Genomic DNA, 57671 nt, shown 5'->3' with positions numbered 1-57671 from the left:
GTACCATAGCGCAGGGCCATCAGCTGGCTCAGTCCGCACGGCTCAAACAGGGACGGCATCAGGAATGCATCACAGCCTGCATAGATCTTGTGGGACAGCTCATTGGAGTAATAGATCTGAGCGGAAACGCGATCATGGTATTTCCAGTCATAATGACGGAACATGTTCTCATACTGCTCATCTCCGGTTCCGAGAACGATCAACTGCATGTCATCACTGCACAGCTCATCCATCACACACTGAATCAGATCAAGACCCTTCTGATCGGTCAGACGAGAAACAATGCCGACGGTAAACTTCTTCTCATCAACCGGAAGTCCAAGCTGTTCCTGAAGGGCACGCTTGTTCTTTACCTTCTCTTTGCGGAAATTCTTTGCATTGTAGCTCTGAGCGATCAGGGAATCCGTCTCCGGATTGAACTCATCGTAGTCGATGCCGTTTAAGATTCCTCGCAGATCATTCGCACGTGCACGCATCAGACCGTCAAGACCCTCGCCGTAGAACGGCATCTTGATCTCCTCCGCATACGTCGGGCTTACAGTTGTGATCGCATCAGCAAACACGATTCCACCCTTTAAGAGGTTTCCATCCTTGTATGCTTCGAGCTTATCCGGCGTGAAGTAATAATCTGGAAGCATCGAAAATCTCTGAATTGTCTTCACATCCCAAACGCCCTGGAACTTCAGGTTGTGAATCGTGATCACAGACTTGATATTCTGGAAGAACTCGCCTCCACGGAAGCGATCTTTTAAGTAAACCGGAATCAGACCGGTCTGCCAGTCATGGCAGTGAACCACATCCGGCTTGAATCCGATCACCGGCAGTGCTGAGAGCGCTGCATTACAGAAGAAGCAGAACTTCTCATCATCGTAAAGCCAGTCTCCATAAGGTTTCGGACCACCGAAATAAGATTCATTGTCGATAAAATAATAAGTAATTCCATCATACACATACTGCAAAATTCCGACATAACGGCTCTGACCGAGATAATCCATATAAAAATGATTGACATAGGTCATATTGTTGCGCCATTTCTCCGGGATGCACAGGTACTTCGGAATCATCACCCTCACATCGTAGTACTGCTTGTCAAAACACTTTGGAAGTGAACCGACAACGTCCGCCAGACCTCCCGTCTTAATAAATGGAACTGCTTCCGATGCCACAAATAAAATATTTTTCATCGAATCCCCCTCCTCTACCGTACCCGCTCCCCTCGCGGATTCTCATCTCGCTACCGTCCACGCTCCGTCACAGATGCCTCGCGTTTCTCACGCACTCAGATCCCATCGAAAACTTATCTGAACTGCAATTTGAACTGCAATCTCCGACGCGTGAAACGGTAACCTCGTATCTTCAAGTATACAATATTTGTGGCAATTTAGAAAGTAAAATCTTGCTTTATTTTTCTAAACATTCCAAATTTATGCCAGTCTCTTGTAGTCTAAACGGATTTTGTCGGAAACCAGAGCGATAAACTCCGAATTTGTCGGTTTTCCCTTTCCTGTGCTGACCGTATATCCGAACAATTTGTGCAAAGTATCAAGTCTTCCGCGACTCCAGGCAACCTCTATCGCATGGCGGATTGCCCGCTCGACACGGCTTGAGGTCGTATTGTGACGCTTTGCGATCGTCGGATACAGAACCTTCGTCACAGAGACAAGCATATCCTTCTCCTCGACGGAGATCGAGATTGCATCTCTCAAATACTGGTATCCCTTGATGTGCGCCGGAATTCCTATCTCATGAAGAAGCTGTGTCACATCATTTTCCAGATTCTGCTTGATGTACTCGCCCGGATCGGAATATGGGACAACGCGTTTCTGTTCCTGCTGAGGCTCGACGGCAATAACACTTCGACACACCCGCTTGATCTTATCCATCAGAATGGTTCGCTCAAACGGTTTCATAATATAATAACTTGCGCCGAGCTGAAATGCCTCCTGTGCAACGCGCTCACTTCCTGCTGCGGTCACCATGATAAAGGCCGGAAGCTGTTTTCCCGCCCGCTCTTTCCTGATTTTTTCCATCACGGAAATTCCATCCAGTTTTGGCATGATTACATCTAACAACACCAGGTCAGGGTCGGTTTTCCGAATCATCTCACATGCATCTTCTCCATTTTCTGCTTTTCCAACTACGCAAAATCCCTTTTCGTCCTCCAGCATCTGCTGAATCAGTGCCATCATCTGCGGATTATCTTCTGCAATTACCACGCGAAAATCTGTCATTTTTCATTCCTCCTCTTCCTTTTCCTGTAATCATCCTGTAATAAAATGTATTATAGCCTCTGCCTTTGTCTCAACGCAATTTCTTTTCAGCGCAGAATTCGACAAACGCGCCCAAAATCATTCATACGCACAATCGATTTTCTTATAACAAGTTTTCTTTTTCAGTATTTCTGTCGAACTCTGCGAGATGTTTTAAGAACGAAATTCCCGTGTAGAGCAGAGCACAGACCACACAGAGGATCAGAATACTCATCATCAGAATGTCAAGCTGAAATGTCTGACTGCTGTAAATAATCAGATAGCCGAGTCCCCGCCTTGCCGATAGGAACTCTCCGATGATCACACCGACGAGACAGAGTCCGACATTGACCTTCATATTGCTGACAATCAGCGGAATTGCGCCCGGAAGCAGAACTTTTGTGAGTACCTCCTTCTTCCCCCCGCCTAGCGAGCGAATCAGGCGAATCTTATCCGGGTCCGTCTCCTGAAATCCCGCGTGAAGCGTCATAATCGAGCCAAAAACAGCGACAGAGATCGCTGCGACGACAATCGTGTGGACATGGCTTCCGAACCACACGATCAGCATCGGAGCCAGTGCAGACTTTGGCAGGCTGTTGAGCATCACAAGATAAGGTTCTAAAATCTCCGCCAGCGTCCGGCTTGACCAAAGAATCACCGCCATAAAAATTCCGATTCCCGTCACAAGCAAAAAACTCACAATCGTCTCAAACAGCGTAATTCCCAGATGCTCCCAGATGCTTCCGTCCCGGATCATTCCGGCGAGACAAAAAAGAACTCTGGACGGAGAGCTGAAAATAAATCCATCGATAATATTCAGTCTCGTGCAGAGTTCCCAAAGAGCGAGGAGCAGAACGAGCAACATCCGCCGTACCGCTTTCACCCTTCTTCTGTGTAGTTGTTCCTGTCTGATATATTCTTCCTGAAACTGATCCATAGAGCCCTCCCAGTCACGTAGATAAAGTCCGATCTTGATACCTTCACTATATGCAGAAGAATAAGGAGGCGTGTACAGGAATGCCTGATCAGCTCTGAAGAAATCCCTTTCCGATGATCTCACTTGAATTTGAGATCAGAATAAATGCATCCGGCTCTTTCTTTCGAATGTAATTGCGAAGCCAGACGGCCTGTCCGCGCTTGACTGTCGTCAGAATCACGGTCTTATTGTGATGTGTAAATGCTCCCTGCGCCTTGTACGTCGTCGCACTGCGGTTCAAATCGTGGATGATGTACTCGCAGATCGGGTCCGGATCATCGCAGATGATCGTAAAACATTTACAGAGGTTGATGTTCTCAATTACCTCATCGATCACAAGTGATTTTGCCATCAGTCCGAGAGAGGAATAAAGTCCCGTCGTCGGTCCAAAGACGAAAAACGACATCAGCACCGAAGCCACATCGACGCACAGAAGTGCTGTGCCGATGTTCAGGCTCGAGTGTGCCTTCAAAATCATTGCAATGATGTCCGTTCCTCCGCTCGATGCCCCGATGTTAAAGAGGATCGCAGAGCCGACCGCCGGAAGAAAGATCGCAAAGACAAGCTCGAGCATCGGCTGGTCGGTCAACGGTGCCGAGAGCGGACAGATTCGCTCCAGCGCCGAAAGACTGAATGACATCAGCATACTCGAGTAGACCGTCTTGATTCCGACATCGGTTCCGAGAAAAATAAATCCCAGAACAAGCAGAGCCGTGTTTGCCACAAACGTAAAATCACTCGCACTGATCGGTGTCACATTTCCGACGATTGAGGAAAATCCGGTCACACCGCCGAATGCAAAGTTGTTCGGAAACTTGAAGAAATAGATTCCGACTACCATGATCCAGATGCTGACCGTGATCATTCCATATTCCACGAGCACTTTTAAAAATGGATTTTTGATGTTTTTAATACCCTGCGTTGCCATAATTTCTCCTTGAAAGGCGCAAAAAAAGCACATACAAAACGATTTCTTTATATCCTATCTCATTCTGTCTGTGAATTTTTGTAGCGTCTTTGCTACCCATATTATTTCTTCGTTCCGTGCTCACTATATCGCATTTGTATAAAAATAGCAAACATTCTTCTGATTGGGCAGGGTACAGGATTCCTGCTGGATTCATATTTGAAAAAATCCAGCAGGAATCCTGATGAACCCTACGAAATCGTAATGAAATTCTATTGGGATGCCGGCGAATCCCAGATGTGCAGATCATCCCGCACATCCTCGATCATCTGTGCAATCCTCTTCGTATATACATTATCCGGCAAAACTCTCTGCCACAGCTTATATCCCGCTGTCGCCCGCACCGGCTCCCAGCTCATCTTGTTTCCGCAACAATAATCGTAATAGAGATCGGCGTAAAGTCCCGCCATCTCCGCCTTCAGATCGTCAGGCACGAGTGTGATCGTCTTCATCACCTGATTTTTGATAATCCCCTTGACAAAGCCCGGCGACCAGGTCGAAAAATTCAGAAGATGTTCATCAGTGCTTCCGACTTTTTTTGCATATGCCTCGACATCGAGCTTCTCTGTCTCAAAATGCATGCCACCCTCGGTATCCCAGCTCAAGATTCCATACTGGCATGCGGGAATCGAAAACGGAGGCATCACGATCTCCGACACGCCATAATCGTCCGCAGAAGTTCCGGGTTCCGGCTTGTGCTTCTTGATTCGCTCTGCATGCAGGTGACCGCTGATATAGAGCGGAACGTGGTAGGACTCAAGCAGATTTACGGTATCATACGTGTTCTCAAGCGTACACTCGGAGGTGTACATCCGGCTCTCGGAGAGCAGGTTGTGATGTGCCATCGGAAGCACTTCGATCCCATGCTCCTGTGCGACGCGAAGATGCACACCAAGCCAAGTAAGCGTCTCCGGCCGAATCCGACCTCCAACCTTATTTCCATTCTCATACTGGCACGAATCGAGCATCAAAAGCCAATGCCCTGCATCAACCGGATAGACATAGCTCAGCGAACTTGGGTCCCGGTTCGGGGACTGATCAAAACCAAATTCGTGGTAGATCTCGTAGAATTCCTCCCCTGAATGCAGGTATTCTGCCTCTTCTTTCTCTTTCCCAAAATACGTTGCTGAATTCTTGTTGCTGATGTCATGGTTTCCCGGGATCACGACAACCGGAACACCGGCATCCTGAATCGCACGGAGGCGCTTGGCGAGCTTTTCATGATTCTCCCTCTCTCCATTGAGCGTGATATCCCCGGTCAACACAAGAGCGGACGGCTTTTTCTCAAGAACGGTGTCCGCGAGTGCATCCATCAGAAAATCGCTGTACTGACTCGTCTTTCCGTCGTCATCTGCAACCATCTTCCAGAAAGCCGTCCCGTCATCGTGCATCGTCCCACTCATATAGTGGAGATCGGAGACGATCATGATTGTCGGCGGAACATACTCCTCAGAGTTCTCGTTTTTTGTCTCAGAATCATCTGACCTGTCATTCTTCTTTCCTGCCCCGCGCTTTTTCCCGCCGATACTGCCTTTTTGCGGGTTGCGTTTTAAAACATCAGAAAGCCAGGCTTCGTAAGATTCCTCCTGCCCGGCTTCCCCATTTTCGGTCTCGGAATCCTCTGAGCCATCTGAAAATCTATCAGATGATTCATCGGTCTCCGGCTGTGAAGTCTCCCCCGCACCAGTGCCTCCCGTCGATTCTTCCGGCGTCTGTGCAGAGTGTTCCGTCTCCTTGCCCGTGCCCGGGTGACTACCGCCAAGTTCTCCTAGCAGATAGACCACTCCGGCACAGACCAGAATCAGAACCAGGTAACATAAAAGATGTAAATATTTTTTCAGTCTCATCAAATCTCGTCATTGACGCAGATTGCCCCGTAAGGACGGATTGTCATCCGGTATGCACTTCCCTCACCGAGTGCTTTTTCTATGAAAGCCACATACTCGTCCACAAGGTCATTCGGCAACATCGCCATAATGACTCCTGCAAATCCGCCACCGTGAATACGGCAGGCTCCCCGCTTTTTCTCCTCTATAAACAATTCTGTCAGGGCGAGGGCAATCGAAATTCCCTGTTCCTGATAGTTGGTATTGGTGTAGCAGTTCTGAAGCCATTTCCAGGAAGAATTTCCGGAAGCTGTCACATTCTTCAGGAAATCCTCAAAGCGTCCCTCTTTCAGCGCCTTGACCTCAGCCTCGACACGCTTATTCTCCTCAAAGAAATGAAGGGCTCTGAGAACAGAACGATCTCCGGCGTACTCGCGGACCTCCTTCAAATGCTCAATCAACTGCTCCTCCGTAATCTGTGCGCAAACCTCTTTTCCAAAATATTCTGCAACCTTCTTCATCTCCGCCGGTACTGCTGAGTAATCCGCACTCAGATCGGCATGTCCACGTCCGGTCTGAACGATGATCAGACTGTGATTCCGGGATGCAAAATCAAAATCGATCTTCTCCACCTTCGGCTCGTTCGGATTCAGGAAATCAATCGTGATCAGACCGCCGACTGCGCATGCCATCTGGTCAAGCAATCCGGAAGCCTTGTCCCAGTATACGTTCTCTGCATACTTTCCTATATGAGCATAGGCGACGGTGTCCATCCGTCCCTCATTGAAGAAACGATTGATCATCGAACACAGAAGCATCTCGAATGACGCAGAAGAACTCACTCCCGCAGAGCTGATGACATTGCTCGTAATGTAGGCATCAAAACCGCCAATCTTGTATCCGCTCTCCTCAAATCCCTTGAGCAGTCCCTTAATCAGATCAACGGTTCCAGCCTTCTTCTGGCTCGGTGTCAGATCATTCAGGTCAATTGTCAGGTCCTGGTTGAACGTCTCGCTGATGATATTCACTTTTGAGGAGTGGTTGATTGCTCCGACTGCCACACAATCCAGATTAATGCTTCCTGCAAGCACTTTTCCGTGATTATGGTCGGTGTGGTTTCCACTGATCTCTGTTCTTCCCGGAGAGCTGAACAGCATCATATCCTGATCTCCGAATGTATCGTGAAACTTCTGCACAACATGGCGATAGCGATTGACATTCTCTTCTGCTGTCTCCCCATAAAGCTGTCTCATCAGATGTTTTGCTCCCTCAGTCTCGAGCAACTGCAGTGTCTCTTCTGATCTCATATCCTTCTCCTCCATTTTTTATATAATCAAATAAGCCCCATTTTTTAGCGTCTGAACCGGTCGGATTTTCTTCTCCGGAAGACGCTAAAAGTATATCACATTTCGTCAAGCGGTAACAATACGATATTCTTTGAAATTGATACATTTTTGTACGACAGCAAAAAATTCAACTAAAATCCTTTGCTTGAAGAATTTTCACTTTCCGATTATGATGATTCATGATGATCTTTAATAAAGATTAAAGATTTCAGAAAAAAATTCAGAAGAAATGAGAGGTCAATACAATACTAATGGACTGGAACGGAAAACCTTATCACTCCCTCGACTGGGAACTCAAGAAACGCTTTGGAACAAAGGTATACAAGATCGCCCTCGACGGCGGGATGACCTGCCCGAATCGTGATGGCACACTCGGAGCGCGCGGATGCATCTTTTGCAGTGAAGGCGGTTCGGGTGATTTCGCGACTAAATTAAGCCTTGATTCAAATATAGATTCCAATACAGCGATCTCCTCCGCCGTCCACGCTCAGATTGAGGAGGCGATCACACGAGTCAGTCACAAGATGGGAAAATCACCGGAAGCCTACCTCGCCTATTTTCAGTCCTACACAAACACCTACGCTCCGGTCTCCTACCTGAGAACTCTCTTCTCCTCGGCAATCTCCCACCCTTCCGTCAAGGCGATTGCGATCGGAACCCGCCCCGACTGTCTCTCCGACGAGGTGATTGATCTCTGCGAGGAACTAAACCAGATCAAGCCGGTCTGGATTGAGCTTGGTCTTCAGACAATTCACGAGAAAAGCGCCCGTTTTATTCGGCGCGGTTATCCGCTCTCCTGCTTTGAGGACGCACTTCGACATCTTCGCATCCACGGTCTTGAAGTCATCGTCCATGTGATCCTCGGACTCCCCGGAGAAAGCCGTGAGGATATGCTTGAGACCGTTTCCTGGCTCGGCAAGCAGGACATTCAGGGGATCAAGCTCCAGCTTCTCCACATTCTGCGAGGCACAGATCTCTCCACGTTTTATGAGACTCAGCCATTTCCTGTTTTCTCAATGGAGGAATACCTTGACCTTGTTATTGATTGCGTGAGCATCCTTCCACCCGAGATCACGATTCACCGGCTTACCGGAGATGGTCCCAGGAGCCTTCTCATCGCCCCACTCTGGAGCGCAAATAAGCGCCTGGTGCTCAACACGCTCACCAGACGCTTTAAAGAACGAAATATCTATCAGGGCTGTGCACGAACGACAGCACATCCACTCTGAGTTATACGACTGCGAGCACGATACCACCATCTCCGGCATAAACGGTTGCAACTCCGGCCGTCTCCGTGATCACGATCTCTTTGAATGTAGCGCGCTTCATCAGCTCATTCTTTACATACTCAGCACGATCCGGGCAGTTGCAGTGAGCAATCACCGCACGACGCTCGGACGGATTCTCCGCCTCACGCACAGCGATCTCGCACATTCTTGAGAATGCCTTATTGATTCCTCTTGCCTGTTCCAGTTTGATGATTGTACCGTGATCCGCACCCATAACCGGCTTGATGTTCAGCGCAGTCGCAAAGAATGCCTGAAGTCCAGTCAGACGACCATTTTTGCGCAGTGGCTCTAAGGAGTCGATCACGAAATACGTCTTCTGGCGATCGCGAAGCTCCACGAGTTTTTTGGAAATCTCCGGAAATTTCATTCCCTGCTCATACATATCACGAACATAGAGCACAAGATTCAATTCTCCCGCAGACGCGGACTCGGAATCCAGCACGAAAATATTTTTATGATCTGCACCGTGCTCTTCCTCGTACATATCTTTTCCGACCGTGGCACTATTGTAACATCCACTCAAATGACTTGACAGGAGGATTGCATAGACATCCTCTGCATCTCCTTCATAAGAATTCTTAAACGCCTCCGGCGACGGACAAGCGGTCTTCGGACAATTCGGACTCTCCTTCACCATCTTGATAAACGCCTTCTGATCAAATGTCTCATCATCAATCACCATATGATCATCCACCTGAAGTGTCAGCGGAACCATCTGAAAGTGCGGATTCTGCTTCATCTCCTTTGTCAAATCGAGACAGCTGTCTCCTGTCACTTTATAACTCATAGTCTCAAAATTCTCCTCTCGAATCATTTCCCCTCAATATCTGGTTTTCAATACTACTTATTATAGCATATTGTTTTTTATATTGCTACTCTTTTCTGAAGTTAGCAACTTGTTATTCCATTCTGCGCCTGCTATAATAACTCAGAGTGGGTGTCCCCCCTCCTCTATAGGTAGGGAATTACAAAATTTCTCAACAGGGGAAATGGCAAGCGAACCACTATTTTTACGAAAGTGAGAAAGGATTATTTTTATGGCAAAATATAGCAACAATCTCGAACTGAATTCCCATATTTTCCTGATCGGATTTATGGGGGCTGGAAAAAGCACGATCGCAACCCAGCTCAAAAAAATGCTTCCTGTTGACCAGATGGAGATGGACGAGACAATCGCAAGAGAGGAAGGCATGTCGATCCCGGATATTTTTGCCAAACACGGAGAGTCTTATTTCCGTGATCTCGAAACCACTCTTTTAAAGGATCTCTCCCAGTGTTCCCCGATGATCGTCTCCTGTGGAGGCGGTGCCGTGATGCGCGAAGAGAACACCCAAATCATGAAGCAGTGCGGACGCATTGTACTCCTGACCGCAACTCCGGAGACCGTCTATGAGCGCGTGAAAGACAACACCGACCGCCCGATTTTAAACAACAACATGAATGTAGACTACATCCGCAGTCTGATGGAAAAACGACGCAGTCGTTACGAGTCTGTCGCAGACATCACCGTCGCCACAGACGGCAAGAGCGCAGAGGAAATCTGTGAGGAAATTCTGAGTGCCTTAAACATACAGTAAAGAAAAAGACTCAGCAGAACTTCCTCCCCGAAATTCTCTGCTGAGTCTTTGCTCTTCCTGTTTTGCCTTGTTTCTCCGATATGCCTTTCCATTCGGCATCGTTCTCGTCGCCGGATTCAAACCGTTCCACCCGCACCTCATGCTTGAATAATATTCTTTTTGCTCACGCTTGCTCCTCTTATCCATTGAAACATACTTTTTCTTTTCTGCTCCCATGCTCGTTTCCTCCCTGCCTGTTTGATATACTTTGGACTTTCTCTCGCCCTTACCTTTGCGACCGATTTTCTGCCAATCATACACAAATTTTATTTTGTTCCCGTTTTTAATTTTCTGTGCCTGCACTCACTTCTTCTGTCAAATGCTGAAAAATCATCGCATCCATCTCTTTGCAATACTTCTCATACTCCCCGCCAACGCAAAGCAGGGCTTTATTTGCAAGTTTTTCCATCACCTGCACAAACCGTTTCTGATCCCGCTTACGAATTTTGCAGAAAATCACACAGTACGGCAAGTCCTCCCGATCCATCTCATGCGTGATTTTCCACTTTAATTTTTCCTGGGCAAACAGGGCATCCGCAAGATACGCTTTGTAATCAATGTACATGTACGAAAGTGAAAACGGCGAAAAAGACTCAAACTGCCAGAAGTTTTTTATCATACGTGTTCTGTCTCCCTTCCCCTAATAATGCGGTTGATGATGTGTCTGAAGATATTCAAAATAAATCAGCAAACGCCTAAGCGATGCACTCTTAGAACGCAATAAACCGATAGGCATCTTTGCGGAGCGTTTTTGTATGATAGGATGCAATTTCTTATCATACAAAAAATATCCCCGTCAATGACGAGGATATCTTCCATAGTGGTGTGCAGTACTCGGCTCAAAATCAAGAGATTGTCAAGACTCGGCAGTGTTTTTCCGGACAGCCATTTATAAATCGCCTGCGGATTTTCAAATCCCATAGCGCCCTGGATGTCCCTTACCGTATAGCCATTCTTTTTCAGAAGGGCTCTGATTCGGTTTCCCGTTTCTTTCTGCTGAATCGACATATAAATCGGTTCCATAGCTTCTCCTCCGTTTTTCCTTCCCACCCACAAACACGACTTTATTTTATCATTTTTTACTCAGACAATCTACCCTTACTTTCCGCTGTCATTGTTCTTTTATTATAATGCAAAAAGCGCAACCTGTCATTGAACCTGTGGTTTAATTCCCACCTGTTTACAAAAAAATTGGTTCAGCGCCTCCCAGTCGTTTTCCTTGCTCTCCGCCTGATCTGTGACCTGCTTGATTCGCTCAATCTCACTCTCAATAAACCAATCAAGTTCCCGAATTCTAGGAGCAATTCCCATCTCTGGCAGTTTCTTCTTTTGCTCAAGCAGATCATCGATGATCGGTTTCAGTTCCGCCGGAAGCTCTTCCGGTTCTCTAACATAGACAAATCTCACATCATAGTCACTGTCGGGCGAAGCAAATCCCCATGCACGACTTCCCGACTCCACTGCCATAATGATTTTCACCCGCTCCGTTTCCTTAATTTCTCTCAGTTTCTCGCGAATTACAGCTTCAATCACTTCCACCACCCCTTCTCTGCCACAAGCATACCGAAGAATTCTGATTTTATCACGGAAAAAAGATTGCGAATTCATTAATGAAGTGCATTCTTGCGAAACCATTTTGTGTCATAGGACGCAATTTCTTATCATATAAAAAACAGGCGACTGGCATGCGAACGTTTCTTCTTCATGCCAATCGCCCATCTTGCGCTAAAGCGGACATATTTTATTTTCTCAAATCCGAACCAAATCCATCAAATTCCGAACATCTGCGACAGAAAACGGATTCCCGTCTTTGTGCGGAAAATCCGACCGCATACTGCCTCTGCCGTCTCCTTTGATTCCCCGTCCTCATAAAGATTCACAAGGAAATCCGCTTCTACCAGGATCTGATAATCCATTCCGTTGATCTCATGGTAAGTGTGGTGATGACCGATCAGATACTTGATCCGATCCATCTGACCCTCCGTGTAACCGCCAACCTCCCGCATGAGTTTCTCGGCTTCTGCCGGACCCTCCAACTCCTGATATTTTCCACTGCTTGAACCATATTTCTGTTCACTGATATGAATGCCAATATCATGCAGAATCGACGCACTCTCCAAAATAAACTGCGTCTCCTCATCAAGTCCTTCTAACTTTCCGATCGCGGTTGCAAAATCGTGCACTTTCACAAAATGCTGAATTCTCTTTGCATCCCCCTGATCATAACCGATCATCGCATCCATCAGTCTCGCAAGTTGCATCTTCATGGCATTTCCTCATTTCCAGTTTTCTGGTTTTCACTTCTTGATTTTACTTTTTGATTTTGCTTTTTAATTTTACTTTACTGTTGTTTTTTCTCTTTCGATTCTTGATCTCTGATTTTTGGTTTTTCGGTTTTTCGTTTTCTCGTCCCTTGCTTCCTGACGACTCTTCTCTGTCCCTTACAGATTGCGAATAATTTTCACATGGTTGCGAAGCACCGCATAGTAACCGCTTCCGATTTCCTGACCAAATTTTTTCACCAGAGCCGTGTGAATTCCACTGAGATTCTTGCGCGGAAGTCCGCTTAAAATCTTCCAGATCATCTCTGTCGCCTCTTCCTGAATCTCAATCTGATTTCTTTTTAAAATCAGGTCAAGATACTCTCTCTCCCTCTGCTTTCTGCGGTTGCTGTATCCGGCAGAAAGTTCTTCCTTACACTCCGGATTCTCCTTGAGATAGCGATAGAGACTGTTTCCCACTGCCTGACCGAACTGATACTCGAGCATATTGTGAACCATCGACATGTTGGAAAGTTTCACCGTCCCACAAATATCCATGAAAAACTTGAGATCCTGGTGCGGATCTGTGCTTCCGCTTGCGCGGAAAATTCTGAGAACTGAGCGCTGACACGGCGTGTATGATGCCAGTCTCTGCGCCTCTGTCTCTTCTGATGCTTCCGACTCTCCCTGCTTTTCTGCAAGCTCTGATTTTTTTGCATTCTCTAAATTCTCTGCATTCTTCCTGTTCTCGGATTCTTTTTCCTGAACATCCTTCTGCACAGAATTCTGTGCCAGGTTCTCTGCATCAGCACTGCATAATTTTTGCGCCTCATTCTGACCATCATTTCGATCTTCATTTGGCTCTTCCTCGGAATCTTCATCCTGATCCTCGTCCGGATCATAGTTCAAATCTCTCTCATCCTCAAGTTCCGGATACTCGATCACGGATTCCTCTGTTTTATTTTCCGTTTTCTTTAGAGTTTCCTCAGAATCCGGTTTTGTCACAGCACATTCCGGTGCAGGTTCTGATTTTGTCTCTGCGAGTTTCTCGGTATGTCTCTCTGCACTTTTTCCGGCATTCTTTTCTGTCTTTTTCTCAGCCTTCTCAGCCTTCTGAGTGTTCTCTTCTACACTCTTTTCTGCGCTCTTCTCCACTTTTTTCTCGGTCTTTTTCCCAGCGCTTTTCTCGGAATTTTTCTCCGTATTTTTTTCAGAATTCTTCTCGGAATTCTTTTCTGCGATCTGCTCTGCGATCATCTCCGATGCTGTCTCTAAAACCACTCCCAGAGCCGTCTTTGCGGTATCTGTCAGCGATTCCACCTGCGCCTTGCGCTCAGGCGTTGCCACCTTGTCAAAAAGCGTTTTTGCAAGCACGGCTGAGGACTTTCCCCGTCTTCTCTTTCTCCGGTTCGGTTTCTCCGATTCTGCGCCATCGCAGGCATCCGACTCAGATTCCAGATTTTCCGATTTTTCTTCGTTTCCGATCTCAACGGAAGCAGAAACTGACTTCTTCGCCTCGTCCACAATCTCCTTCACAAAATTTGCCACCGCGCTCTTCTGAACATTTTTCTGAGCATTTTTCTGGAGACTTTTCTGAGTATCTTCCTGGGTGTTCATCTGAGCAGGCTGCACCTGCACGCTCTGCTTTTCTTCGAAGCCTGAGCTTGCCGTCTCTGCAATCGCTTCGCTCTCAGAAATTTGATCCTTCGAAAATCCATTCTCAGAAACCGCGTTTTCAAAATCGCCCTGCTCAGAAACGATTTTTTCCGAAACCGCCTTTTCCGAATTTTCTGAAGATACTACTTCTGAATTTACTGCTTCTGGAGTCACTTCCCCAAACGTTTTCTTCTTCAAGAAAATCGAAATACCGGGTTCCTCCTGGCGCTGTTTCTTCATCCTGCTCGCAAGTTTTGTGCACTCCATTCCTTTCATCCGGCTGACACTGCATCCTCTCTGTTGCCAGTAGCGAACAACCGAATCATATCCGGTATCGTTTGAGACAATCACATACTCGCATTCCTGATCCTGACAAATCTGATGACCGAGCTCGGTAACCAGCTGAAAATCGAGAGCATTCTGACCGCCAAAACAGCGAATCCATTTTACCGTTCCTTTTTCAAGCTCCATCAGGCGAACAATTCGGTCGTATCCCATGTGTGCGCTTTTATCTGTGAAAAAAACCATGATGCAGTCCCCGATTTCAAGGGCATCAAGGATTTCCACCCATACATCATTGATATTTTCACTGTCAATCAAATACGTTCTTTTCATAAAAATCCTATTTATCCTTTCCATTCCGTCCGGTCATTTTGCACGGAAATCCTGTTCGGAAATTATGTCCGGAACCTTCAGCGCTGATTCCATTATACACTTCTTTGCAAAATTTAAAAGCGGGTTTTTGAGCTTTCATTTGCTTTGCCCTTCTTTACTCCACCTTCTTTTTCTTTGCATTTGTTTTCTTCGTCTTCTTTTTTTCGATTGTCAGCTCATAGCTCAAATCCAGAAGATTTTCTATCTGCTGATTAAAAATCTCCTCCGATTCCTCGCTCAGAAGAATGCTGATCCAGTTTTCTTTGTTCATGTGATAAGCCGGGAAAAATCCCTCCTGCGTGATCAACGAACCAATCAAAATCGGATCACACTTGATATTCAAAAGATCTAGCACATCCTGATCTGCCAGACCAATTTTTTCCCCTTCCACGCTCAAGACTACTCCAAACCATTTTTTTGTATCACGATGGCGAAGCACTGCATTTGTATCCCGCCACGGATAGTCCGGCTCCACCTGATAATTTTTTTTCACGAGTGCAAAAAGTTCTGTTCGATTCATCATTTTCCTCCATGCAAAACACCTGCTTCGCATCTTCCTCATTCTGTCTTATTTGATTGTTTTCTGAAAACACGATATCTTCCTGTCCTTTTTTAATTCAAAAACTTTCTGTTATCCATCCCACACCTAAAGGCGTGGGCTTTTCGCGCATTCATTTTCTGTTCTGTTTTCTTAGATTTTTCTGGTTTTCTCTACCTTTTCTACATTTCCTACATTTTTTGGCTTTTTCTACTTTGTATACTACTTCTTTATTTTCACGTTTCATCTTAAACCATCTCATTCCAAATGTACAGAGGACACAAGATTGTAACCGTATTACAGATAACTCGCCTTCCTTTTCTGGTTCTCAGTCTTCTCTGCCCTTATCCTTTTTTCTGTTTACAAATAAATTTCACAGGTAGTATAATAAACCCTTGAAAAATAAAAAAACTGAGGATCACAAAATTTTATACAAAGGAGCTATCTTATGAAACGACTGGCGTTCAAGACCGCATTCCCACACACGATTCCAATCTTTACCGGGTTCTGTTTTCTCGGTATGGCATATGGCATCTATATGAACGCTTCCGGCTTTTCTTTCTTTTATCCACTGATGATGAGCATGCTGATCTACGGAGGTTCCCTCGAATTTGTCGCTGTTGAGATGCTATTAAGCCCTTTCGCACCAGTTCAGGTATTTATCATGGCATTTCTGATTCAGGCGCGTCATCTCTTTTACGGTCTCTCGATGCTAGAAAAATTCAAGGGACTCGGATGGAAAAAATTTTATCTGATTTTTGGAATGTGCGATGAGACTTTCTCAATCAACTGTTCCGCAGAGATTCCCGAAGGTGTTGATCGTGGATGGTTTTTCTTTTTCGTCACCCTCCTAGATCAGATTTACTGGGTTTTCGGAGCCACTCTCGGCGGACTGATCGGCTCTCTGCTGACCTTTGACACTACCGGAATCAACTTCGTCATGACCTCGATGTTCGTTGTGATCTTTTTGGAGCAGTGGCTCAAAGAAAAAAATCATGTTTCCGCAATCATCGGTCTTTCCGTCTCTGCACTCTGCCTTTTCGGCTTCGGAGCGAACACCTTCATGATTCCGACGATGATCACGATCATCATTCTGCTCGCTGTGTTCCGCAAACCGATTGAGCACATGGAAGAGGAAATCACGAACAAAGAAACAACTCTGAAAGAAAGCACAATAAAAGAAATTGCAGCAGGCAAAACAAGGTAAAAGAATTTACGGCGAAAATTTCAGCCTAACAGGATTAAGTATCAAGTAGACAGGAGGCTCATCTCATGACCATTCCACAACAAATTATCACAATCAGCTTATGCATCCTTGCGACAATGACAACCCGCTTTCTTCCATTTTTTATCTTCTCGGAGAAACGGGAGACACCCGCATTTATCCAGTACATTGGAAAATATCTTCCTTCCGCAGTCTTTGGTATGCTTGTTGTATACTGCCTGAAAAACGTTGACCTTCTTCATGGCACACACGGCGCACCGGAGTTTCTCGCCATCATTGCGACGACAATCATTCATCTCTGGAAACGCCAGATGCTTCTCTCGATCGCCGGAGGTACGATTTTCTATATGATTTTGATACATTTTATTTGATAATTTCAAAAAAACTCTCATAAGTCTGTATTTGCAATATTTCAACGTCACAGATCCATGAGAGTTTTTTTGTAAAATTTTTTAACTAGATCAGATTATATCCCTTAGACTTCAGGCATTCCTGAACTTCCCAGATGCCGTCCGTATTGAAGACCATAACCGGTTTGCCGGAATCTCTGTTAAACGAGAGATACATGTAATTGATGCTGATGTTGCTTTCGGAGAGCGCAAGCAGGAGACGATTCAAATTTCCAACCTCATCTGCCACCTCAACGCCGAGTACATTGCTCAGACGACACATATAACCTGCCTCTGTGAGCTTCTCCTGTGCCATTTCCGGATCGGAGACAACCATGCGGATGATTCCAAACTCCGCACTGTCGTTCGTGACAGACCCCCAGATATTAATTTCAGCCTCCGCCAAAATACTGGTGATTTTCTGCAAGGTTCCCTTTGAATTCTCGCCAAAAACAGACACCTGTTTTAACATATTTCTTTCCTGCCTTTCTCAGTTCTTTTGTATTTTTCATTTTACTCTAGCACTTTAATGTATAAAATTCTCTGTTTTCATTTAGTATATCGCAGAGCAAGTGATTTGTAAATGATTTCCTCAACTCAAATAATTTTTCATCGTCCTGAGCGCACTCTTTTCCAGTCTCGACACCTGTGCCTGACTGATATGGATTTCCTCCGCGACCTCGGTCTGGGTTTTTCCCTCAAAAAAACGCATATCGATGATGTGACGTTCCCGTCCCGGCAGATGTTTCATCGCCTCCCGAAGCGAAAGATCCTCGACCCAGTTTTCTTCTAAATGTTTCTTGTCACTGATCTGATCCATCACATAGAGAGGATCTCCTCCATCCGTATAGATCGGCTCATAAAGACTGACCGGGCTTTGAATCGCATCAAGCGCATAGGTGACTTCCTCCTTGCTCATCCCGAGCTCCTCTGCAATCTCCGAGATCGAAGGCTCTCTTGAGAGACGGCGCGTCAGTGCCTCCCTGGCATAGATCGCCTTATATGCAATATCCCGCAGGGAACGGCTGACGCGGATCGAATTGTTATCCCTTAAATAACGGCGCACCTCCCCGAGAATCATCGGTACCGCATACGTCGAAAATCTCACATTCTGGGAGAGATCAAAATTATCAATCGCCTTGATTAACCCAATACAGCCGATCTGAAACAGATCATCAATATTTTCCTGACTGCCGGCAAAGCGCTGAATAACACTTAATACCAGACGCAGATTTCCCTTGATATACTGCTCTCTGGCACTCTTATCCCCCTTTGCGATCCGCATAAAAAGAGCATCCTTCTCCTCATTTGTGAGCAACGGGAGCTTTGATGTATTCACGCCACAAATTTCCACCTTATAGACAGGCATATCCTTTACCTCCGCAGATTTGATAGGGAGTGTGAATCCCAAGTCCAAACAGCAACTCTGAATGTAAGGATGGACATTTTCCGGTGAATTTATACGGTCTTGCGCACAAGAAGACCAGAAAAGAAGCTGAAGAAAATTTGAAAATCTGGAAGATTTCGCTTATGATAAAATAGTTAAAAGACAAAAATTTACAAACTATGAGGATTTTATTTTATGGCTCAGACACAAGATCAGGAAAACAAATGGGACAAACTTCTGAAAATCCATACCACCGGGCGGGATGACTCAAACGCAGATCAGTACTGCTACCCCTATGAACCGACTCCCTACACGGTTCTTGAACGGCTCGCAAACAGTGGGGAGATCCGTAAGAATCACGTTCTTCTCGACTACGGATGTGGAAAAGGGCGGGTTGACTTCTTTCTCGCCTACCAAACCAGATGTCGGGCGATTGGGATCGAGTATGATAAACGGATCAATGCAGAGGCATGCAAAAATAAAGAAAGTGCAGTCTCCGGCGCCCGGACAGAATTTGTGCTTGCAAACGCTGAGCAGTATCTGGTCGCTCCCGAAATCAACCGAATTTTCTTTTTTAATCCGTTTTCCACTGAAATTTTAAAGAGTGTTCTCGCGAGAGTCCTCGACTCCTACTACAAAAATCCGCGAAACATCAAGCTCTTTTTTTACTACCCGCAGGACGAGTATCTCGCCTATCTGATGACGGTAAACGAACTGGAATTTTATGATGAGATTGACTGTCAGGATCTGTTTGAGGGACATAATCCGAGAGAGCGAATCGTGATTTTCGAGACTTCCGAGATGTTTTGAGATGGAATTAAAATCACGCGCCAAATCTCCGCGAGCGTCGACTTAAATCGGATTGTAATTCAAATTTTTTGAATGAAAAATTTTGCAGGATATGCGATTTGTAAAAAAGAATTTCATAAAATTGTAATAGATGTAATGGAATTGTAAATGCAGTTACATCAAAAAAGGTGTATACTGTTACCATCTTACGAAAGGTGGTAACTCACATGTACATAAAAAAATTTGCAGTCGCCTGCCTCAGTCTCTGTCTGTGTGCACAGCCTGTTTTCTCCTCTTACGCTGGAACTATCGTCGCAGGAAGCGGTGCTTCCATCGCCTCCCCTTCAAACGTCAGCCCTGCTACCGGCTCTTCTTCTGCCTCATCCTTCATCGCAGACCAGGCATGGCACAAGATCAACGGGCAGTATGTCGACGCATCGGGCAACCCGATTGACGGCGTTCTGATGCGCGGAATCAGCGTCTCCAAATGGCAGGGAAACATCGACTGGGCAAAGGTTGCAAGCGATGACATCTCGTTCGCTTTCGTCCGCATGGTCTCCTACGGCTACGAGGGGCAGATCACGATGGACGAGACCTTCGACCAGAATATGCGTCAGGCGAGTGCTCATGGCATCAAGACTGCTCCCTACATCTACCTCCAGACCAAGACCGTCGAGGAGGCAAGAAAAGCCGGTCAGTTCGCTGTCGATACCGCAAGAAACTACAACGTAAACTTCCCGATCGCCGTCGACATCGAATCCCCCTACATCCTCACACTGTCGGTTCAGGAGCTGACCGATGTCATCAATGCGTTCTGTCAGGTGATCGCAGACAACGGCTACACCCCGATTGTATACAGCGACTTCAACAAGCTGAGCACTGAGATGGATACCTCTCAGATTCCTTATGACATCTGGCTTGCACGTTACGGTTCCACGAACAATCAGTTTGCAAACCGCACGATCTGGCAACCGACTGAGACTGCATCCGTAAACGGAATTTCCGGAAATGTCTGCGTCGAGCTCGCATTTAAAAACTACATCGGTCAGGTTGGAACCGGAAATGGTTCTTCCACCTCCACAGTCGGACCGGCAGGCAGTCAAAATCACTCCGTCTCTGCAACTCCTACGGTCGGCGCTTCTTCCCAGACCGGTGGTCCGGGTGTTCAGGCAGGAAATGGAAGTCTGACCTCCCCGACACCTGAGAATGTCTCCCAGAGCGCACCGACAACGGACACGAGTTCTACAACCTCATCGACAGTAGTCACCGCCGGTAATTAATCTTGCACAATCATCCAATCACCACTGCCCACTTTTATCCGTTCCTGTTCCCTTCTTATACCGAAGAATAGGAACGGATTTTTTATTCACCCTCCATCTCCCTCACAGCTTTTTTAAACTGGAATGCAAACAGCGTGCTTGCAAAGATCACAGAAAGCGTATCTGCAACCGGCTCCGCCAGATAAACTGCCATCAGCGGATTCTTTGCAAACAGATGCGGAAGCAAATAAATCAGCGGAATCAGCAGAATAAATTTTCGCATGACTGCCACCATGATTGAGGCTTTCGCATTTCCGAGTGCGCTGAATGTGAGCTGACAGGCAACCTGAATTCCGAACACAAACATCACCGCCATATAGATGCGCAATGCTGATTTTCCAAATGTCAGTAACTGCGCATCTGAGGTGAACATCGATACAAACGTCCCCGGAAACAGCTGAACGCAGAGCCACAGAATGATCGAGTAACAGAGATTGACTTTGACGAGAAGTCCGAATGTCTCCTTCACACGCTTTGCATTGTGTGCGCCGTAGTTATAACTGATGATTGGCTGTGCACCCTGTCCAAGTCCCTGAAGCGGAAGCATCGCAAACTGCATCACACTTGTGAGAATCGTCATCGCTCCGACAGCGAGATCTCCGCCATAGCGAAGCAGGGAGGAGTTAAAGCAGACCGAAATGATACTCTCACTCGACTGCATGATAAAAGCCGCAAGTCCAAGCGTCAGTGTCGGCACTACAACATTTTTCTTAAGTCTCATATTTCTTCTCTTAATTCTCAGATACGTCTTCTTTCCAAGAAGAAACGACATCACCCAGGTGCATGACATTGCCTGAGAAATCACGGTCGCAAGACCGGCTCCGCGCACTCCCATCCCAAATTTAAAAATAAAAATCGGATCGAGCACAATATTTGCAACTGCGCCGATCAGCACAGACAGCATGCCAATCTTGGCAAATCCCTGCGCCGTGATAAACGTATTCATGCCGAGCGTCAACTGTACGAAGATCGTTCCGATCGCATAGATATTCAAATACTCGCAGGCATATTCGATCGTGTTCTCACTTGCGCCGAATGCCAGCAAAATCCGCCGTCCAAACGTCAACAGAACTGTTGTCAGGATCACCGAAATGATCAACTGAAGCGTCACACAGTTTCCAAGTATCTGTTCCGCCTGATCCTCTTCATTCTTTCCCATCGCAATCGTCGCTCTTGGCGCACCACCCGAGCCGACCATCGATGCAAATGCCGACACAATCAGAATAATCGGCATGCACACGCCGACTCCGGTCAGTGCGAGTGCCCCGCTCCCCGGAATATGTCCGATATAAATTCGATCCACGACATTGTAGAGCATATTGATGATCTGCGCCATCACCGTCGGAATTGCCAACTGAAAGAGGAGTCTCCCGACCGGCTCTTTTCCAAGAAAACTTTTATCGTTCTGCATTTTCTTCCTCCCCATATTCCTCACGTTTTCCATATCTTCCACAAGTTCCACACTCACTACTCGTTCCGCTCTCTCCACAGCCTCCGTCCCTCTGTGGATTCGCTTCAAGCCCCACCAGAATATTCTCCTCGATTCTCCGATTCATCTCCTGATAGAGATTCTTTTCTTCTTCATCGAAGCCTGCAAAAATCTGCGCGAGCATCTTCTCCTGCTGTGCCTCAACCGCCGTGACGAGCGGAGTTGCCTTCTCAGTCAGCGACAGATGAATCCGTCTCCGATCTTTTGGATCTTCCGTCCGCTTGAGAAATCCTTTCTGAATCAAGGCTTCCACTCCCTGAGAGACATTTCCTCGCTGAAGCATCCTCATACGCACAATCTCACTCGCCGTATCGCGCTGTGGATTGTTGTAGAGAAAATTGACAATCACAATCTCCACCTTTGACAGCCCATACTGCCTGCGAACCGGTTCCTGATAGAGTTCCTGAAGTTTGAATGTCCCGCGCATCACCGTACAATAATTTCCATGATTTTTTATATCCATCCTGCGCTCCCTATCCCTTCCTCTGTATTTCGATCTCTCTACTATTTCTGTTTGTTGCTTTTTATTACTTTATCAAATAGAATAGTTCTTTTTAGAACTATTCTATTTAGAACCGATTATACGCGTTTCATTCTCATTTGTCAATCTCCCCCAGCGATTGACATAGAGTCAATAAAAAAAGGACCTCCGGTGTGTCTCCCTCCAGTTTTGGCAGAAATTGGAAGAAGGCAGAAGTGCCGGAAATCCTTTTTATTCCAGAATCGAAGATTTCATCACATTCCGATTCGATTCTGTATGTATGCAGTTGATTTTTTTACATTATCAGGCAGTATATCATTTCTTGGTTTTGTGTTTGGTTGTGTTGATCTCATGTTGATCTGAATTAAATAAGTCTCATTTAATCTTATTTGATGAATCCAACGTGCTTGCAGATCTCTTCTACGGCTTTATCCTTGCGCTCGTTGAAGATCACCTTGTTCTCCTCGAACATGTTGCGACCATCTGCATCGATGGAGACAATCAGCGGACCGAACTCCTTAACTCGGCAGTTCCACAGCGTCTCCGGCATACCCAGATCACGCCACTCGGCACGAACAATCTCCTCAACCTCAGTAGCAGCTACTACTGCGTTTCCGGCCGGAAATACACAATGGATCGCCTTGAAGTTCTTGCAGGCATACTCGGTGTTCGGGCCCATACCGCCCTTACCGATGATAACCTTTACTCCGGTCTGCTCTACGAACTCTTTCTCGAACTTCTCCATACGCATGGAAGTGGTCGGACCTACGGAAACCATCTCAAACTTGTCATTCTCCAGCGGACGGATGATCGGGCCAGCGTGGAAAATGGCGTTGTTGCGAACATCTACCGGAAGCGGGCGATGCTCCTCTACAAGACGACGATGTGCTACGTCACGGCAGGTTGTCATGCTACCTGTCAGATATACGATATCTCCAATATGGATATCCTTTAAATCTTCATCACTTACCGGTGTTACCAGAATTTTCTTTCCATCTCTAATCTCGATCATTATAATGTTACCCCCGAATGTGTAGTAATGGTATAGTTCAGATCCTTATCGAAAATAATGTGTCCGCGACGGTGAGACCAGCATCCAACATTTACTGCAACACCGATCGTAGAAGGATGACGTGCGGTATTCTCAATATGTACGCCCATTACGGAGTACTTTCCGCCCATACCCTGCGGTCCAAGACCGATGGAGTTGATGCCGTCCTCGAGAAGTTTCTCCATGTAAGCGGCACGTTCGTTCTCATTGTGGCTTCCTAACGGACGCATCAGAGCTTTCTTGGAAAGCAGTGCAGCGGTCTCAACAGAAGTTGCAACACCTACACCAACCAGAAGTGGCGGGCAGGCATTCAAACCGTAAGAAGTCATAACATCCATAACGAACTGGGTAACGCCCTCGTATCCGGCACCCGGCATCAGAACCATTGCCTTACCCGGAAGGGTACAACCGCCACCTGCCATGTATGCGTAGATCTCGCACTTGTCGCTGTCCGGAACGATGTCCCAGAATACGGTCGGGGTTCCCTTGCCGACGTTCTTACCGGTGTTGTACTCATCGAAAGTCTCAACACTGTTGTGTCTCAGCGGAGCCTCGAAGGTTGCCTTCACAACAGCCTCTTTCAGAAGACCCTCAAGTTCACCGATCAGCGGGAACTGGGTACCGCACTTTACCCAGAACTGAAGAACTCCGGTATCCTGACAGCTCGGGCGGTTCAGCTTAACAGCCAGATCCTGATTCTTCTTCATCGTTGCGTAGATAACCTTGGACAGCGGACTATCCTCTTTCTCTGCCAGCTCATCGAGCTTTGCGATGATGTCATCCGGCAGTTTCTTACCGATATGGTCTACAAAATGCGCCATATACGTGGTAAGCTGTTCAACCTGTTCTTTCTTGCTCATCTCATAACCTCCTGTTTCTTCATGTGAATGTTTTTTTGTTTTTGATTTTTGTTTGGATTTTGTTGTTTGTTTTTAATTTGTTGTCTTTGATATTTAATAATGTATCCATTTCGTGGTTTCATAATATATCGTTTTGCGTTGTTTGTCAAGTGTTTTTTTGTAATTTTTTCACATATTTTTGTACCCAAAATACGTTATATTATGCCTATTTCGCAGTGAATGTCTCTAAACAGGCACATCCCCTGGCTTGTCTTCTCTCTTTACGGGAAGAATGGGAACGCGACCGGAAGAATGATCATGCTGACAATCGTCGCAATCACAATCAACGGAGCTCCGGACTTCACATAGTCCATGAATGTATATCCGCCTGCACCGATTACCATCGTGTTTGCCGGCATTCCGATCGGGGTTGCGTATGCACAGGAACCACCGATAACACAAGCCATCAGAACGGCTCTCGGGTCAGCTCCCATTCCTTGAGCAACAGACAGACAGATCGGAACCATCAGAGCCGTCGTCGCCGTATTGGACATGAAGTTCGTCAACACACAGCACAGCATGAAGACAACGAAGGTCAGCACATACGGAGACGGGTTTTCACCAAGGGCATTGATTACAAGGTCTGCAATCTGCTCTCCTGCTCCTGTCTTGGAAAGTGCAGATGCAAGAGAAAGCGTACCACCAAAGAGGAAAATCGTCTTTAAGTCAATTGACTTGAGCGCATTCTTCTCAGAGATAACACCGGTCAGAATCAGAGCCAAAGCACCGATACATCCGGAAATGCACAGCTTGATACCAATCTTGTCCTCGAGAACCATTGCAGCCAGAGTCAGCACAAGGATCACGAGGGAGAGAATCTTTTTCCACTGCGGAACATTGCTGAAATCCTGAGTCTGGTCAAATGCACCATCGTCCTTCGGCTCGCGGTTCGGAAGCAGACGGTATCCGATCGTTGCATAGAAAAGAATTCCACAGATCAGAATCGGAACTCCGACAATCGCATACTCAAAGAATCCAAAGGACATTCCAAGCTGTTCCTGAAGTGCACTCTGTGCAATCAGGTTACCCGGCGCACCGATCAGGGAAAGGTTTCCACCCATCGCTGCCGCAAATACCAGAGGCATCAGCAGTCTGGAACGGGAATATCCGGACTTTGCTGCAATTCCGATTACAACCGGAATCAAAACCGCTGCGGTACCTGTGTTGGAAAGAACTCCACTCATCACGCCCACGATCACCATGATTGCGATAATCAGCATTCTCTCAGTCTTCGCGAACTTTGTCACGATTCCGCCGATCTCATTTGCCATTCCGGTCTCAAAAAATGCTCCGCCGACAATAAACATTGCGACGAACAAGATGACATTGCTGTCAATAAATCCTGCAAAAGCTGTCTTTACATCCAGTACCTTTGTGACGACAAGTCCAATACAGACGATCATCGAAGTCACACCTAACGGGATCTTCTCTGTCACGAACATCACGATCGCAAACAAAAGAAACAAAATAGTAATGGTTGATGGACTCATAAACTCCTCCTGCTTTTCCCCATGCATACACGCATTTCTCGGGTTTCTTTTTGGTATTTCGGCGCCGATTTCGTGGATACCCCTCAAATACATACTCTCTCCGATCGCCTTCCGAATCAGTACTCCCCTGTCACGCTCTCTTACAACGCTTCCGATGTTTCATTCTTATTTGTCTTCCTGATTGATTGGTTTACTCGTTCGTTTACTTGTTGGTTCGCTGAAGAACTTGCCAACCCGCAGATATTAAACGTTTTTGTGATCTTTAATTTTTTATATTTAATAATGTATCCATTTCGCATGCTCATAATAAAACACAATGCCAAATTTGTCAATAGGTTATTGATGTTTTCAGCATTGTGTTTATTTTTTCGAGTTTATTTTTGTGCATTGTGCACAGGGATTTTGAATTTTTAAGTCTTTGAGTCTTCCTTAACGGTAGCGCGTCAGCACATCCTCCATGCTTCGGATGATATGGCGGTGCATCCGTTTTCTCGCCAGATCACGATCCCGCTTCTCGAGAGCTTCCAGAATCTCCTTGTGCTCTGTCAGAGACTTCGTTGCATACTCCTGCGCTGTCGATTTCACGCCCATTGACAGACCGTTCCAGAGCTCGGAGAGCATATTTTTCAATTTTTCATTGCCTGATGCCTTCCAGATTTCATAATGAAACGACTGGTTATAATTCGAATAATCCCCCGCATTGTCCTGATCGAGCGCTTCCTGCGCCGACTCCACACAGTTGCGGATCGCATCGAGATCCACCCCATTTTCACAGCAAAGTACGCACGCCTCACTCTCGAGCGCCGCGCGGACCTGATAGTGCTCCCGGATCGTCGTCTCATTGACTCCCAGCACGACAGCTCCCTTATTCTGTTTTAAATCAATCAGTCCGTCTCTTGACAGAATCTGAAATGCCTCGCGCACCGGTGTCACCGAGACACCGAGCTCCTGAGCCGTCGTCTCAAGTGCAAGCACTTCTCCCTCAGAAATCTGTTTTGATATAATCGCTTTTCTCAGCGCAGAAGCCACTCGCTCACGCGCCGGAAGAAGCTGAATCGGTTTTAATCCTAACATGTTCCATCCCCTCTCTCTTTTCTCATTCTAATCATCGCAGCTGCAAGCATCTCAAAATATTCTGAGAGTGCCTCTGTCCCCTCTTCCTGCTTTCCGGCTATCCACAGCGCCCTCGCCATCATCAGCTTCCGCTCACTCTCGATACACGTTCCACTGTTCACAACAAAAGCCGTATAGATCTCAATCAGCGTCTCAAGTGCCTTTTTGGAAAAGCTATAACGATGATTCTTCCAGATTTCGCGATGAAATTCCATCTCCCGCTCTGGAAGTTCTTCCGGATTCTGCCATCCCCGAAGCGCCTCCGCCTCTAAAAGAGAGGCATGACGAAACACATGATGGAAAAATTCATCGGTCAGCTGACTCACTTTGACATGATTGTTCGGCAAACGATCAATCAATCCCTGATATTCCAAAAGAATCAACGCCTCGCGCACCGGCATTCGCGATACGCCAAGACTCTGTGCAAGTTCATTCTGCGTCATCTCCGTGCCATTCGGAATGTCCCCGGAAAGAATGGCATCTTTGAGCACCTCCACGATACTTCCCTGTTTTTTCTTTACTCCGACATACTCCACGTTTTCTATCCTCCACCCGCTTTGCCTGTTTCCTGACAAAAATCAATCGCACACATCTCATGCATGATCACTCAAAATAAGCTTCAAATCATACATTATATTGTATCCATTTTTGTCTAAAATGTAAAGTGCCCAGATCTATCTTTTTTCTCAAAATGTTTTTCCATTCCAGTTCTCAAACCACTCTAAGCAGGTCTGATGCCAGACTTCCCATGCCTGATCCCGTTTGGCACGCAAGGTTTCAAAATCTGGGGCTTGGTCTGAAGATTGGTCTGGAACTTGAGCCAGCAAATCTGACTGATCTGATGGATTCGCTTCTGTCTCCATCTTCCTTGAGACTTCCGTCGCACTTATAATTCCGGTTGTGATCTCTCTCCAATACGCCTCCGATTCACAAATCGCCTGCTCTGCGTCTCTCACACGCTCCTCAAGCATCGCATAACGTTCCTCTGCCGGCTCCATTTTTTCGCACACAAGGCGAAGTTTCCAGTCAAGATAGGCCTCCTCCGTCGGAATCTCACGAAGACGATGACGCTCCGCCTTCGGAACGGCGCGCATCCCCTCAATCAGTGCCATATCCTCTGCCCGCACCTGCTCTGCAACCGAGACACCCTCTGCCTCCTTGCGACAGCGCTCAAGATAGTGCTCATACCCGAACGGATGATACATCGCACTTCTGCCGTCAAAGATCAGCATGGCATCTGCGACCTGACGGATAAAATACCGGTCGTGGGAGACAAAGAGAATCGTCCCCGTGTAAGCCTGAAATGCGGTCTCAAGAACTTCTTTTGCCGGAATGTCCATATGATTCGTCGGCTCATCGAGCACAAAGAAATTCGGACGACTCTGCAAAAGTTCTGCGAGAACAAGGCGCGAGCGCTCTCCGCCGGAAAGTTCCGATACCTTGCGTCCCGCATCCTTTCCTCGAAACAGGTAAGCTCCGAGCACACTTCTCGCATCCTTCTCCGTCATCGCCGGGAACAGTTCATGAAAATGCTCCAACACCGTCTTGTCCGAGGCAAATTCTGCAGTATGCTGGTCAAAATATCCGATTGTCACCTGATTGCCCGGACCGCCCTCCCCCGCAATCTGAGGAAGCAACCCTGCAACCGTCTTTAAAAATGTGCTCTTTCCCGCTCCATTTGGACCGATCAGACCGATTTTCTGTCCTCTGCGGATTCTCAGTGACAGTTCGAGAATCGGTTTCTCATATCCGATTTTCATGTGTTCCGCGGTGAACACCCACTTGCTCCCGAGAATCAGAGGACTGATCTCCCTAAAATGGACTCTCATCTCCTCCGGATTCGGCTCACTGACGCGCTCCATGCGCTCAAGCTGTTTCTTTTTCGCACGCGCAAACGAAGCCTTTGTCGGCTTATGACGGAAGCGCTCAATGACTTCATCCAGACGCTTGATCTCCTCCTGCTGACGCTCCCACGCCTTCTTTCGGATCTCAAGCGCATGCTGTTTCTCTGCGCGGTATTGGGTGTAATTGCCCGCATAGCGCACCAGAGACGTGCCAGATGCCTCATAGATGACCTCTGCCGTCCGGTCAAGGAAAAAGCGGTCATGAGAGACCATCACAACCGCATGGGGATATTCTCGCAGATATTCCTCAAGCCACTGAACCGTCGGAATATCGAGATGATTCGTCGGCTCATCGAGAAGAAGAATATCCGGTTTCATCAAAAGAAGATGAATAAACGCGATCTTTGTCTGCTCTCCTCCCGAAAATTCCTCAAGTCTCTTTTGCTTATCTTCCTTGGAAAATCCAAATCCAGTAAACAGGCGATCATACTCCATTTCATAAGCGAATCGCTCCCGGTCAAAACGATCCTTGCACGGGCATGCCTCAAGAAGCTCCTCCTCGACCGTGCGCCCGAGATCCCCGCTTAAATGCTGGTGCAGCATCCCGATCGTGAGCTGTCTCGACTTCAGAATGCCGAGACCCTGCCTGCAATCATCGCGGTCAAGTTCTAATTCGCCCGAGATCAGGCGCAGAAGCGTCGTCTTTCCTGTTCCATTGCGTCCGACAACCGCGATCTTCTCATTCCCCCGAATCTCAAAATTGATATGAGAGAGAATCGTTTTTCCTCCCAGTGACACACTTCCGTCCACGATCTGATATAGCATTGGTGCTCTCCTTCATTCGTCTCAAAAATTATTTTTTATTTTGAAAAAAACGTTAGTCAAATGTTAGTCAAGATTCTTTCCATACAACGAAAAAGGACACCCTCCGAAGAGGATGCCCTTTCTATTCAGCGTGCGCGAGAAGATTCGAACTCCCGACACCTTGGTCCGTAGCCAAGTGCTCTATCCAGCTGAGCTACGCGCACATCCGGCTTATCGCCTGTCACAACTTTCTGAGCTCTTTGCCTTAGCTCTTAGCTCTTGTCCGCTGCAACGATAGTTAGTATACTGCATATTGTTGTTTTTGTCAACACTTTTGCAAAACTTTTTTTATTTTTTTTGAAAGCCCGATTTTCCCTTGATTTTAAAGGAAAAACGGGCTTTCACCAGACACGATTTCCGTGCCGTTTCAAAATTTTCTTTTTGAGTTTTCGAGTTTTCTTTTAAATTTCTTCTTTAATTTTTTGCATTTCTTACTTTTCCAGGCTCCTCCAGCGGAACTTCGGAATCACATCGCTCCACTTGTTGATGCCGATCAGAGCCTTGTACTGCTCTGTCGTCTCGAGCGTCGCATTCCTGTTATCGATGTTCTTATATACAATCCATGACGGTTTCTGCTTTGTCGCCACAATGTCGTTCTGCTTGCTCTCATCACAGTGCCACAGGCCAAATGCCTGGGACTCAGAGAGTTCTGTCGGTGCATCGACCTGACGGCTCATAATGAACGCATCAATATAAGGATTGCTGTCTGCAATGTAATAAGCGTAAGCGATTGCCGCTGCCTGAAGATCCTCCGTCGTTCCTCTCGTCGCACTCTTTGAGGTAAAGCCCTGCTCGGAGAGAATGACGTGGCGCACAGCACCGGAAGCATTGCGGAACTGTGCCTGCTGAAGATAATCTGTCAGCACACTCAAATTCAGCATATTGACAACCGGGGAGGACGCATCATTCTTGATCAGTCCGGTCTCTGCATCATTCCAGAACTCCGGCTCCGTCAGCGGAATCGAGTACGGATGGTAAGCAAGTCCCCAATCCATCGAACCGCCCGGAATCATCTTGTTGTTGAACGTATCAATGACATCCTTCGCGTTGTACTTGAGACTTCCGTCTGCATCGTAATTCCAGTTATAGTCAGTCGAGAAGAATACTCTGCTGTTCGCACTCGTGCTCTTGATTGCGGTGTAGAACACACGGAACGCTCTCTGGTACTCCTCGACATACTGATCAAGGCTCATCGGTCCCATGTAGTTCCAGAGCTGGTTGTTGATCTCATTTCCGATTACCCAATTGGAAACTCTTCCATATGGGGACTTCAGGCTTCCATAACGGTCTGCAAGGAAGGACGCGATTGCGCGAACCGTCTCATAACCCTCCTGAGTCGCCACATTGAAGCCATAGTAGTTTGCTCTTGAAGCAGGCTGTTTTGTCACACCCGGATAATAGAGCTGAGGTGTCGAATCGCTCCATCCGTTCAGGATGACTGCGGTCACCGTCATATTCTTCTCCGACATCCGGCGGATCGTGTCATCATAGACAGCAAGCACGTCCTTGCTGAAATGATAGGTCTTTCCGTCATACTGATAGTCGATTCCGCTTCCTAAAATGTGATTGAACGGAATGTTGACAATCACATGGTTGACACCCAGAGAAAACGCATCTGAGAGCATTGCCGGGGTCGTCTGAATCAGCAGACCCTTCTTTGTCTGCGCACTCTTGTAGGCATCGGTGTACTTTGCCACAGACTCCGGATTCGTGATATACGCCTCGTTGCTGACAATCGTGTACTCACTTCCGTCATAGACGGCAACGACATAGCTTGAGCAGAGCGCATCCTGCTCCGTTCCAAGATTCAGCGGAGTCTGAAAATTCAGCGCATCTCCCTTTGTGATCCATGCGCAGTAGTCTGTTCTGCCTTTCAGATCCCTCTGATAAGGTTTCATCTCAAACAGATAGAGATAATTGTCATAATACGCAGAATCTGACCACGTTCCCTCCATCTGTCCCTTGATCGACACCTGTTTTCCATTCTCCACCGTGCAACTGGTTATATGCGCAAACTCCGTCGGAGCCGGCTTTCCTTCCTCTGCCCGTGCCTGAATGATTCCCGTAATTCCGGTAAATGCGGTGAGCACCACCAGACAGCACAGAGATAACCAGTACTTCCAATTTAAGTTTAAGTACTTCTTTTTTGTGTTCAACTTCTTCTGCCTCCAATCTCTGCCTTTTTCACATCCTCTATCATAGCATGATATGTCAAAGGTGCAAGAACGATTCTCTTACATTGGCTTACAATTTTCTTGCAGAATATGTTGAAAATCTTCCTGAAATTCCGTTTTCGTCATAAAACGATCGATCATTCCATTGTTTCGATACCATTCGAAATCAGTCTCTACCTGATCAGAAGTCAGAATCAGGCGGATCTCCGGGTTGACTCTGCGCAGGATCTCACAAAGCTCGATTCCGTTCATCATCGGAATCATATAATCCGCAACCACCATCTCATAGAGCTCCGGATTTTTCTGAACCTTGTCGATGAGAACAGCCGGATGCTCGTACAGATCAATGCTGTAACGGCTTCCTCGCGCCGTTCCCTTCATTTTCCGCAGCCTCTCATCCGACGATACAATCGCAATCCTCGAGACGGATTTAAGGCGCTTGCGTCCGTCCTTATCTTTCTTCTGATCGCTCTGTGGATCTGCCTGATACTCTGGAATATACAGCTCAAAACACGTTCCCTGATCCTGCTCACTCTTCACCTCGATCCTTCCGTCCACTGAGCGGATCATGTTTTGGACAACCGAAAGTCCAAGACCGGTTCCCTGTCTCGACCCCTTCGTTGTGTAGAACGGCTCAAAGATCTGCTGGCGCGCACTCTCGCTGATTCCACATCCCGTATCGGAAACCCGCAGACAGATCATCTTCCCCTCTTTCTGCTTTAAATCTTCCCTCTTTAGCGAGACCGTTAAAATCTTTTTTTCTGAATGTTCCATCGCCTGAAATGCATTTTTGCACAGGTTCATTAAAATATGCTCTGCCATTCCGCGCCGTCCCCAGATAAAAAGGCTCTCCTCAGTGATTTCCGCCCGAAATGTGATCGCGGATGGCGCAAGCTGGCGCACAACCATCAGCGCACTGTTCGTCTCCTCCGTAAAATCCAGTTTTTCAAGCCGAACTCCCATATCCTGTCTCGAAAATGCCAGAAGCTCCCTCGAAAGATTCGATGCCTTGTCGACCGAGCGTGTGATCTCCCGAATCATCTCCAGATTTTCCTCGGAAATGCTCTCGTCATTCTCAAGAAGTTCCGAGTAGATCAGCACCGGTGTCAGATAATTGTTGAATTCATGCGCGATATGGCTTGCCATCATGCCGAGAGACTGAATTCTCTGGTAATGGCGGATTTCATCATTCTTTCGCGCAAGCAGTTCCATCCCCTGATTGATTTCCTTCAAATAAGAAATCTCTTTCTGTTGGGAAACTGCAAGAAAGCGATTTTTGAGGATCATCCGTGTCGCAAAGACGAGCACGAGAACATAAAACATTACAATTCCGACGAGAACCGCCATCATCCGGTTTAACGGACTGTCAAGCTCCTCCATCGGCAGAGTTGAGTTCACAATCCACCGCTCTCCCTGAATGTAAATGACCGTGAACGCGACAATCCTTCGCACAGCCGGCAGGGACGGGTCATCCCAGACATAGCTGTCAAGAATTCCTGTTCCGGAATCTTCTTTTGTCTGGCGCTCAACCCATGAATCCAGGCTCGTTAAATTCAGAGACGGGTAACGCAGACTCCGCCCCTTGACAGCGTCCATTCCGATCTGATCCGTCGCATGATGCATAATGATATCAAGATTCTGGTCTTTCACGACCGAATAGCCATTCTCTCCGATCTTGACCGGCTCGACAATCTTCTGGTAAATGCGATGCAGATCCATCGAAAACAGGAGCACATACTCGCCCTCCTGCGTGACGATCTTCTTCGCAATCTTCATCTCGTACCATCCGTTCTGCTGTGAAAACTGCTTTCCGACAATCTCTGCCTGCGAATTTCCCCTCTGATCGGTCATCTCCCCGCTTGTTTTCCCTGCCTTCTCAATCTGTTCCCGCGCACTCGAGGCTGTACTCAAAATTTCTGCATGATCGGTCAGATACGAATACGTCTCTCCATTCGGAGTATCAAGAAGGATCTGATCGTAAAGCCCCTCGCTCTCACGCAGGAAATATCCCGTCTGTCTGCGAATTTTGCGCTCCGTCTCACTGATCTTTGCCGAGAGAACACTCTGATTCTCAATTTGATTTGAATCGCCCTGACTCGAATCGCTGAACCGACTTTCCAGATCATCGAAATCTTCATAATCTTCATAATAAAGATCAATCTGCTTCAGTTCCGAATTCAGATAGGAACTCAAGTTGTTTCCGATCACACCCGCAATCGTCAGAAGCTGGCTTTCCTCTGTCCGAATCATCGATTCCCGATACCTCCGATAAAACGTCAGACAGGCAACAACCATCGCAAGCGACAGCAGTGCAATCAACAGAATAGAAACGAGTTCCGTGACGTGCTTTTTCACCCATGAGTTCAACCATGCGTTCAGATTCTTCATTCCTCTATCTGTCTCCCTTCATTCATGCCTTTTGCAGTTTCCACTCACAAATCCATCTTGTAGCCGATTCCACGAACTGTCTTTAAATAGTCCGGATTCTTCGGGTCATCCTCGATCTTGTCGCGAATCCGCTTCACATAGACCGTGATCGTGTTGTCGTCCACGATCGCCTCATTCCAGACCTGCATGTAAAGTTGTGCCTTCGTGAACACCTGACCTGGATTTTCCATCAGAAAGCGAAAGAGTGCCTGCTCCCTCGCCGTGAAATTCAACGGTTTTCCATTTCTCAGGCACTCCATCTTCACGGTGTCGACCGTGAACGGACCTCTCTGAATCGCAGACGGCGCCATCTGGCTGTAAATCTGGCTTCTGCGAATCAATGCCTTAACTGTCTGAATCAAAACTGCAATGTGAAATGGTTTCGTCAGATAACTGTCCGCGCCAAATCCAAGTCCGAGCACCTGATCCATCTCATCCGATTTTCCTGAGAGCATCATCACCGGCGTGTTGTCCCCCGAAGCTCGCATGCTCTGGAGCACCTGATAACCACCGACCCGCTCCATCATTACATCAAGAATCACCAGATGAAAATGCTGTTTCTGGAGCAGTTCAAGCGCCTCATCCCCGTCCGAGGCCTCGGTCACATGCATGCCCTCGCGCGCCAGCGCTGTCCGGATCGCAAGCCGGATTGCCCTCTCATCGTCCACTACAAGAATCTCTTCTGCGTTCATATTCCGTCATCCCTCTCTCCCGTTAAAATCTGGTTTTCTTTTCCCTTATCTTCCATATCTTCCATTTAATATCTTTTTATCGTCTCTATCCATGATCCATATCATAAAAATTAAAAAACACTTCGATGGTCTATTGAGCGTTTCTGTCACATCAATTATAGCAAGATCGGTCCAACATGCACAAGATCATGCACAAGATTCTCTCCGATATTTCACAGGATGCTCCCCCATTTTGTTACGAGAATCTTATTTTTCATAACACACAAAACAGGCGGAGACCATTCAGCACGCTCGCACTGTTTAATCTCCACCCATTTTTTTAATATGTCAAAAGTCGAAAATTGTAATAAAAATTAGCTCTTATACCGTAATAATTCCAAGAACCACTCCAAGTAAAAGCATGATACAGCTCACAAAGAAGTATGGCGGAATGCTGAATTTCATGTGGTCTTTCAGCTCGGTTCCAGTCAGACCGATTGCCAGATAAGTTGCCGGAACAAGCGGGCTTACCATCAGTGCAAGGTTCTTACCGATGATCATTGTCAGTGCGGTATTCAAAGATGCCACACCGTAGGTCTCACCAACCTGCATAACCAGAGGCATGATTCCGTAGAAGTATGCATCTGTACCAATGCAAAGTCCAAGCGGAAGTGCCAGAACACCGAAGATCAGGTGGATGAACTTTCCGAATGCGGACGGAATGATTGCCATGATTGCGCTTGCCATTGCCTCAAGCATTCCGGTTCCATCGAACACACCGACCATTGCACCCGCTGCAAACAAGGTTGCGGAGATCGCCAATGCTGCCGGAGCATGCTTCTTTACAAGCTTGTCCTGAGTCTTCTGATCCGGGTAGTTGACTGCAAGCAGAACACACAGACCCAACATGAAAACTACATAAGATTTACCGATTCCAGTAGACAGAAGGGCGATAACGCCGACGGTCAGCAGGAAGTTAAAAATTAAGAACGCATTGGATTTTCTCAAAGAATCCGTCTCTGCCTTCTCCTTTGTATCCTCTGCAACAACCTCACCCTTGCCAGCACCTGCGCCCTGCTTGATTGCAACCATGCCAAGTACAACAGCAAGCGCGATGTTCATAATCAGTCCTACAACCTGAATCGGGATCAGCATATGCCACAGCTCGGTTGCATCCATCTGAAGAACGGTTGCAGCTCTTGCGGTCGGACCGCCCCACGGAAGCAGGTTCATAACGCCCATGCACGCACCGGTGATACACAGAAGAATTCTCGGATCAATCTTCATCTTCTTGTAAACCGGATACATAGCCGGGATTGTGATTAAAACGGTAACGGCTGTCGTTCCGTCGAGATGTGCGATCGTTGCGATCAGGGCAGTGACAACGGTAACGGCGATAACGTTGTTACCTGCACGCTTTACCAGCCATCCCACAATCACATCAAACAATCCGGTATCAGAAAGTACTCCGAAGTAAATAACGGAAAAGATAAACAAAATACCGTTGCTGGTCGTTGTCTTGATTCCGTCTGCGATGAATCCCATGATATCCACAGGGGCAAATCCAAGAATCAGCGCTGCAATCGTCGGCACAACTGCCAGAACAACGATCGGTGACATTTTTCCCTTTAAAAGCAGGGCGACAATCGCGATGATCATCAGAAAACCAATTACTGCAACCATAAAAAACTCCTCCTCTCGCTCCATTCCATTTCTTTTATTATTTTTTCTCTTACTTGATTTTTATTTTACAGGAGGAACCTTAATGGATCATGACGGAAAAATGACAATTTTGTCATATTTGTTATTTTTTTGTCAGCAATTTCCTGTGAAATGAAAAACGGGGAATCCGCAGATTGGATTCCCCGCCTGAACCTTTATTTATTCATGTAAATACTCCGGTGTCTTTGCCGATACGCAGTACACGTTGACCTTCTTGTCCATCCGGCTGTTGAAGAAAATGCGGTCGGAGGTATGACTGTAAATCGGATGCGGATGTGCATCCTGACCAAGCCAGTCGCTCTCATGCTTACACAGCGGAATCCACTCAAGCACACCATTCTCCCAGTCTGGAAGCACCTTGCAGATGTACTCGGCATCCTTCTTGTGCGGGTCCGGCCCGTTGTCCGTGCTGTTTTCGCGCACTTTCTTGATCTCCCACGGATACTTGAAATATCCGTCACAGACGAGATTTCCTCTGTGATCCATCGTGAAATGTCCGTATGCATTGTAATCATCCGGCAGAGCGATCTCCCAGTATTTACCCGAAGCAAGCTCATACTTTCCTACCATCGCCGGTCCGTTCTCATATCCACCGTGGTAAATGATCGTCTTTCCGTCGTCACTCCACATCTCATGGCAGACCCAGTCTCCGGCTTTTCTCGCATATCCACCCGGATTTCCGAGCGTATCTGTGCCCTCAGTGCGGATTCTCGTGATCGTATCGGAAGCGTGATCATACATCCAGATTCGGCGGATTCCGCAATCAAAGCTCGACCACTCGTGGTTGTACATGATCTTCTCCGGATCAACCGGATTGAACTGTACATGGGTGATCCAGCACTTCGGAACCTGCTTCTCATAGAGCAGTTCTCCGCTCTCCGTATCATAGACGCAGAGATAACTGCTCAAATTCTCCTTCTGAACACGACCATCGATGTCATAGACCGGGCGTTTGTCAAGTCCGGATCCCTCGGTCTCCGGGTCAAAATCCAGGCATCTTCCATCAGTCATCGGCACACAGAGGCGTTTTCCATCGAGACTGACATGGGTGAATGCCGTCATGCGTCCGTCTGGAACGCGGTTGAGCTCCTTGCGATTGCCGAAACGATCTGCCTTGCAGATTTTGTCATCCTGAATGTAATAGATGATCTCTTTCTTATAATCAAGGCAGACACTCGCCTTTCCAAGACCCTCGTTGAAGGTTCCGTCGAAATACACATAGCTTTTTAAAATGCCCTTCTTGTTGTCTGTCAGCGTTGTCTCCTGCCCCGTAAACATGTCCCTGCACACGACATTTGGACTGCCACCGCGATCGCTGATCAGGTAAATTCTCTCATCATTCTCTGCGAGCGAGGAGCAGGTGAAATACAAAAGCTGGGTATTGAACTCCTGCCGTCCAAGGCAATCACTGACGAGAACTCTGCCATTTAATGGCCTCTGCTCTACTTTCTGTGCCTGATTCTTTGGCATCTTATTTTCTGATACCTGATTTTCTGGTACCTGATTCTCCTGCATATGACTATGACTCATCTTGAAATCCATCCTCTCTTATTCCAAGAAGCGCACAGAATTTCTCTCAAACAACGGCAGATTGCTCCGAAATACAATCTGACTTCCGACCACAAAGGATTCCTCCGACCGCATATCTTTCAAAAGATAGTCCACCAAAAGACGAGTCGCCATGTAGGCCTGAGCAAACGGATTTTTCTGGATCAGGTTCTGAAAGACGCCTTCCTGAAGAGCTTTTTTGTTCTCCTCAAAAATGTCACTCCCGATCGTCACGATTTTTCCCGCTTTTCCGCACTCTCTTAACGCCTGTGCGAGCATCACACTTGTTCGGGATGAGACACAGCAGGCCGCTGCCAAATCCGGTCGTCTCACATGCTCAAGAATCTTCTGGTAGTTCTCCTCGCAGATCAGGTTGGAATACTCCCGGTAGATCAGATTGTCAAAATGATTCTCTCTCATGTAGGCATCAAATCCATCCTCAATCCGCTTGTGGGAGGGATAATCCCGAATTCCGGCACAGAGAAGAATGCTTCCACAGTAAGGAATCCGGTTCATCACAATCTCCGCCATCGTTCTTCCAATGATGTCATAATCTGCCGATACACAGAAAAGTCGTCCACTCTCCGGCATATCCGTGTCAAGAAGTCCGAGTGCCAGCCCCCGATCCACATAGGAGTGGAGCTTCTCGGCACTGAACGGACATCGATTCCCGTGGATCACAAGACCATCCAGCTTCCCGTTCTCGAGAAGTTCTTCCAGTTCTTTCAACACAATTCTCTGCCGTTTCTGAAAATCGATCGACCGCCCATCTCCATTTTCCGGATAGGCAAACTCGCGAATCGAGATATTAAAATCCTGAATACTCTCCTTATAGGTACGAAATCCGTTCCAAAGCTGCGGATAGTAGTAGCGGTTATCTCCTGCCACCTCCGGAAAACAAACTGCCAGATGCAGTGTCTTTCGCTTCAGAGAGGACGCCACCGTATTGGGATGATAGTCCATCTCTTTCGCAATCTGGCGAATCCGCTCACGGGTAACCGCTCCCACGCCGGGCTTATCACTGAGAGCCAAATGGACTGTTCCCAGTGACACTCCCGCCTCCGCCGCAATATCCTTGATCGTTACTCTGCGCTTCATTATTTTCATCCTCCGAACATCACATAATCCTTGCATCATTCACTGCATAATTCTTTTATGCATGATTCCCTCATCATTCATTCTTTTTTCTATTTATTAGGCACGATCATGCAATCTTCCTCAGAATTTCATCGCAAACCAACATTCCAATTCTATTAAAAGCCAAAATACTCTTTTACATTGTTGTAGCAAATATTCTGGATCGTCTTTGCCAGTTCCTCTTCTCCGGAGAAATACTCTCCTCTCTCCACAAGCTCACCGAAGAAATTGCACAGCACACGGCGATACAATTCATGGCGCGGGTAGGACAGAAAACTTCTGCTGTCCGTCAACATTCCGACAGAAAGGCTGACCGGATAGAGGTTAGAAGCTGCACGCAACTGCCTGTCGATTCCGTATACCTGATCATGGAACCACCACGGCGCACCCAACTGAACCTTCGCCTTTGTTCCCTTTTCACAGAATCCTGCTGCCAATATAGCATAATTTTCCGTATCTGTCCCGTTAAGACAGTACAAGATTGTCTTCGGCAGCATATCATCGAGGGTCAGACGATTCAAAAGTTCTCCGACACTCTGTACCTGAGTCGAGTCATCGGCACAGTCAAAACCGGTGCTCTTTCCGACGCCTGCGACGTATTTGCGGTTTGCATTCAGATATGTTCCAATGTGAAGTTGCATCACATATCCATTTTTGCAGTAGAGTTTTCCCATCTCATAGAGGAAGGCACTGCGGTACTGGTCATCCTCTCTCTTTGTCAGTGGCTCACCTGCGACTGCCTTCTCAAAGATCGTCTCGATCTCCTCCTCGGTCGCGTCCACCCAGGTAAAATCCGGAATTCCATCATCGGATACCGTCGTTCCGGTCACTTTCTGGAAATACTGAAGGCGGGACTCAAGTGCACCAATCAAATCCTTAAACGTCACTATTTCGACTCCTGCAACCTGACCGAGCGTCTTTACATAGGTGCCAAACTCCTTGTCACGAAGGAACATTGCCTTATCCGGGCGGAAAGCGGTGATGATGCGCGTCTTTAAGGACGGATCCTCTTTCAGTGCGATGTGATAGTGAAGATCATCGATCGGGTCCTCGGTCGTGCTTGCAAGCTCGACATTGGAGATTTCCATACACCATCTTGGCGTGATGTTCTTCTCCTGAATCATTGCCTTTGTGCGCTTGTAGATCTCGTCGGCATTCCTCGCACTCAGCGGTTCGTCGATTCCGAAGAAACGCTTAAGTTCGAGTGCACACCAGATGTAGATCGGATTTCCGATCATCTGCGGGAGAATCTCAGCAAACTTCATGTACTTCTCATAGTAAGTCGTCTCGGTGCCGGTGATGTACTTTTCCTCAATGCCGAACGTTCTCATCGCACGCCATTTATAGTGATCGCCGGAAAGCCACATCTCACCGATGTCCTCGAACTGACGGTTCTCGTAGATCTCCTTCGGCTGAAGATGGCAGTGGTAATCGATAATCGGCATATGCTCCGCATACTTGTGGTAGAGCATGCGTCCCGTCTCATTTGTCAGATACAGTTCCTCATTAAATGTTGTATTCATGTTGCTTAAACCTCCTGTCATTTCTGCAATCTGTTTTTCTCACAGGTTATATTCCGATAAGTCCGTCAAAATCCAATCAGTGCTCCGCCATCAACCGGAATGCAGGTACCGCTGATGTATCTTGCTGCCTCACTGCAAAGGAAGGCTGCACACATTCCGACATCCATCGGATCGCCGACCTCTTTTGCCGGGATTCTGCCGATGATCTTTGCAAGACGCGGTGCATCGTTGTCGGTTGCCTTGTGGAACATCGGGGTATCGATCCAGCCCGGAGCGATCGCATTGACGGTGATGCCGTACTCGGCGAGCTCAGCTGTCAACGTGTGAATCAGACCGAGGTATCCTGCCTTTGCAGTTGAATATCCTGCGACCTGAGGCTGACCGATATAACTTGTCATACTTGCCTGGAAAATGATTCTTCCGCGGCGATTCTCTTTCATATGTGGAACAAATGCTTTCGTCAGTGCAAATGCGCCTACAAGGTGAACATTCAGCACGTTCACATACTCTTCCACGCTCATCTCCCAGATATACTTTTTGCAGTGGTTTCCTGCATTGTTGACGAGAATGCTGACCGGTCCGTGCTCTTTGATGATTCGATCTGCAATTTCCTGCGCCTTGTCAGTCTCTGTGATGTCAAATGGATAATAGACAGCTCTGTCACCGAATTCTTTTAAGACCTCCTGTGCATCTTCCTGCGCGCCACGGCTCAGAACGACAACTTTCGCGCCTGCGCTGATCAGACAGCGGGTGATCGCAAGTCCAAGTCCGGTTGCTCCGCCTGTCACAACAGCGGTCTGTCCTTTCAAAGAATAGTAATCCCCCATCTGGAATGTTGCCATTTGCTCTTGTGTAAATGCCCCCATTGTTGTGCTCCTCCTTCACTTTCTCCATCTATTTATTTTCACAAGATTTTCCCACCGTCTTCTCCTGATACTTATACGGAATGAAATACTCCCTGTGCCCGAGTGCCTCGCTCTTACTGCATGCCCCACCGGCGACATCCACAACCATCTGCGTCAGCTGATCGGCAAGCTCATCCTGCGTGCACTGACCGGCGAGAACCGGACCTGCATCAAAGTCCATATCCTCTTTCATACGCTCGTAGGTCTTATGATTTCCGGTGATCTTGATGCACGGGCTGACTGCACTTCCAACCACATTTCCTCTTCCGGTCACGAGAAAGACGATGTGTGCGCCACAGCTGATCAGATCCATCAACCCCTCATTGTCATTTGGATTCGTGATTCCAAACTGCATCCAGTACGGATCGGGTGTCGAGTCTAAAAGCCACAGTCCCTTCCTCGGCGGTGCGACGGAAACCTTCGTCACTCCCTGAATCGGACGACTTCCACTCTTGATGACGGCTCCCATACTCTTCTCCTCGATCGTCGAGAGACCGCCGGCAAAGTTGCCGGGGCTGACGGAATACTGTCTGACTGACTTGCAGTAGTCAAGCGCCTTTGTATAGGTGTAGCGAAGCTCTTCCTCCGCTTTCTTGTCCACCGCACGGGAAGTCAAGAGATCAACAAGACCGATTGCCTCGACAATCTCCTCAAAGATCGCCGTTCCACCGAGATCCACGAGTTTGTCATAAAATCTTCCGACCACGACATTTCCGGCAAGACCGCTCGTGTAATCACTGCCTCCGCACTCTGCACCGATGACAAGGTCAGAAAGTCCCATCTCGACTCTCGGCACTTCTTTTAAGCGTTCGAGAGCTTCAGTGACCCATTTTATTCCCTTCTCGATCGCTTTGCGGGTACCGCCCTCCTGCTGGATGAACATCCACGAGGCTTCCTTGTCTTCCTCCCTTGCGATATTGGCAAGCCACTCCGGCTGTACATACTCGCATCCGAGTCCGACTGCAAGCACACCGCCCACATTCGGGTGGCGGATCAGGCTGATCAGCAGATTAACTGCGTACTGATTGTCTGTACATCCGTCAAATCCAAGCACCTCGACATCTGTGTGATTCGTTCTCTCCGCGATCTGTCTTGCGACAAACTCACTGCACTTTACGGTATAGATGACGAGAATCCGGTTGCGGATTCCCTTGGAACTATTTTTTCTGGCATATCCCTGCCACCGGACATCCGCCCAGTTTTTCATTTCTTCCATCTCGCTTGCTCCTTTGATTCTCTCCCTGATTTTCCGGCTTCCGTTTAGGACATTACTCACATGATTTATTACTCGTATCGAACATCCTTCGGCGCTCCGGTGATCAGATCCAGATGGCTCGAGCGCTCATCGTATACACTCCGCATATTGTGGAGATGCACCCAGGAACCCTTTTTGATGTCCTTGACTGCCTTGCCAATCACGACTCCATATTTCACAATCGGCTCACCTTCTTTTATATCCCGAACTGCAATCTTGTGACCGTCCGGAACCGCCTCAATCGCCTCCACAGAAGTCTCATTTGCATCTCCACGCAGAAGAACCGATCCTGTCTCGAGTTTTTCCAGTGCGGTCGCTACATTATCCGATTGATGAATCTGAAATGCCGTCATCTCTCTTTTCCTCCTCATTCCCAGAAAGCTCCAAAAAATATCTTTACAGAATTTTACAGAATACCAAACTCTGCAAATGCCTGGGTTGCACTCATTCCATTCTCAATCGCCTTGCGGACTTTCTTCTCTCCCGCTGCCTTCTCAAGTGCCTTCTCAAGAACCTCCTCATGGATCTCCTTCGGAATGATCAGAACGCCGTCCACATCTCCGAATACCAGATCGCCGTCATGGATCGTCACCTGACCGATCTCAATCGTACATCTGAAATCACACACATAGGTACGGATGCTCGAATCCTGAGCCCAACATGCCTTTGCAAATACCGGCCAGTTCAATCCAAGAACCTGAGGTGTGTCTCTTGTGTAGCCGTCGAGAACTGCTCCGCCTGCTCCTCTCGTCTTTGCGGTCGTTGTCAGCAGCTCGCCCCAGAGTGCGCTGTTGTGTGCGCCGGTTGCCACATAGATCTCATTCGGCTTGAGCTGATCAAGCGCCTCCGTCAGATAGCCGAACGGCTTCTTCGGTGCTTCAAACACGTCATTTTCCAGAATCGTGCAGGCAAAACCAGCCATTTTCAGGCGGTTGTCCGGCTCATCTGCATTCACAAAAGGAGCAGTCGGAACCATCGTCGCAAGTGGACGGATCTCTGCCGGAAGGAACTGGTGGTTGTATCCCATCTGATCCAGAATGTCGCCAACTACCGGGGTGTATAATTTTTCTTTCATTAACTGAAACATCTCTTCATCATTTTTCCAGGTTGCCATTTTCTTTTCTCCCTTTTCTTTTTTGTCTGATTTTTATAGGCAAAAAATGCTGCTGCATTCCATTTTCAAAGTAGGATACAGCAGCATTTCTGCAAAGTAATTTTTTCAAGTCAAACGCCCGCAATGACTTGGTGCGTGAGTCTTTCTTATATCGGATTCTTTCTTATACCGGCATGATCAGGTTCGGAAGGAACATAACGAACGCCGGAACATAGGTTACGAGAATCAGGACAATCAGCATAACTGCGTAGAACGGAAGCATGCTCTTTGACAGTTTCTCGATCGGAATCTTGGAGATTGCAGCGCCGATGAAGAGGGTAGAACCTACCGGCGGGGTGATCAGACCGATTCCGAGGTTTACAATCATGATAACGCCGAAGTGAACCGGGTCAATACCGATGCTCGTTGCAATCGGGAGAAGGATCGGAGTCAGTACCAGGATGATACAGCTCATATCCATCATCGTTCCGAAGATCAGCATCAGGATGTTCATCATGACAAGAATCAGATACTTGTTTGTGGTAAAGCCAAGGATTGCATTGGAGATGATTGCCGGAACCTTTAAGTAGGTCAGAAGCCATCCAAATGCAGAGGAGGTTGCAATCAGGATCAGCACGATTGCCAGCGTATTCAGTGCATTCTCAAGTACCTGCCAGAAATCTTTCAGAGTCAGTTTCTTGTAGACGAAAGCAGATACAAACAGCGCCCAGACAACTGCGATTGCTGCCGACTCGGTCGCAGTGAAGATACCGATGACAACGCCGACAACTACGATCATAACGGTGAACATGCCCTAGACTGCGCTTGTTGCTGCCTTCCACAGAACCTTGAAGCTGAACGGTGCGCCCTTCGGGTAATTCTTTTTAACAGAAACGTAGTAGCTGTAAATCATCAGGGCAACGCCGAGAATGATACCAGGTCCAAATCCTGCAAGGAAGAGACGACCGATGGAGACGGTACCTGCAACCGTTGCATAGATAACCATGTTGTGGCTCGGAGGAATCAGGATTCCCTGTACAGAACTTGCCATCGTAACGTCGGTGGAGAAGTCTGCGTCATATCCCTGATCCTTCATCATCGGGATCAGGATCGTTCCAAGGGATGCAGTATCTGCTGCGGAAGAACCGGAAATACCACCGAAGAACATCGATGCCACGATATTTACCATTGCCAGACCACCGCGGATCCATCCGACGAGGGCATCTGACAGCTCAATCAGCTTATCTGAGATACCACCCTTTCCCATGATCTCACCGGCAATGATGAAGAACGGCACTGCCATCAGCGAGAAAGAGAATACACCTTTTACCATCAGCTGAACAATCTGCATCAACGGCAGTTTCAGATATGCCATCGTGATGACACTCGAAACTCCAATCGCGTAAGCGACCGGCATACGGAAAACGATAAAACCGAAAAATGAAATCAGCAGAATTGCGATTGCTACGGATTCATTAACCATTCGTAATTTCTCCTTCCTTTGTCTGATACTCAGCCGGTACCTTTCCCATCAGGCGCAGAATAAACAGAATAAAACGCTCACTCTGCATCAGCAACATGCATACTCCGGCGATCGGAACAGACGCATACAGGAAACTCTGCTTGCATCCAAGACCGGACATAACGCTCTTTCCCATCAGCTGAGTGAACTGGATTCCATACACGATCATGAAAAGACTGAATCCAAAAATCATCACATGGCTCATCGCCTTCAGGAAACTGATTACCTGTTTCGGAAGCACATAATCAATCAGCATTACGCGGATATGAGTATCTGTTCTTACTGCAAGGGAAGCACTGATGAGTGCCATGTAAACCATGCACAGCAGGATCGCCTGCTCGCCCCATCTTGGAGTGGAGTGTAAAATGTAACGACAGAAAACAACATAACTCGTAATACAGATGGAGCAGATGAATATCAATTTGCAGAATGACATGAACAGCCAATATACTGCATCATAAAACTTTTTCATTAGACTTCCTCCTGCCTAAAAGATATGGGAAACCCGACTGCAATCGACGAACAGAAGAGATTCCCCATATCACCATCAAAGCTCTCTTTTAACTCTTAGCCCTAATAAATAATCCTAATTTCAACTCAACTCTTAAACCTTTTTCTGGAGTCTCTTCCAGAAATTCCGCTTGAAGTTCTTCTTACTTCTGGATCTCTACCATCTTCTGAAGCAGATCCTCGATGCCCTTGGTGTAGTTTGCCCATACCGGCTCACATGCGGACTGAGCAGCTGCCAGATCCTCAGCTGTCATATCAATGATATGAACACCCTTGTCCTCAAGATCCTTGCGGAGTGCAACCTCCTCTTCACCGATTGCAGACTTGTTCCAATCAGAAGCCTTCTGACCAGCCTCAAGCAGGATCTTCTGATCCTCCTCGCTCAGTGCGTTCCACTTTGCCTCTGCCATCAGAACGATGCCCGGGCTGAAAGTGTGACCACTTAACAGATAGTAAGGAGCAACTTCATAGAACTTGTTGGAGGAATATCCCGGATATCCGTTCTCTGCACCGTCAACAACGCCGGACTGTAAGGAGCTGTACAGCTCACTGTAAGAGATCGGGGTCGGCTCTGCACCGAGTGCCTTCATCGTATCCATCATCAGCTGGGTCTCCGGAACACGGATCTTCATGCCCTTGATGTCACCAAGACCGCTAATCTCCTTCGTCGTGAACAGGTTTCTTGCGCCCTCATCCATATAGAACAGACCAACCATGCCTGCGCCTACCTCAGAGCCCTCAGATAAGAATGCCTGACCAAGTTCCTCATCCTCGAGAACCTTCCACATCGAATCTCTGCTGGAGAAGATAAACGGAAGACCAAACATGTTCAGTTTCTGGAAGCCATAATCAGATAAAGAGTTCGTGTTTGCACGGTACATATCAACGGTTCCGCCACCCATCTGAAGTGCATTCAGACAGGTCTTCTCATCGCCCAGAGTAGATGCGGAATATACCTCGATCTTGATACGTCCGTCAGACATCTCTTCCACGTTCTTTGCGAACTCATATCCAACGCGGGTGTTGATGTTGTCATCACTGTTCAGCTCTGCGTATTTGAAGACCAGCTCCGGCTCTGTTGTAGAAGCGCCGTCTGCCTTGGACTCCTCTGCCTTTGCTTCTGCGCTTGTCTCTGCGGTCTTGCTGTCACCTGAAGCAGCTGCCGTTGTCGCTGTTGTGTTCCCCCCACCACAGCCTGCAAGGCTCAATGCCATAACAGAAGCCAGTGAAATTGCCATCAGTTGTTTTCTCATATACCCTTCCTCCTAAAAATAATTGTAAACCCTTTCCTGCTACCCCATTTTACTAAAACGTTTTATTATTCTTGGTGTTTTCAGTATATCTCTCCTTGTGCGTTTTGTCAATGATTTGATTGTTGGTTTTAATATTTTCGTCATTTTTCAGCGATATGTTTACTTTCTCTTAACACGCCTGCCCTTATTTGCGTTTTTCTCATCATTTTTTGTGCATTTTGACGCAATAACGTTTTTGTGTTTACTTTTCCTCATAGCTGTGCTACTATGAACTTATGTTACAGTTTCTATGGGATATATATGGGATATATCTGTGGGGTACAAAATAGCTACAAGTTGTGAGCACTGAGGGAAACAAATCAATTTAAAATTAATAAGAATGGAGAAGGGATCATTATGAAAATCACAAGTTTTGAGACATGGTGGGTCAGCAGAGATCATTGCCTGTTTGACAAGAAGCGTCAGGGTGGCGCCGAGATGAACTGGGATGTCATCGCTCTGAAGATCGGAACTGACGCCGGAATTGATGGAATCGCAACCTGTCTGGCTGCAAGAAGCGGTGGCGTAACCGAAAATTACTTATATGATAATATCGCTCCTGTCATCATGGGACGTGACCCGCACGACAGAGAGGCCATCTGGCAGGAACTCTGGAACATCGACCGTCATCTGACATTCTTCCCAGTCTACCTTCCGGGCCCGATCGATGTCGCACTCTGGGACATCTGTGCAAAGGAAGCGAATCTCCCGCTCTATAAGTACATCGGCGCTTACCGCAACAGCCTTCCTGTCTATGCAAGTGGTAATTTCCATGCAACCGTTCAGGAGTACGTTGACGAGGCTCTTCACTATAAGGCACTCGGCGTTCCGGGGTACAAGGCACATCCGGCAGGACCGGTTTCCTTCGATATGCAGGTACACCAGGCAATCCGCGACGCAGTCGGTGACGACTACATCCTGATGAGTGATCCGGTCGCAGAATACACAATGGGCGATGCCGTTGCAGTCGGCAGACAGCTTGAGAGGCTGAATTACAAGTGGCTCGAGGAGCCGTTCCGCGACTTTGAGCTCTACAAGTACACTGAACTGTGCCGGACTCTGGATATCCCGATCGCTGCAACCGAGACGACGAGAGGCGCACACTGGGGTGTTGCTCAGACGATCGCTCAACGTGCCGCTGACATTGTGCGTGCCGATGTAAGCTGGAAGGACGGTATCACCGGCACCTTGAAGATCGCCCATATGGCTGAGGGCTTCGGCATGAACTGTGAGATCCACACAACGACGATGAACTACATGGATCTCGTAAATGCTCATGTGAGCTGTGCAATCCGCAACTGCGAATTCTTCGAGTACTTCGTTCCGGAGGAGAACTATCAGCTTCCGATGGTAGGCAAACTTCCGATCGAGAATGGCATTATCACCGTTCCGGATACCCCAGGTGTCGGTGCAGAGCTCGACTGGGAACTGATCGAGAAGGCATGCAGAAGCCACAGAAAACTGGAACTGTAATCAATCTCCAAAGAACCCTGATCTGCAAAGAAGCGTAATCCGCCAAAAGCACGGGAATATCGGATAAATAGAATTAAACGATACAAAGAAAAATAGAAAATCCAAACGGAGGAATCAAATCTCATGAAAGAACTCGAAGGCTATGCCGGCATCGTAACCGGCGCCAGCAGTGGAATCGGTCTTGCGATTGCAAATTCTCTGGCAGAAGCCGGAGCTACGGTATACATCATCAGCCGTACCGGAAAGGTGAAGGAGGGTTATCCGGAGAGTGTGCCGGGAACAGTTCACATCAAGGGCGATATTACCAATGTAGAATCGATGAAGAAGATCTGCGCCGAGCTTGCCGATAAGCACGACGGTCATCTCGATTTTCTCGTCAACAATGCAGGAGCGACCTACAAATGTCTCGCACAGGATGTTCCAGCGGAAGAATTTGACCGCGTCATCAACGTCAACGTCACCTGTGTCTTCCGCATGTGCCAGATCTGCTACCCTTACCTCAAGAAGAGCCCGCACAAGGGACGTATCATCAACATCTCGAGTATGAGCGCTCACCTCGGTTTCACCCAGGTTGTTCCCTACTGCACGAGTAAAGCTGCGGTCTGCGGAATGACGAGAGGTCTCGCAGTCGAATGGGCAGAGGACAATATCTGCGTCAACAGCATTGCTCCGGGCTGGTTCCACAGCAAGATGCTCGACGACGTGATGGATGATGATCGTCGGAAAAGAATCCTCAACCGCATTGCTGTCCACGACTTCGGAAAGACCGAGGATCTCGGCGCAATGGCTCTCTTCTTGATCGGACCGCACGGAAGCTACATCACCGGTCAGGACTATGCATTGGATGGCGGTACTCTTGCTTATGGATATTAAACTGCCCACTCGGGCTCTGACAACTTCCGTTCTCGGACTCTCTGTTCTCAGTTTTTCCGTCCTCGGCAGTCATGCCAGCCCGGCATTTGCAGGAAATGCAAAAAACAATGTCTCAGCGTCTGAACAGACCACGCAGGGATCTTCTGCGCAGACAACCGCCTCATCAAATTCCTACGAGATTTCCATCTCTGATTTTGTCCGGTCAGACGACGATCGTGATCCGGCGGGAAGCTACGTTGTTCAGATGACTGTTCCCGCCTTCGATCAGGCAAAACTCTACTGGGACAGCATGGAAGACCCCCAGTTTGCAATGCGGGTTAATGATAGCCCCGCTCCCACCAAAAATTCGGACGGGAACGCTTCGGGGGATAACACAAATTCCGACGACTGGAGCGAGTGGCAGAATCTCACGGAATCCGGTCAGATCTACCTTCGCAACATCAACGATCTCTTCAGCCTGAACCTTTTTTCCTCCGCTCCGAAAGAAGTCACCGTTGAAATCCGAAGCGAAAATTTTGAGAACCTTCCAGATGGGGATCTCTCCAGTCTCCGTCTGGAACTCTCATCCGAAGAAAAAGATTTAAAATCCACGATCTCGATGATCGTCGTCATGCTCTGTGCCGGAGGTGTCCTCTACATTAAGAAACGCCGGATGACTGCCAAATAAAAAATGAGATTTGGCGCATAAAGTGAAATCCTATTTATTTCATGACACAACAAAATGGGCCATCGCAGATTCGTGCGACAGCCCATTTTCTTTTTATCACTTTATGAATAATTTCTTTAACCAAATCTTAATCTCTTAGATCTTAGAACAGACCCGGGAAGATCGTTGCCGGAATTGCCAGCCACATGTTCGGGAACAGTACCAGCAGAGCCAGAACTGCGATCGAGGACAGGAAGTACGGAAGGGTTCCCTTAAACGCATCCTCAATTGTAATTCCACTGATGGATGATGCGATCAGCAGGCACAGACCATAAGGCGGAGTTACCAGACCAAGAGCCAGGGTAACAACGATGATCAGACCAAGGATGATCGGGCTGATTCCCAGTGCGGTAGCAGACGGAAGAATGATCGGAACGAAGAGGATCATTGCCGGAACTGCATCCATGAAAGTACCTACAAACATGAAGAATGCAACTACTACGATCAGGAATACCAGCTTACCACCCGGCATTGTGGTGAAGAACTGCTGTACGATCACGTTCAGCTGATAGTAGCTTAACAGCTCACCAAGTGCATTTGCGGTAGCCAGCGCAAACAGAGACAGAGAGGAAAGTTTCATCGTCTCAATCAGGATGCGAGGCAGATTTCTTACCTTGATGGTCTTGTAGAAGAAGATACCAACAAGCAGAGCGTAGATACATGCAAATGCTGCGGACTCAGTCGGTGTGAACAGACCAGAAACGATACCACCAATCAGGATGATCGGAGTCAGCAGAGCCGGCATGGATTCCAGAGTCTGACGAACAACCTTGGAGAACGGAACTTTCTCACATTTCGGGAAGTTCTTGCGCTTGGAGTAGAATTTAACGACTGCCATCATTGCAAGACCAAGAAGAATACCAGGAACAAGACCACTCATGAAGAGTGCGCCGGTACTTACATTTGCGATACCTGCGTATACAACCATCGTGATACTCGGCGGGATGATCGATCCCAGAGTGGAGGATGCTGCGGTGACACCAACGGAAGTACCCTTGTCGTATCCCTGCTTCTCCATTGCCGGAATGAAGATCTTACCAACACCAGCGGTATCAGCCTGAGAGGAACCGGAGATTCCTGCGAAGATCATAGAAACCAGGACGTTTGAGTATGCCAGACCACCACGGAAATGACCTACCATGGAGTTACAGCAGTCAATCAGTTTCTCAGTGATTGCACCCTCATTCATCAGGTTTGCTGCCAGAATGAACAGCGGAACTGCCAGAAGCGTAAAGCTGTTCAGACCGTTAAACATCTTGGAAAATACTACGGTGTTCGGAATCTGTGCCAGAGAGGCGATACCGGTAAAGGATACAACACCCAGTGCGAAGGAGATCGGCACTCCAATCGCCACAAAAACGATGAACATAATTACTAATAATGCACCCATTACTTCTTTCCTCCCTTCATGATTGTGCCAATGTCTTCAATGATATGGCTGATCAGATAAATAGCGGAAGTGATACCACATAACGGAAGGCACAGCCAGGTCGGTCCTCTCTTTAAGGACGGAATGTTTACCCAGGTGTAGTTCCAGAACTGCTTGGTAACCTTAATACCATAATTTGCCATCAGTACTGCAAAAACCAGCATAATCAGAGAGATGATGATCGAAAGAATGCTCTTCTTTACCGGATCTTTCATCATATCGCTGATTGAAGTAAATGCAAAGTGACGTTTCTCATAGACCATTGCGCCTGCACCCATAAATACTGCCCAGATGAAGGAGTACATCGATACATCCTCAGTCCATGTTGCTGCAATTCCAAGATAACGGGACATCATCTGGAATACAACAGTAAGAAGAAATACGCACAGAAAGAATCCACCAATCGCAATCTGGATCTTCTGCAACATCTCAATTGCTTTCTTCATGATTGTCCTCCTTTTCCCAAAAAACCATTAAAACCTTTCACCTAAAAACCCTAAAAGAGACCCTTTAAAAACCCTTTAGACGGAACAACAGCCACCCAGTCTCCCAGGTGACTGTTGCGTCTCATAAACAACCTAATGTTAATGATTAAATACTAATTCAAGTCGACGCTTGCGAAGACTTGTGATACCCCTCCACCTAAAGAGGAGGGAGACATCCACTCTAAGTTTTACTCTTACTCAGCAGCTGCGCGGATCATCTCCAGCTCTGCAGTCATGTTGTTATCCTGAGCGAACTTATCCTGAATCGGAAGTGCCAGTGCCTTGAATGCGTCAATGTCAACATCCTCGAAGTTGGTTACCTCAGCGCCATCAGCGATAACCTTCTCCTTGGACTCCTTGAACATTCTGTAAACAACCTCACGCTCTTCCTTGGTGCACTCCTCAACGCCCTCGTCGATCCAGGCCTTCTGCTCGTCGGTCAGACCATCATAGAAGGAACCGTTCATCAGAAGAAGACGGGTTGTGTAATCGTGGTGAGTCTCAGAGATGTAATGTCCGTTCTGGGTCTTGTGATGCTCTTTCAGCATGAAGCTGGTATAGTCGTTCTCTGCGGAATCAACAACGCCCTGCTGTAATGCCTGATACAGCTCGCCCCAAGCTACGGAAGTCGGGATAGCACCGCATGCCTTCCAGAAGTCCTGCTGTACCTGAGAAGACTGGGTACGGATCGTCATTCCCTTTAAATCCTCCGGCTTGGTAACCGGTTTCTTACCATAGTAATCACGAACAGAAGATGACCAGTAAGCCATGATACGGAAGTTATTTCCGGTCTTCTCTTTTACGGTCTCTTTCATCTTGTCACCGAACTCACCATCCATGCACTTCTCCCAGTGATCGAAGCTGTCAAACAGGTAATTCAGGGAGAACATATCAACCTCCGGAACACCGATTGCAGTCATAAAGCCCGGAGAAGCAACTACCATAGAAGCTGCACCCATCTCCAGCTTCTCGATCAACTCGTTCTCGTTCTCACCCAGAGTTCCCTTATGTACAGTTACCTGAATCTTTCCGCCGGACTTGTCCTCAACAACCTCTTTGAACTTGTCCATACCATAAGAGTACGGATTCTCTAAGGAAGTCTGGTTGGAAGCGATGATCAGGTTCAGTTCCGGCTTCACATCGGAGGTAGCGGTATCTGCCTTTGCCTCGCTCTCTGCCGGAGCTGCTGCGTCTGATTTTGCTGCTGCAGTTGTTGCTGTCTGAGCAGATCCACCGCCACATCCGGTCAAGGATGCCATTAACATTGCGCCTGCCAATACAAGTGATAATTTCTTTTTCATAGTTCCCTCTTTCCCTTCTCTTGTTTTATTTTCACGATCTGCCCACTAGACAGATTCGCAAAGTACCCCGTTTTTATTCTTCTGAAAGCAGTGCCACACTGACTTTGACTACGACCTTGCGGACTGTCATCGGCTCATCGACTGCGACTGCCGGTCTGTGAACATCTGCCGGGAAGAAAATGCTGTAACAGCCTGGTGTTGCTTCGATGAATCCCTCATTCTCCACAGATTTGTAGAAAATCAGATCTCTCTCATCAAAGCGCTCATCCACCTCATACTTTCCGGTATCCGGTGTAAATCCCAGCTTTTCTTTTCCACTTGCCAGAAACTGTACATCTACGAACTTCTCATGAACTTCCGGACGCTTCTCTTCTACTGCACCGGTCTGTGCATCCATAACCTGTGCGTAGATGTCCTTGCCCTGAATCTCATACACGCCGGTTTCCATCGCCGTGAAATCATGAGTCTTCAGATAATCCAGCGCGGTCTGAATTGCCTTCGGATACTTCTTAGCATCGTCCTTTGCATAAATTGATGAAAAAATCATAATATTCTCCTTTTCTAACTTAGAATTCTAACTTAGAGCTTAGAGAGAGGTGATCAGATCCCACTTTTCCTCGATAACCGGAATACCATTCTCCTGATTATCCTTTCTCGTATTGATCTCAATCTCACCCGGATAGAAGACGGTTCCACCTTCCTTGATCGGAATAGAGGACTTGATGTCTGCTACCAGCTCATCGACAATGCGGTCGGTCGTCTCGGTGTCATTGAACTTACCCGGATCAATCGCAATCATGATCTGAGATAAGCCAATCTCATCTCCAAACGTTCCGATCTTCTGAACAGAGTTTGCATTGGTCAGTACGGTGGAGATCAGGTCTAACAGAATGGAAATACCGCTTCCCTTCCAGTAGCCCATCGGAAGAACTCTCCAGGTCTTCTCAATCGCTGCCGGATCGGTTGTCAGATTGCCCTCCTCATCGTAACCACCCGGTACCGGAAGCTGCTGTCCTTTAAGTCTTGCCTCCTCGATCTTGCCGTAGGAGAACTGAGACACTGCACAGTCAACTACCACATGATCGCCATTGCTCTTCGGAACTGCAAGAATGAACGGGTTGTTGCCGATCTTGCGATCTTTACCGCCCCATGCAGGCATGTTTGGCATTGTGTTGGACCAGCAGATACCGATGCATCCCTGGTTTGCTGCCTGCCAGCCGTAGCTTCCACCGCGCATCCAGTGGTTGCTGTTGCCGAGCGCTACCATACCGATTCCATACTGCTTTGCCAGCTCACATGCACGATCCATTGCCTGTTTTGCATTCAGCGGTCCGAAACCTCTGTGACCTTCCCATCTCTCGATCGCTCCCATAGACATCTCGCAGGTAGCGACTACATCCGGATTGATCTCTCCTTTGTCGAGATACTCAACCACTCTCGGGAAACGATTGATACCATGGCTGTAAATGCCATCCAGACTGTTCTGTGCAAAAACGGTTGCTGCATCGACTGCATTCTTTTCTGTAAAACCTCTGCTAACGAGAATTCTCTTGAACTCATTCACCATGTCATCATACTTGATTCTTAACATTTTCCTGATTTCCTTTCTTTTTTCATTCTTCGTTATTTTTGTGCATCAATACTTCTTTGCAATCGATTCTAATAATTATTTTAACATAAATTTCATTAGTTTCAACTGCTTTTTTCCGTATTTCTGTCTAAAATAACGTTTGTATTTTTGGGTATTTTATATAAATTTTAATTTTTTCTGCGTCTGTATTTCATACAACATCCAGCGTTTGTACTTATTATGAACAATTTTTTATTAATCGTTTACCCTACTGTCTTCATTCTGGATCTGTGTTGGATGAAATAAGATTTTTTTGCTGATTCTTATAAAGAATCGATTGCAATCTTAACCACAATCTTCTTCACCCGCTCAGGCTTGTCTATCTGACAGAACGGTCGGTGTACATCTTCCGGGAAAAAGATCGCATAAGTTCCAGGTGTCATCTGAAGCATCACCTCGCCGGACTTTGGATTCTCCTGATAGTACAGCGTATCCTTCTCCTCCAAACAATCCTGAAGCAGCTCATTGTCTCCGAGATCTGGATAGTAACCAATCAGCTCTGAACCCTCTGCCATAAACTGCAATTCTGCATATCTGCGGTGAACTTCCGGAAGCTTCTTCTCCTTTGCCTCCGTCACCCGGTCGCAGATCAGTGCAATCATCGCATCGCCGTTCAGCAAAAACTTGCTTTCTCCAATTCCAGATACATCCGTCTCTCTACAATAACGAATTGCCTCCTGAATCGGGAGGGCGTATGCGGATCCTGTCTCCTTTGCATCAATGTGTCCAAATATCATCTTGCGCCTCCATATTTGCAATCGATTGTTTTAATAGCCTTATCATATCACAGTTTATTCTCGATTGCAAGTATCGTTATCTTGTATTGTTTTACAGTTTTTGTCCATGTTTTTTATGTATTTTTCACAATTCAAGTGGCAAGATCACTGGAAAACTCTTTGTTTTTGAGTTTTTCACTTGCGCCTTGTCGCCTTCATTGTAGCAATCGATTGCAATAAAAGATAAAAATATAGGCATCCCAATATCAGGAACTCTCCCTCTCAATAATCTCAGAGAACATCATCAGCTTTCTGTTCTGAACCTTCCCCTCAAGCCCTTCTCGCAGAATCGTGGCTGCGATCTCACTGACTTCCTCGAGCTTATTGTTTAACGTCGTCAGCTTCGGCATACAGATCTCTCCGTAAATACTGCTGTCCACTCCGATGATACCAAGCTGTTCCGGCACATTTACACCCAGATCATGAGCCGCACGGATTCCCCCTACTGCCACGAGATCAATCGAATAAATGATTCCCTGCACATCCGGATGCTCTCTCAAAATACGTACGGTTACATCATATCCGCCCTGAACTGAGCTCTCCTCTGCCTCATACAGAAGAAGATCCTCCCTGGAAGCTCCATGGCGAAGAACAGCATCACAAAAACCCTGCTGTTTGCGCAAGTTTGCCGGAGACGGCTGATCGAGCACAAACGCAAGTTTCTTTTTTCCTTTACTGATCAGGAGATCCGCACATTTTCCCACACCGGCATCCTCATCGATCAAAACACCGGAAACATTCGGCAAATCTAAGTAACCGTTGACAATCACGACTGGAACCTTCGATAAATGTCTCTGAATCGCCTCCTTGATCTGCTCTGTCGCAAACATCGATCCCATCAGGATTACACCTTCGACACGGCGCTGTTCAAGAATCCGGATATACTCGCTCTTATTCTCTCCTTCCGGACCAGTGCTCATAATGATCGAGCAATACCCCCGTTTCGTCAGCTCCTGCTCAATAACAAACGCACTGTTGATGTGATGCGTCACACGGATATCCACAATCAGAATCCCCACCATCTTTGTCGACTGCATCACGAGTCCGCGCGCTGCAACATCCGGCGTATAATTATACTTATCGAGCAAATCCTGCACCTTTTTCCTTGTCTCTGCCTTGATTCCAGGCTTGTTATTGATCACACGGGAGACGGTACTTGCCGCCACACCGGCCTCCCTTGCAATGTCATAAATCGTCACATCTTCACCCCTTATCAAAGATTTTCTTACTCTAATAACTTTCTCTAATAACTATACCTTTTTTTCTATCGAGGGGCAACCCGTTTTTCGCTTCTTTATAATTTCTTTAAGAAATTCATTTATTTCATTATTTTAGATTTCAGAACGCTATTTCCTATCATAATAAAAAAGGGCGTGCCTTGGCACATTCTCACGCCTCATACAAAAAAAGCCATGTTCCATCTCTGGAACACAGCTCTCCTCTCTTCATATACCTTCAAAACTGCACATTGAATCATCCGTTTCTGTATTTTTCCTAAACC

The 57671-nt window shown here is 47.2% G+C and carries 53 protein-coding genes, 1 tRNA gene and 1 pseudogene (1 of these 55 running past the window's edge); 9 read left to right on the top strand and 46 right to left on the bottom strand.

Features of this window, described 5'->3' with window-relative positions; all coding sequences use genetic code 11:
- The 6 genes from glgA to AC4EVX_RS04195 all read right to left on the bottom strand — a co-directional run.
- On the bottom strand, nt 1-1184 hold the 5' portion of the coding sequence (gene glgA, locus AC4EVX_RS04220) for a glycogen synthase GlgA (protein ID WP_177977645.1). The gene continues 262 nt to the left of window position 1, outside the view; 1184 of the gene's 1446 nt are visible here — the first part of the coding sequence; the start codon lies at nt 1182-1184; its stop codon lies off the left edge, out of view.
- Nucleotides 1185-1424: 240 nt separating this feature from the next.
- Nucleotides 1425-2231 carry a sporulation transcription factor Spo0A gene (gene spo0A / locus AC4EVX_RS04215; RefSeq protein WP_177977644.1) on the bottom strand — a complete coding sequence of 269 codons (807 nt, stop codon included), beginning with the start codon at nt 2229-2231 and terminating at the stop codon, nt 1425-1427.
- 142 nt (nt 2232-2373) lie between these two features.
- Nucleotides 2374-3186: an ABC transporter permease subunit gene (locus AC4EVX_RS04210; protein WP_177977643.1), complete on the bottom strand. Its 813-nt coding sequence runs from the start codon at nt 3184-3186 to the stop codon at nt 2374-2376.
- Nucleotides 3187-3274: 88 nt separating this feature from the next.
- Nucleotides 3275-4138 (bottom strand): YitT family protein, encoded by an 864-nt coding sequence (locus AC4EVX_RS04205; RefSeq protein WP_177977691.1) that lies wholly within the window; start codon nt 4136-4138, stop codon nt 3275-3277.
- Between the two features lie 266 nt (nt 4139-4404).
- The gene (locus tag AC4EVX_RS04200; protein WP_490159638.1) at nt 4405-6039 is read right to left on the bottom strand and encodes a metallophosphoesterase; all 1635 of its coding nucleotides are present in this window, start codon (nt 6037-6039) and stop codon (nt 4405-4407) included.
- The gene (locus AC4EVX_RS04195; protein WP_177977641.1) at nt 6039-7325 is read right to left on the bottom strand and encodes a galactokinase; all 1287 of its coding nucleotides are present in this window, start codon (nt 7323-7325) and stop codon (nt 6039-6041) included. Before AC4EVX_RS04195 ends, AC4EVX_RS04200 begins: the two co-directional genes overlap by 1 nt.
- 290 nt (nt 7326-7615) lie before the next feature.
- On the opposite strand from AC4EVX_RS04195, the gene mnmL reads away from it, so the two are divergent.
- Nucleotides 7616-8593, top strand: a complete 978-nt coding sequence (gene mnmL / locus AC4EVX_RS04190; protein WP_490159637.1) for a tRNA modification radical SAM protein MnmL/YtqA — start codon at nt 7616-7618, stop codon at nt 8591-8593.
- 1 nt (nt 8594) lies between these two features.
- On the opposite strand, the gene AC4EVX_RS04185 is transcribed toward mnmL, so the two are convergent.
- Nucleotides 8595-9440 (bottom strand): DegV family protein, encoded by an 846-nt coding sequence (locus AC4EVX_RS04185; RefSeq protein ID WP_177977639.1) that lies wholly within the window; start codon nt 9438-9440, stop codon nt 8595-8597.
- Between the two features lie 250 nt (nt 9441-9690).
- Between AC4EVX_RS04185 and AC4EVX_RS04180 the strand changes: the two genes are divergently transcribed.
- Nucleotides 9691-10230: a shikimate kinase gene (locus AC4EVX_RS04180; RefSeq protein WP_177977638.1), complete on the top strand. Its 540-nt coding sequence runs from the start codon at nt 9691-9693 to the stop codon at nt 10228-10230.
- Here AC4EVX_RS04180 and AC4EVX_RS04175 read toward each other — a convergent pair.
- The 7 genes from AC4EVX_RS04175 to AC4EVX_RS04145 form a co-directional block, all read right to left on the bottom strand.
- The gene (locus AC4EVX_RS04175; protein WP_177977637.1) at nt 10216-10446 is read right to left on the bottom strand and encodes a hypothetical protein; all 231 of its coding nucleotides are present in this window, start codon (nt 10444-10446) and stop codon (nt 10216-10218) included. The genes AC4EVX_RS04180 and AC4EVX_RS04175 overlap by 15 nt on opposite strands.
- Nucleotides 10447-10552: 106 nt before the next feature.
- Entirely contained in the window at nt 10553-10888 is a 336-nt protein-coding gene (locus tag AC4EVX_RS04170) for a hypothetical protein (RefSeq protein ID WP_177977636.1), read from the bottom strand.
- A 65-nt stretch (nt 10889-10953) separates the two neighbouring features.
- Nucleotides 10954-11292 carry a helix-turn-helix domain-containing protein gene (locus AC4EVX_RS04165; RefSeq protein ID WP_177977635.1) on the bottom strand — a complete coding sequence of 113 codons (339 nt, stop codon included), beginning with the start codon at nt 11290-11292 and terminating at the stop codon, nt 10954-10956.
- Nucleotides 11293-11418: 126 nt separating this feature from the next.
- The gene (locus AC4EVX_RS04160) at nt 11419-11799 is read right to left on the bottom strand and encodes a DNA polymerase beta superfamily protein (RefSeq protein ID WP_490159657.1); all 381 of its coding nucleotides are present in this window, start codon (nt 11797-11799) and stop codon (nt 11419-11421) included.
- A 239-nt stretch (nt 11800-12038) separates the two neighbouring features.
- Complete coding sequence (locus tag AC4EVX_RS04155) at nt 12039-12530, bottom strand: HD domain-containing protein (protein ID WP_490159656.1); 492 nt, start codon at nt 12528-12530, stop codon at nt 12039-12041.
- Nucleotides 12531-12710: 180 nt separating this feature from the next.
- The gene (locus tag AC4EVX_RS04150; RefSeq protein WP_490159636.1) at nt 12711-14801 is read right to left on the bottom strand and encodes a PIN domain-containing protein; all 2091 of its coding nucleotides are present in this window, start codon (nt 14799-14801) and stop codon (nt 12711-12713) included.
- A gap of 154 nt (nt 14802-14955) precedes the next feature.
- Nucleotides 14956-15360, bottom strand: a complete 405-nt coding sequence (locus AC4EVX_RS04145) for an MmcQ/YjbR family DNA-binding protein (RefSeq protein WP_177977632.1) — start codon at nt 15358-15360, stop codon at nt 14956-14958.
- A gap of 466 nt (nt 15361-15826) precedes the next feature.
- Here AC4EVX_RS04145 and AC4EVX_RS04140 point away from each other — a divergent pair, with 466 nt between their 5' ends.
- Entirely contained in the window at nt 15827-16585 is a 759-nt protein-coding gene (locus AC4EVX_RS04140; RefSeq protein WP_177977631.1) for an AzlC family ABC transporter permease, read from the top strand.
- Between the two features lie 65 nt (nt 16586-16650).
- Nucleotides 16651-16974: an AzlD domain-containing protein gene (locus AC4EVX_RS04135; RefSeq protein WP_177977630.1), complete on the top strand. Its 324-nt coding sequence runs from the start codon at nt 16651-16653 to the stop codon at nt 16972-16974.
- An 85-nt stretch (nt 16975-17059) separates the two neighbouring features.
- On the opposite strand, the gene AC4EVX_RS04130 is transcribed toward AC4EVX_RS04135, so the two are convergent.
- Both AC4EVX_RS04130 and sigG read right to left on the bottom strand, forming a co-directional pair.
- Complete coding sequence (locus tag AC4EVX_RS04130; protein WP_177977629.1) at nt 17060-17464, bottom strand: amino acid-binding protein; 405 nt, start codon at nt 17462-17464, stop codon at nt 17060-17062.
- A gap of 120 nt (nt 17465-17584) precedes the next feature.
- A complete protein-coding gene (sigG, locus tag AC4EVX_RS04125; RefSeq protein WP_177977628.1) occupies nt 17585-18361 on the bottom strand; it encodes an RNA polymerase sporulation sigma factor SigG in 777 nt (258 codons plus the stop codon).
- A 213-nt stretch (nt 18362-18574) separates the two neighbouring features.
- On the opposite strand from sigG, the gene AC4EVX_RS04120 reads away from it, so the two are divergent.
- Together AC4EVX_RS04120 and AC4EVX_RS04115 are read left to right on the top strand one after the other, a co-directional pair.
- Nucleotides 18575-19189, top strand: coding sequence for a class I SAM-dependent methyltransferase (locus tag AC4EVX_RS04120; protein WP_177977627.1), 615 nt, complete (start codon nt 18575-18577; stop codon nt 19187-19189).
- Nucleotides 19190-19395: 206 nt separating this feature from the next.
- On the top strand, nt 19396-20448 hold the full coding sequence (locus tag AC4EVX_RS04115; protein WP_490159635.1) for a GH25 family lysozyme: 1053 nt from the start codon (nt 19396-19398) through the stop codon (nt 20446-20448).
- Nucleotides 20449-20530: 82 nt separating this feature from the next.
- Here AC4EVX_RS04115 and AC4EVX_RS04110 read toward each other — a convergent pair whose 3' ends face one another.
- The 23 genes and pseudogenes from AC4EVX_RS04110 to AC4EVX_RS04000 form a co-directional block, all read right to left on the bottom strand.
- Nucleotides 20531-21898 (bottom strand): MATE family efflux transporter, encoded by a 1368-nt coding sequence (locus AC4EVX_RS04110; RefSeq protein WP_177977625.1) that lies wholly within the window; start codon nt 21896-21898, stop codon nt 20531-20533.
- On the bottom strand, nt 21885-22439 hold the full coding sequence (locus AC4EVX_RS04105; protein ID WP_177977624.1) for a MarR family transcriptional regulator: 555 nt from the start codon (nt 22437-22439) through the stop codon (nt 21885-21887). The genes AC4EVX_RS04110 and AC4EVX_RS04105 overlap by 14 nt, the downstream gene beginning before the upstream one ends.
- Before the next feature lie 403 nt (nt 22440-22842).
- Nucleotides 22843-23469 carry a L(+)-tartrate dehydratase subunit beta gene (gene ttdB / locus AC4EVX_RS04100; RefSeq protein WP_177977623.1) on the bottom strand — a complete coding sequence of 209 codons (627 nt, stop codon included), beginning with the start codon at nt 23467-23469 and terminating at the stop codon, nt 22843-22845.
- Nucleotides 23469-24368, bottom strand: coding sequence for a L(+)-tartrate dehydratase subunit alpha (gene ttdA, locus AC4EVX_RS04095; RefSeq protein ID WP_177977622.1), 900 nt, complete (start codon nt 24366-24368; stop codon nt 23469-23471). Before ttdA ends, ttdB begins: the two co-directional genes overlap by 1 nt.
- A 260-nt stretch (nt 24369-24628) precedes the next feature.
- Nucleotides 24629-25897 carry an SLC13 family permease gene (locus AC4EVX_RS04090; protein WP_177977621.1) on the bottom strand — a complete coding sequence of 423 codons (1269 nt, stop codon included), beginning with the start codon at nt 25895-25897 and terminating at the stop codon, nt 24629-24631.
- A gap of 429 nt (nt 25898-26326) precedes the next feature.
- Nucleotides 26327-26971: an FCD domain-containing protein gene (locus AC4EVX_RS04085; protein WP_177977620.1), complete on the bottom strand. Its 645-nt coding sequence runs from the start codon at nt 26969-26971 to the stop codon at nt 26327-26329.
- A complete protein-coding gene (locus AC4EVX_RS04080) occupies nt 26965-27546 on the bottom strand; it encodes a GntR family transcriptional regulator (protein ID WP_490159634.1) in 582 nt (193 codons plus the stop codon). Before AC4EVX_RS04080 ends, AC4EVX_RS04085 begins: the two co-directional genes overlap by 7 nt.
- Nucleotides 27547-27696: 150 nt before the next feature.
- Nucleotides 27697-29679, bottom strand: a complete 1983-nt coding sequence (gene abc-f / locus AC4EVX_RS04075; RefSeq protein ID WP_490159633.1) for a ribosomal protection-like ABC-F family protein — start codon at nt 29677-29679, stop codon at nt 27697-27699.
- A gap of 129 nt (nt 29680-29808) precedes the next feature.
- Nucleotides 29809-29882: transfer RNA gene (locus tag AC4EVX_RS04070), tRNA-Arg, on the bottom strand.
- A 267-nt stretch (nt 29883-30149) separates the two neighbouring features.
- Complete coding sequence (locus tag AC4EVX_RS04065; protein ID WP_490159632.1) at nt 30150-31874, bottom strand: DUF5722 domain-containing protein; 1725 nt, start codon at nt 31872-31874, stop codon at nt 30150-30152.
- A 78-nt stretch (nt 31875-31952) separates the two neighbouring features.
- Complete coding sequence (locus AC4EVX_RS04060) at nt 31953-34280, bottom strand: ATP-binding protein (protein ID WP_490159631.1); 2328 nt, start codon at nt 34278-34280, stop codon at nt 31953-31955.
- A gap of 44 nt (nt 34281-34324) precedes the next feature.
- On the bottom strand, nt 34325-35011 hold the full coding sequence (locus AC4EVX_RS04055; RefSeq protein WP_177977615.1) for a response regulator: 687 nt from the start codon (nt 35009-35011) through the stop codon (nt 34325-34327).
- 360 nt (nt 35012-35371) lie between these two features.
- Nucleotides 35372-36673, bottom strand: coding sequence for a CitMHS family transporter (locus AC4EVX_RS04050; protein ID WP_308450330.1), 1302 nt, complete (start codon nt 36671-36673; stop codon nt 35372-35374).
- A gap of 198 nt (nt 36674-36871) precedes the next feature.
- Nucleotides 36872-38242, bottom strand: coding sequence for a hypothetical protein (locus AC4EVX_RS04045; protein ID WP_490159630.1), 1371 nt, complete (start codon nt 38240-38242; stop codon nt 36872-36874).
- A gap of 18 nt (nt 38243-38260) precedes the next feature.
- Nucleotides 38261-39358, bottom strand: coding sequence for a substrate-binding domain-containing protein (locus tag AC4EVX_RS04040; RefSeq protein WP_177977613.1), 1098 nt, complete (start codon nt 39356-39358; stop codon nt 38261-38263).
- A gap of 155 nt (nt 39359-39513) precedes the next feature.
- Complete coding sequence (gene uxaC, locus AC4EVX_RS04035) at nt 39514-40920, bottom strand: glucuronate isomerase (RefSeq protein WP_490159629.1); 1407 nt, start codon at nt 40918-40920, stop codon at nt 39514-39516.
- 65 nt (nt 40921-40985) lie between these two features.
- Nucleotides 40986-41786 (bottom strand): SDR family NAD(P)-dependent oxidoreductase, encoded by an 801-nt coding sequence (locus AC4EVX_RS04030; protein ID WP_177977611.1) that lies wholly within the window; start codon nt 41784-41786, stop codon nt 40986-40988.
- 28 nt (nt 41787-41814) lie between these two features.
- The gene (locus AC4EVX_RS04025) at nt 41815-43041 is read right to left on the bottom strand and encodes a UxaA family hydrolase (RefSeq protein WP_490159628.1); all 1227 of its coding nucleotides are present in this window, start codon (nt 43039-43041) and stop codon (nt 41815-41817) included.
- A 68-nt stretch (nt 43042-43109) separates the two neighbouring features.
- Nucleotides 43110-43433, bottom strand: coding sequence for a UxaA family hydrolase (locus AC4EVX_RS04020; protein ID WP_490159627.1), 324 nt, complete (start codon nt 43431-43433; stop codon nt 43110-43112).
- Between the two features lie 53 nt (nt 43434-43486).
- Complete coding sequence (locus AC4EVX_RS04015) at nt 43487-44194, bottom strand: RraA family protein (protein WP_177977608.1); 708 nt, start codon at nt 44192-44194, stop codon at nt 43487-43489.
- A 163-nt stretch (nt 44195-44357) separates the two neighbouring features.
- Nucleotides 44358-45656 (bottom strand): annotated as a pseudogene (locus AC4EVX_RS04010) (TRAP transporter large permease).
- Nucleotides 45649-46167, bottom strand: a complete 519-nt coding sequence (locus tag AC4EVX_RS04005) for a TRAP transporter small permease subunit (protein ID WP_177977606.1) — start codon at nt 46165-46167, stop codon at nt 45649-45651. Before AC4EVX_RS04005 ends, AC4EVX_RS04010 begins: the two are co-directional and overlap by 8 nt.
- 181 nt (nt 46168-46348) lie before the next feature.
- The gene (locus AC4EVX_RS04000; RefSeq protein ID WP_177977605.1) at nt 46349-47458 is read right to left on the bottom strand and encodes a TRAP transporter substrate-binding protein; all 1110 of its coding nucleotides are present in this window, start codon (nt 47456-47458) and stop codon (nt 46349-46351) included.
- Between the two features lie 396 nt (nt 47459-47854).
- On the opposite strand from AC4EVX_RS04000, the gene AC4EVX_RS03995 reads away from it, so the two are divergent.
- The 3 genes from AC4EVX_RS03995 (at nt 47855) to AC4EVX_RS03985 (ending at nt 50510) form a co-directional block, all read left to right on the top strand.
- On the top strand, nt 47855-48970 hold the full coding sequence (locus AC4EVX_RS03995; RefSeq protein ID WP_177977604.1) for an enolase C-terminal domain-like protein: 1116 nt from the start codon (nt 47855-47857) through the stop codon (nt 48968-48970).
- Between the two features lie 123 nt (nt 48971-49093).
- Nucleotides 49094-49843, top strand: a complete 750-nt coding sequence (locus tag AC4EVX_RS03990) for an SDR family NAD(P)-dependent oxidoreductase (protein ID WP_177977603.1) — start codon at nt 49094-49096, stop codon at nt 49841-49843.
- Nucleotides 49833-50510, top strand: coding sequence for a hypothetical protein (locus AC4EVX_RS03985; protein ID WP_177977602.1), 678 nt, complete (start codon nt 49833-49835; stop codon nt 50508-50510). Before AC4EVX_RS03990 ends, AC4EVX_RS03985 begins: the two co-directional genes overlap by 11 nt.
- 142 nt (nt 50511-50652) lie before the next feature.
- Here AC4EVX_RS03985 and AC4EVX_RS03980 read toward each other — a convergent pair whose 3' ends face one another.
- The 7 genes from AC4EVX_RS03980 to AC4EVX_RS03950 all read right to left on the bottom strand — a co-directional run bounded on the left by AC4EVX_RS03980 (nt 50653) and on the right by AC4EVX_RS03950 (nt 57369).
- Entirely contained in the window at nt 50653-51939 is a 1287-nt protein-coding gene (locus tag AC4EVX_RS03980) for a TRAP transporter large permease (protein WP_177977601.1), read from the bottom strand.
- Nucleotides 51939-52424, bottom strand: a complete 486-nt coding sequence (locus tag AC4EVX_RS03975; protein WP_177977600.1) for a TRAP transporter small permease subunit — start codon at nt 52422-52424, stop codon at nt 51939-51941. The genes AC4EVX_RS03980 and AC4EVX_RS03975 overlap by 1 nt, the downstream gene beginning before the upstream one ends.
- A 233-nt stretch (nt 52425-52657) precedes the next feature.
- Nucleotides 52658-53764 carry a TRAP transporter substrate-binding protein DctP gene (locus AC4EVX_RS03970; RefSeq protein WP_177977599.1) on the bottom strand — a complete coding sequence of 369 codons (1107 nt, stop codon included), beginning with the start codon at nt 53762-53764 and terminating at the stop codon, nt 52658-52660.
- A 73-nt stretch (nt 53765-53837) separates the two neighbouring features.
- Nucleotides 53838-54311, bottom strand: coding sequence for a NanQ anomerase/TabA/YiaL family protein (locus AC4EVX_RS03965; RefSeq protein ID WP_177977598.1), 474 nt, complete (start codon nt 54309-54311; stop codon nt 53838-53840).
- A 39-nt stretch (nt 54312-54350) separates the two neighbouring features.
- Nucleotides 54351-55355, bottom strand: a complete 1005-nt coding sequence (gene yiaK / locus AC4EVX_RS03960) for a 3-dehydro-L-gulonate 2-dehydrogenase (protein ID WP_177977597.1) — start codon at nt 55353-55355, stop codon at nt 54351-54353.
- A gap of 302 nt (nt 55356-55657) precedes the next feature.
- Nucleotides 55658-56131, bottom strand: coding sequence for a NanQ anomerase/TabA/YiaL family protein (locus tag AC4EVX_RS03955; protein ID WP_177977596.1), 474 nt, complete (start codon nt 56129-56131; stop codon nt 55658-55660).
- Nucleotides 56132-56376: 245 nt separating this feature from the next.
- A complete protein-coding gene (locus tag AC4EVX_RS03950) occupies nt 56377-57369 on the bottom strand; it encodes a LacI family DNA-binding transcriptional regulator (protein ID WP_177977595.1) in 993 nt (330 codons plus the stop codon).
- Between the last annotated feature and the right edge of the window lie 302 nt (nt 57370-57671).

It is taken from the genome of Brotaphodocola sp., assembly GCF_983179755.1.
Note: the sequence above shows the minus strand (reverse complement) of the source record. Positions and strands in the feature narration are given on the sequence as shown.

Coding starts and splice junctions, on each gene's coding strand:
- AC4EVX_RS03955 (WP_177977596.1), bottom strand. CDS start 56,131: ATGATATTTGGACACATTGATGCAAAGGAGACAGGATCCGCATACGCC.
- AC4EVX_RS03970 (WP_177977599.1), bottom strand. CDS start 53,764: ATGAAAAAGAAATTATCACTTGTATTGGCAGGCGCAATGTTAATGGCA.
- AC4EVX_RS04000 (WP_177977605.1), bottom strand. CDS start 47,458: ATGAGAAAACAACTGATGGCAATTTCACTGGCTTCTGTTATGGCATTG.
- AC4EVX_RS04060 (WP_490159631.1), bottom strand. CDS start 34,280: ATGAAGAATCTGAACGCATGGTTGAACTCATGGGTGAAAAAGCACGTC.
- AC4EVX_RS03985 (WP_177977602.1), top strand. CDS start 49,833: ATGGATATTAAACTGCCCACTCGGGCTCTGACAACTTCCGTTCTCGGA.
- AC4EVX_RS04175 (WP_177977637.1), bottom strand. CDS start 10,446: ATGGGAGCAGAAAAGAAAAAGTATGTTTCAATGGATAAGAGGAGCAAG.
- AC4EVX_RS04155 (WP_490159656.1), bottom strand. CDS start 12,530: ATGCAACTTGCGAGACTGATGGATGCGATGATCGGTTATGATCAGGGG.
- AC4EVX_RS04050 (WP_308450330.1), bottom strand. CDS start 36,673: ATGGTTGCAGTAATTGGTTTTCTGATGATCATCGCGATTGTCGCCCTG.
- AC4EVX_RS03975 (WP_177977600.1), bottom strand. CDS start 52,424: ATGAAGAAAGCAATTGAGATGTTGCAGAAGATCCAGATTGCGATTGGT.
- AC4EVX_RS03965 (WP_177977598.1), bottom strand. CDS start 54,311: ATGATTTTTTCATCAATTTATGCAAAGGACGATGCTAAGAAGTATCCG.
- AC4EVX_RS04110 (WP_177977625.1), bottom strand. CDS start 21,898: ATGCAGAACGATAAAAGTTTTCTTGGAAAAGAGCCGGTCGGGAGACTC.
- AC4EVX_RS04030 (WP_177977611.1), bottom strand. CDS start 41,786: ATGGGGGCATTTACACAAGAGCAAATGGCAACATTCCAGATGGGGGAT.
- AC4EVX_RS04025 (WP_490159628.1), bottom strand. CDS start 43,041: ATGGAAGAAATGAAAAACTGGGCGGATGTCCGGTGGCAGGGATATGCC.
- AC4EVX_RS04195 (WP_177977641.1), bottom strand. CDS start 7,325: ATGAGATCAGAAGAGACACTGCAGTTGCTCGAGACTGAGGGAGCAAAA.
- AC4EVX_RS04150 (WP_490159636.1), bottom strand. CDS start 14,801: ATGAAAAGAACGTATTTGATTGACAGTGAAAATATCAATGATGTATGG.
- mnmL (WP_490159637.1), top strand. CDS start 7,616: ATGGACTGGAACGGAAAACCTTATCACTCCCTCGACTGGGAACTCAAG.
- AC4EVX_RS04015 (WP_177977608.1), bottom strand. CDS start 44,194: ATGGCAACCTGGAAAAATGATGAAGAGATGTTTCAGTTAATGAAAGAA.
- AC4EVX_RS04020 (WP_490159627.1), bottom strand. CDS start 43,433: ATGACGGCATTTCAGATTCATCAATCGGATAATGTAGCGACCGCACTG.
- abc-f (WP_490159633.1), bottom strand. CDS start 29,679: ATGCTATATCAGATCGTGGACGGAAGTGTGTCACTGGGAGGAAAAACG.
- AC4EVX_RS04140 (WP_177977631.1), top strand. CDS start 15,827: ATGAAACGACTGGCGTTCAAGACCGCATTCCCACACACGATTCCAATC.
- AC4EVX_RS04120 (WP_177977627.1), top strand. CDS start 18,575: ATGGCTCAGACACAAGATCAGGAAAACAAATGGGACAAACTTCTGAAA.
- spo0A (WP_177977644.1), bottom strand. CDS start 2,231: ATGACAGATTTTCGCGTGGTAATTGCAGAAGATAATCCGCAGATGATG.
- AC4EVX_RS04210 (WP_177977643.1), bottom strand. CDS start 3,186: ATGGATCAGTTTCAGGAAGAATATATCAGACAGGAACAACTACACAGA.
- ttdA (WP_177977622.1), bottom strand. CDS start 24,368: ATGAGCAAGAAAGAACAGGTTGAACAGCTTACCACGTATATGGCGCAT.
- AC4EVX_RS04135 (WP_177977630.1), top strand. CDS start 16,651: ATGACCATTCCACAACAAATTATCACAATCAGCTTATGCATCCTTGCG.
- AC4EVX_RS04005 (WP_177977606.1), bottom strand. CDS start 46,167: ATGAAAAAGTTTTATGATGCAGTATATTGGCTGTTCATGTCATTCTGC.
- uxaC (WP_490159629.1), bottom strand. CDS start 40,920: ATGAATACAACATTTAATGAGGAACTGTATCTGACAAATGAGACGGGA.
- AC4EVX_RS04170 (WP_177977636.1), bottom strand. CDS start 10,888: ATGATAAAAAACTTCTGGCAGTTTGAGTCTTTTTCGCCGTTTTCACTT.
- AC4EVX_RS04145 (WP_177977632.1), bottom strand. CDS start 15,360: ATGAATCGAACAGAACTTTTTGCACTCGTGAAAAAAAATTATCAGGTG.
- AC4EVX_RS04055 (WP_177977615.1), bottom strand. CDS start 35,011: ATGAACGCAGAAGAGATTCTTGTAGTGGACGATGAGAGGGCAATCCGG.
- AC4EVX_RS04200 (WP_490159638.1), bottom strand. CDS start 6,039: ATGAGACTGAAAAAATATTTACATCTTTTATGTTACCTGGTTCTGATT.
- AC4EVX_RS04090 (WP_177977621.1), bottom strand. CDS start 25,897: ATGAGTCCATCAACCATTACTATTTTGTTTCTTTTGTTTGCGATCGTG.
- AC4EVX_RS03990 (WP_177977603.1), top strand. CDS start 49,094: ATGAAAGAACTCGAAGGCTATGCCGGCATCGTAACCGGCGCCAGCAGT.
- AC4EVX_RS04085 (WP_177977620.1), bottom strand. CDS start 26,971: ATGTTAGGATTAAAACCGATTCAGCTTCTTCCGGCGCGTGAGCGAGTG.
- AC4EVX_RS04130 (WP_177977629.1), bottom strand. CDS start 17,464: ATGTTAAAACAGGTGTCTGTTTTTGGCGAGAATTCAAAGGGAACCTTG.
- AC4EVX_RS03995 (WP_177977604.1), top strand. CDS start 47,855: ATGAAAATCACAAGTTTTGAGACATGGTGGGTCAGCAGAGATCATTGC.
- sigG (WP_177977628.1), bottom strand. CDS start 18,361: ATGCCTGTCTATAAGGTGGAAATTTGTGGCGTGAATACATCAAAGCTC.
- AC4EVX_RS04185 (WP_177977639.1), bottom strand. CDS start 9,440: ATGAGTTATAAAGTGACAGGAGACAGCTGTCTCGATTTGACAAAGGAG.
- ttdB (WP_177977623.1), bottom strand. CDS start 23,469: ATGATCGAGATTAGAGATGGAAAGAAAATTCTGGTAACACCGGTAAGT.
- yiaK (WP_177977597.1), bottom strand. CDS start 55,355: ATGTTAAGAATCAAGTATGATGACATGGTGAATGAGTTCAAGAGAATT.
- AC4EVX_RS04180 (WP_177977638.1), top strand. CDS start 9,691: ATGGCAAAATATAGCAACAATCTCGAACTGAATTCCCATATTTTCCTG.
- AC4EVX_RS04165 (WP_177977635.1), bottom strand. CDS start 11,292: ATGGAACCGATTTATATGTCGATTCAGCAGAAAGAAACGGGAAACCGA.
- AC4EVX_RS04045 (WP_490159630.1), bottom strand. CDS start 38,242: ATGAGTCATAGTCATATGCAGGAGAATCAGGTACCAGAAAATCAGGTA.
- AC4EVX_RS03980 (WP_177977601.1), bottom strand. CDS start 51,939: ATGGGTGCATTATTAGTAATTATGTTCATCGTTTTTGTGGCGATTGGA.
- AC4EVX_RS04105 (WP_177977624.1), bottom strand. CDS start 22,439: ATGGATATAAAAAATCATGGAAATTATTGTACGGTGATGCGCGGGACA.
- AC4EVX_RS04115 (WP_490159635.1), top strand. CDS start 19,396: ATGTACATAAAAAAATTTGCAGTCGCCTGCCTCAGTCTCTGTCTGTGT.
- AC4EVX_RS04040 (WP_177977613.1), bottom strand. CDS start 39,358: ATGAAGCGCAGAGTAACGATCAAGGATATTGCGGCGGAGGCGGGAGTG.